The organism is Cyclobacterium sp., from assembly GCF_014762705.1.
GTDB lineage: Bacteria > Bacteroidota > Bacteroidia > Cytophagales > Cyclobacteriaceae > Cyclobacterium.
Map to the genome: position 1 here is coordinate 1 of NZ_JABURL010000124.1, position 53,470 is coordinate 53,470.

At 41.6% G+C, this 53,470-nt stretch carries 55 protein-coding genes, 1 tRNA gene and 1 pseudogene; 20 read left to right on the forward strand and 37 right to left on the reverse strand.

What is annotated here, in order from left to right:
- The first annotated feature begins 62 nt into the window (after nucleotides 1-62).
- Entirely contained in the window at nucleotides 63-383 is a 321-nt protein-coding gene (locus tag HUJ21_RS24610; RefSeq protein WP_291373695.1) for a hypothetical protein, read from the forward strand.
- Nucleotides 384-585: 202 nt separating this feature from the next.
- Here the strand turns inward: HUJ21_RS24610 and HUJ21_RS24615 are convergent, their stop codons facing one another.
- From HUJ21_RS24615 to HUJ21_RS24645, 7 genes are all read right to left on the reverse strand, one after another.
- The gene (locus tag HUJ21_RS24615) at nucleotides 586-1,266 is read right to left on the reverse strand and encodes an SDR family NAD(P)-dependent oxidoreductase (RefSeq protein WP_291373697.1); all 681 of its coding nucleotides are present in this window, start codon (nucleotides 1,264-1,266) and stop codon (nucleotides 586-588) included.
- Nucleotides 1,267-1,447: 181 nt separating this feature from the next.
- Nucleotides 1,448-2,386, reverse strand: coding sequence for a DUF6807 family protein (locus tag HUJ21_RS24620; RefSeq protein WP_291373698.1), 939 nt, complete (start codon nucleotides 2,384-2,386; stop codon nucleotides 1,448-1,450).
- 123 nt (nucleotides 2,387-2,509) lie between these two features.
- A complete protein-coding gene (locus tag HUJ21_RS24625; protein WP_291373699.1) occupies nucleotides 2,510-3,478 on the reverse strand; it encodes a transketolase C-terminal domain-containing protein in 969 nt (322 codons plus the stop codon).
- A 35-nt stretch (nucleotides 3,479-3,513) separates the two neighbouring features.
- Nucleotides 3,514-4,365, reverse strand: coding sequence for a transketolase (locus HUJ21_RS24630; RefSeq protein WP_291373701.1), 852 nt, complete (start codon nucleotides 4,363-4,365; stop codon nucleotides 3,514-3,516).
- A gap of 10 nt (nucleotides 4,366-4,375) precedes the next feature.
- On the reverse strand, nucleotides 4,376-4,825 hold the full coding sequence (bcp, locus tag HUJ21_RS24635) for a thioredoxin-dependent thiol peroxidase (protein WP_291373703.1): 450 nt from the start codon (nucleotides 4,823-4,825) through the stop codon (nucleotides 4,376-4,378).
- 56 nt (nucleotides 4,826-4,881) lie between these two features.
- Complete coding sequence (locus tag HUJ21_RS24640) at nucleotides 4,882-6,699, reverse strand: M23 family metallopeptidase (RefSeq protein ID WP_291373705.1); 1,818 nt, start codon at nucleotides 6,697-6,699, stop codon at nucleotides 4,882-4,884.
- 37 nt (nucleotides 6,700-6,736) lie between these two features.
- Entirely contained in the window at nucleotides 6,737-7,348 is a 612-nt protein-coding gene (locus HUJ21_RS24645) for a fumarylacetoacetate hydrolase family protein (protein WP_291373707.1), read from the reverse strand.
- Nucleotides 7,349-7,600: 252 nt separating this feature from the next.
- Here HUJ21_RS24645 and HUJ21_RS24650 point away from each other — a divergent pair.
- Together HUJ21_RS24650 and HUJ21_RS24655 are read left to right on the forward strand one after the other, a co-directional pair.
- Nucleotides 7,601-7,689, forward strand: a tRNA-Ser gene (locus HUJ21_RS24650).
- Nucleotides 7,690-8,105: 416 nt separating this feature from the next.
- Nucleotides 8,106-8,336 carry a hypothetical protein gene (locus tag HUJ21_RS24655; protein WP_291373709.1) on the forward strand — a complete coding sequence of 77 codons (231 nt, stop codon included), beginning with the start codon at nucleotides 8,106-8,108 and terminating at the stop codon, nucleotides 8,334-8,336.
- A 70-nt stretch (nucleotides 8,337-8,406) separates the two neighbouring features.
- Here the strand turns inward: HUJ21_RS24655 and HUJ21_RS24660 are convergent, their stop codons facing one another.
- Nucleotides 8,407-8,649, reverse strand: coding sequence for a hypothetical protein (locus HUJ21_RS24660; protein ID WP_291373711.1), 243 nt, complete (start codon nucleotides 8,647-8,649; stop codon nucleotides 8,407-8,409).
- A 290-nt stretch (nucleotides 8,650-8,939) separates the two neighbouring features.
- Here HUJ21_RS24660 and HUJ21_RS24665 point away from each other — a divergent pair, with 290 nt between their 5' ends.
- The 4 genes from HUJ21_RS24665 (at nucleotide 8,940) to HUJ21_RS24680 (ending at nucleotide 12,128) form a co-directional block, all read left to right on the forward strand.
- Complete coding sequence (locus tag HUJ21_RS24665; RefSeq protein ID WP_291373713.1) at nucleotides 8,940-9,305, forward strand: helix-turn-helix domain-containing protein; 366 nt, start codon at nucleotides 8,940-8,942, stop codon at nucleotides 9,303-9,305.
- An 85-nt stretch (nucleotides 9,306-9,390) separates the two neighbouring features.
- Nucleotides 9,391-10,626 (forward strand): VapE domain-containing protein, encoded by a 1,236-nt coding sequence (locus HUJ21_RS24670; RefSeq protein WP_291373715.1) that lies wholly within the window; start codon nucleotides 9,391-9,393, stop codon nucleotides 10,624-10,626.
- A 207-nt stretch (nucleotides 10,627-10,833) separates the two neighbouring features.
- The gene (locus HUJ21_RS24675) at nucleotides 10,834-11,709 is read left to right on the forward strand and encodes a toprim domain-containing protein (RefSeq protein WP_291373717.1); all 876 of its coding nucleotides are present in this window, start codon (nucleotides 10,834-10,836) and stop codon (nucleotides 11,707-11,709) included.
- A 191-nt stretch (nucleotides 11,710-11,900) separates the two neighbouring features.
- Nucleotides 11,901-12,128, forward strand: a complete 228-nt coding sequence (locus HUJ21_RS24680) for a hypothetical protein (RefSeq protein WP_291373719.1) — start codon at nucleotides 11,901-11,903, stop codon at nucleotides 12,126-12,128.
- Between the two features lie 185 nt (nucleotides 12,129-12,313).
- On the opposite strand, the gene HUJ21_RS24685 is transcribed toward HUJ21_RS24680, so the two are convergent.
- The 8 genes from HUJ21_RS24685 to HUJ21_RS24720 form a co-directional block, all read right to left on the reverse strand.
- A complete protein-coding gene (locus HUJ21_RS24685; RefSeq protein ID WP_291373721.1) occupies nucleotides 12,314-13,375 on the reverse strand; it encodes a transposase in 1,062 nt (353 codons plus the stop codon).
- Complete coding sequence (locus HUJ21_RS24690; RefSeq protein WP_291373722.1) at nucleotides 13,317-13,850, reverse strand: transposase; 534 nt, start codon at nucleotides 13,848-13,850, stop codon at nucleotides 13,317-13,319. Before HUJ21_RS24690 ends, HUJ21_RS24685 begins: the two co-directional genes overlap by 59 nt.
- A 317-nt stretch (nucleotides 13,851-14,167) precedes the next feature.
- Complete coding sequence (locus HUJ21_RS24695) at nucleotides 14,168-14,554, reverse strand: hypothetical protein (protein WP_291373724.1); 387 nt, start codon at nucleotides 14,552-14,554, stop codon at nucleotides 14,168-14,170.
- A 551-nt stretch (nucleotides 14,555-15,105) separates the two neighbouring features.
- On the reverse strand, nucleotides 15,106-15,351 hold the full coding sequence (locus HUJ21_RS24700; protein WP_291373726.1) for a hypothetical protein: 246 nt from the start codon (nucleotides 15,349-15,351) through the stop codon (nucleotides 15,106-15,108).
- A 5-nt stretch (nucleotides 15,352-15,356) separates the two neighbouring features.
- A complete protein-coding gene (locus tag HUJ21_RS24705) occupies nucleotides 15,357-18,515 on the reverse strand; it encodes an efflux RND transporter permease subunit (protein ID WP_291373728.1) in 3,159 nt (1,052 codons plus the stop codon).
- 19 nt (nucleotides 18,516-18,534) lie between these two features.
- Nucleotides 18,535-19,581: an efflux RND transporter periplasmic adaptor subunit gene (locus tag HUJ21_RS24710; RefSeq protein ID WP_291373730.1), complete on the reverse strand. Its 1,047-nt coding sequence runs from the start codon at nucleotides 19,579-19,581 to the stop codon at nucleotides 18,535-18,537.
- Nucleotides 19,582-19,636: 55 nt separating this feature from the next.
- Nucleotides 19,637-21,007, reverse strand: a complete 1,371-nt coding sequence (locus tag HUJ21_RS24715) for a TolC family protein (RefSeq protein ID WP_291373731.1) — start codon at nucleotides 21,005-21,007, stop codon at nucleotides 19,637-19,639.
- Nucleotides 21,008-21,078: 71 nt separating this feature from the next.
- The gene (locus HUJ21_RS24720; RefSeq protein ID WP_291373732.1) at nucleotides 21,079-21,540 is read right to left on the reverse strand and encodes a hypothetical protein; all 462 of its coding nucleotides are present in this window, start codon (nucleotides 21,538-21,540) and stop codon (nucleotides 21,079-21,081) included.
- 716 nt (nucleotides 21,541-22,256) lie between these two features.
- On the opposite strand from HUJ21_RS24720, the gene HUJ21_RS24725 reads away from it, so the two are divergent.
- From HUJ21_RS24725 to HUJ21_RS24740, 4 genes are all read left to right on the forward strand, one after another.
- Nucleotides 22,257-24,092 (forward strand): ATP-binding protein, encoded by a 1,836-nt coding sequence (locus HUJ21_RS24725; RefSeq protein WP_291373733.1) that lies wholly within the window; start codon nucleotides 22,257-22,259, stop codon nucleotides 24,090-24,092.
- Between the two features lie 14 nt (nucleotides 24,093-24,106).
- Entirely contained in the window at nucleotides 24,107-26,224 is a 2,118-nt protein-coding gene (locus tag HUJ21_RS24730; RefSeq protein ID WP_291373735.1) for an SNF2-related protein, read from the forward strand.
- Nucleotides 26,225-26,277: 53 nt separating this feature from the next.
- Nucleotides 26,278-27,507: an IS256 family transposase gene (locus HUJ21_RS24735; protein WP_291373736.1), complete on the forward strand. Its 1,230-nt coding sequence runs from the start codon at nucleotides 26,278-26,280 to the stop codon at nucleotides 27,505-27,507.
- 135 nt (nucleotides 27,508-27,642) lie between these two features.
- Nucleotides 27,643-28,953 (forward strand): IS4 family transposase, encoded by a 1,311-nt coding sequence (locus HUJ21_RS24740; RefSeq protein ID WP_291373738.1) that lies wholly within the window; start codon nucleotides 27,643-27,645, stop codon nucleotides 28,951-28,953.
- A gap of 225 nt (nucleotides 28,954-29,178) precedes the next feature.
- Here the strand turns inward: HUJ21_RS24740 and HUJ21_RS24745 are convergent, their stop codons facing one another.
- The 13 genes from HUJ21_RS24745 to HUJ21_RS24805 all read right to left on the reverse strand — a co-directional run bounded on the left by HUJ21_RS24745 (nucleotide 29,179) and on the right by HUJ21_RS24805 (nucleotide 42,332).
- Nucleotides 29,179-30,102 carry a PDDEXK nuclease domain-containing protein gene (locus tag HUJ21_RS24745; RefSeq protein WP_291373739.1) on the reverse strand — a complete coding sequence of 308 codons (924 nt, stop codon included), beginning with the start codon at nucleotides 30,100-30,102 and terminating at the stop codon, nucleotides 29,179-29,181.
- A gap of 86 nt (nucleotides 30,103-30,188) precedes the next feature.
- A complete protein-coding gene (locus HUJ21_RS24750; RefSeq protein ID WP_291373740.1) occupies nucleotides 30,189-30,569 on the reverse strand; it encodes a hypothetical protein in 381 nt (126 codons plus the stop codon).
- 154 nt (nucleotides 30,570-30,723) lie between these two features.
- On the reverse strand, nucleotides 30,724-31,311 hold the full coding sequence (locus tag HUJ21_RS24755) for a recombinase family protein (RefSeq protein ID WP_291373742.1): 588 nt from the start codon (nucleotides 31,309-31,311) through the stop codon (nucleotides 30,724-30,726).
- A 407-nt stretch (nucleotides 31,312-31,718) separates the two neighbouring features.
- A complete protein-coding gene (locus HUJ21_RS24760) occupies nucleotides 31,719-32,324 on the reverse strand; it encodes a recombinase family protein (RefSeq protein ID WP_291373744.1) in 606 nt (201 codons plus the stop codon).
- A 286-nt stretch (nucleotides 32,325-32,610) separates the two neighbouring features.
- Nucleotides 32,611-32,907 carry a PG0541 family transporter-associated protein gene (locus HUJ21_RS24765; protein ID WP_291373746.1) on the reverse strand — a complete coding sequence of 99 codons (297 nt, stop codon included), beginning with the start codon at nucleotides 32,905-32,907 and terminating at the stop codon, nucleotides 32,611-32,613.
- A gap of 77 nt (nucleotides 32,908-32,984) precedes the next feature.
- Nucleotides 32,985-36,098: an efflux RND transporter permease subunit gene (locus HUJ21_RS24770; protein ID WP_291373747.1), complete on the reverse strand. Its 3,114-nt coding sequence runs from the start codon at nucleotides 36,096-36,098 to the stop codon at nucleotides 32,985-32,987.
- A gap of 8 nt (nucleotides 36,099-36,106) precedes the next feature.
- Nucleotides 36,107-37,159, reverse strand: a complete 1,053-nt coding sequence (locus tag HUJ21_RS24775; protein WP_291373749.1) for an efflux RND transporter periplasmic adaptor subunit — start codon at nucleotides 37,157-37,159, stop codon at nucleotides 36,107-36,109.
- A 16-nt stretch (nucleotides 37,160-37,175) separates the two neighbouring features.
- On the reverse strand, nucleotides 37,176-38,645 hold the full coding sequence (locus tag HUJ21_RS24780; protein ID WP_291373751.1) for a TolC family protein: 1,470 nt from the start codon (nucleotides 38,643-38,645) through the stop codon (nucleotides 37,176-37,178).
- Between the two features lie 90 nt (nucleotides 38,646-38,735).
- Nucleotides 38,736-38,918 (reverse strand): hypothetical protein, encoded by a 183-nt coding sequence (locus HUJ21_RS24785; RefSeq protein WP_291373753.1) that lies wholly within the window; start codon nucleotides 38,916-38,918, stop codon nucleotides 38,736-38,738.
- A gap of 60 nt (nucleotides 38,919-38,978) precedes the next feature.
- The gene (locus HUJ21_RS24790) at nucleotides 38,979-39,197 is read right to left on the reverse strand and encodes an ArsR family transcriptional regulator (RefSeq protein WP_291373755.1); all 219 of its coding nucleotides are present in this window, start codon (nucleotides 39,195-39,197) and stop codon (nucleotides 38,979-38,981) included.
- A 380-nt stretch (nucleotides 39,198-39,577) separates the two neighbouring features.
- Nucleotides 39,578-40,000 carry an efflux RND transporter periplasmic adaptor subunit gene (locus HUJ21_RS24795; RefSeq protein WP_291373757.1) on the reverse strand — a complete coding sequence of 141 codons (423 nt, stop codon included), beginning with the start codon at nucleotides 39,998-40,000 and terminating at the stop codon, nucleotides 39,578-39,580.
- Between the two features lie 265 nt (nucleotides 40,001-40,265).
- Nucleotides 40,266-40,835 carry a TetR/AcrR family transcriptional regulator gene (locus tag HUJ21_RS24800; RefSeq protein ID WP_291373759.1) on the reverse strand — a complete coding sequence of 190 codons (570 nt, stop codon included), beginning with the start codon at nucleotides 40,833-40,835 and terminating at the stop codon, nucleotides 40,266-40,268.
- 861 nt (nucleotides 40,836-41,696) lie between these two features.
- On the reverse strand, nucleotides 41,697-42,332 hold the full coding sequence (locus HUJ21_RS24805; RefSeq protein WP_291373761.1) for a TetR/AcrR family transcriptional regulator: 636 nt from the start codon (nucleotides 42,330-42,332) through the stop codon (nucleotides 41,697-41,699).
- A gap of 231 nt (nucleotides 42,333-42,563) precedes the next feature.
- Between HUJ21_RS24805 and HUJ21_RS24810 the strand changes: the two genes are divergently transcribed.
- The 3 genes from HUJ21_RS24810 to HUJ21_RS24820 all read left to right on the forward strand — a co-directional run bounded on the left by HUJ21_RS24810 (nucleotide 42,564) and on the right by HUJ21_RS24820 (nucleotide 44,231).
- A complete protein-coding gene (locus HUJ21_RS24810; RefSeq protein ID WP_291373762.1) occupies nucleotides 42,564-43,184 on the forward strand; it encodes a sterol desaturase family protein in 621 nt (206 codons plus the stop codon).
- Nucleotides 43,185-43,242: 58 nt separating this feature from the next.
- A complete protein-coding gene (locus tag HUJ21_RS24815; RefSeq protein WP_291373764.1) occupies nucleotides 43,243-43,866 on the forward strand; it encodes a TetR/AcrR family transcriptional regulator in 624 nt (207 codons plus the stop codon).
- Between the two features lie 113 nt (nucleotides 43,867-43,979).
- Nucleotides 43,980-44,231, forward strand: a complete 252-nt coding sequence (locus tag HUJ21_RS24820; protein WP_291373766.1) for a hypothetical protein — start codon at nucleotides 43,980-43,982, stop codon at nucleotides 44,229-44,231.
- A gap of 736 nt (nucleotides 44,232-44,967) precedes the next feature.
- On the opposite strand, the pseudogene HUJ21_RS24825 reads toward HUJ21_RS24820, so the two are convergent.
- Nucleotides 44,968-45,996, reverse strand: a pseudogene (locus HUJ21_RS24825) (IS481 family transposase); the annotation flags it as partial.
- Nucleotides 45,997-46,067: 71 nt separating this feature from the next.
- Here HUJ21_RS24825 and HUJ21_RS24830 point away from each other — a divergent pair.
- From HUJ21_RS24830 to HUJ21_RS24845, 4 genes are all read left to right on the forward strand, one after another.
- Nucleotides 46,068-46,373: a hypothetical protein gene (locus tag HUJ21_RS24830; protein WP_291373768.1), complete on the forward strand. Its 306-nt coding sequence runs from the start codon at nucleotides 46,068-46,070 to the stop codon at nucleotides 46,371-46,373.
- A gap of 3 nt (nucleotides 46,374-46,376) precedes the next feature.
- Nucleotides 46,377-46,724, forward strand: coding sequence for an IS66 family insertion sequence element accessory protein TnpB (tnpB, locus tag HUJ21_RS24835; protein WP_291373769.1), 348 nt, complete (start codon nucleotides 46,377-46,379; stop codon nucleotides 46,722-46,724).
- 75 nt (nucleotides 46,725-46,799) lie between these two features.
- A complete protein-coding gene (locus HUJ21_RS24840; protein WP_291373771.1) occupies nucleotides 46,800-47,909 on the forward strand; it encodes an IS66 family transposase in 1,110 nt (369 codons plus the stop codon).
- Complete coding sequence (locus HUJ21_RS24845; protein ID WP_291373773.1) at nucleotides 47,816-48,382, forward strand: transposase; 567 nt, start codon at nucleotides 47,816-47,818, stop codon at nucleotides 48,380-48,382. Before HUJ21_RS24840 ends, HUJ21_RS24845 begins: the two co-directional genes overlap by 94 nt.
- 44 nt (nucleotides 48,383-48,426) lie before the next feature.
- On the opposite strand, the gene HUJ21_RS24850 is transcribed toward HUJ21_RS24845, so the two are convergent.
- The 6 genes from HUJ21_RS24850 to HUJ21_RS24875 form a co-directional block, all read right to left on the reverse strand.
- Entirely contained in the window at nucleotides 48,427-48,630 is a 204-nt protein-coding gene (locus tag HUJ21_RS24850; RefSeq protein WP_291373775.1) for a hypothetical protein, read from the reverse strand.
- A 66-nt stretch (nucleotides 48,631-48,696) separates the two neighbouring features.
- The gene (locus HUJ21_RS24855) at nucleotides 48,697-49,284 is read right to left on the reverse strand and encodes a glutathione peroxidase (protein ID WP_291373776.1); all 588 of its coding nucleotides are present in this window, start codon (nucleotides 49,282-49,284) and stop codon (nucleotides 48,697-48,699) included.
- Between the two features lie 18 nt (nucleotides 49,285-49,302).
- Nucleotides 49,303-49,611 (reverse strand): hypothetical protein, encoded by a 309-nt coding sequence (locus tag HUJ21_RS24860; RefSeq protein ID WP_366483849.1) that lies wholly within the window; start codon nucleotides 49,609-49,611, stop codon nucleotides 49,303-49,305.
- A 10-nt stretch (nucleotides 49,612-49,621) separates the two neighbouring features.
- Nucleotides 49,622-50,188, reverse strand: coding sequence for a class III extradiol ring-cleavage dioxygenase (locus tag HUJ21_RS24865; RefSeq protein ID WP_291373777.1), 567 nt, complete (start codon nucleotides 50,186-50,188; stop codon nucleotides 49,622-49,624).
- 38 nt (nucleotides 50,189-50,226) lie between these two features.
- Nucleotides 50,227-50,748, reverse strand: coding sequence for a peroxiredoxin-like family protein (locus tag HUJ21_RS24870; RefSeq protein ID WP_291373779.1), 522 nt, complete (start codon nucleotides 50,746-50,748; stop codon nucleotides 50,227-50,229).
- Nucleotides 50,749-50,750: 2 nt separating this feature from the next.
- A complete protein-coding gene (locus tag HUJ21_RS24875) occupies nucleotides 50,751-51,128 on the reverse strand; it encodes a DoxX family protein (RefSeq protein ID WP_291373780.1) in 378 nt (125 codons plus the stop codon).
- A 92-nt stretch (nucleotides 51,129-51,220) separates the two neighbouring features.
- Here HUJ21_RS24875 and HUJ21_RS24880 point away from each other — a divergent pair, with 92 nt between their 5' ends.
- Together HUJ21_RS24880 and HUJ21_RS24885 are read left to right on the forward strand one after the other, a co-directional pair.
- Nucleotides 51,221-51,565, forward strand: coding sequence for a helix-turn-helix domain-containing protein (locus HUJ21_RS24880; RefSeq protein WP_291373781.1), 345 nt, complete (start codon nucleotides 51,221-51,223; stop codon nucleotides 51,563-51,565).
- 410 nt (nucleotides 51,566-51,975) lie between these two features.
- Nucleotides 51,976-52,875, forward strand: coding sequence for an IS1595 family transposase (locus HUJ21_RS24885; protein ID WP_291373783.1), 900 nt, complete (start codon nucleotides 51,976-51,978; stop codon nucleotides 52,873-52,875).
- Between the two features lie 62 nt (nucleotides 52,876-52,937).
- On the opposite strand, the gene HUJ21_RS24890 is transcribed toward HUJ21_RS24885, so the two are convergent.
- Nucleotides 52,938-53,399, reverse strand: coding sequence for a hypothetical protein (locus HUJ21_RS24890; protein ID WP_291373785.1), 462 nt, complete (start codon nucleotides 53,397-53,399; stop codon nucleotides 52,938-52,940).
- Nucleotides 53,400-53,470 lie beyond the last annotated feature (71 nt).

Sequence of the window (53,470 nt, forward strand, 5' to 3'; positions counted from 1 at the left end):
ATAATATTTAAATAGTATTGTTTTCAACAAACTATTATTTAACACTATAAATTTAAAACGTTATGAAAAAGTTAATGTTGTCACTTGCCGCAATGAGCATATTGGCTTTTGCAGGCATCAATGCCGAGACAGTGAAATCTGAAGATCAGGTATTGGTTCAGGAAACCACCAAAATCGATCCTGAAAGTCTTCCGGAAAAGGTAAAAGAAGCCATCCAAAATGATGAGGCTGTAAAAGATCTCAAAATCAAAGAAGCCCATCAGGTCATGGAAGAAGCTTCAGTATTTTACCTGGTAAAATTCGAAGGCGATACTCCTGAAGGAGAAGTAGAGAAGAAGTATGATAACATGGGTAAAGAGGTGAAAGAAGAACCAGCTAAATAAGCTTAGAAACCCAATTTTTGAAACAATTAACCAACTTAAAGGCAATGGTCGCTGACCATTGCCTTTTTTGTTGGTACTTACTGAGGCATGGCTTAAAATTGACTTCATCGGATTTCTAATGAATAGAAAATAAATTAAACCATCTTTTCAAAATAAAGAAATTCAAAAAAAAAATTATTTCAGAATATGCTGTAACAAGTGATTAAATATCCTCATTTAAAAGTAAGGCATGAGAATCATCAAACAGCCTGTCACTCGAAATACTATCAAGGGAGTCCAGCTTTTGATCAGGTGCCAAAACAGGTTGCCCATTCATGGCTTGCAAATACAAAACTCCTTCAGTTTTGACTTTTCCTGGTATTAGCCGTTTGGAAAAAAACGAAGTAAATAGCCGGAGATGCCTGGCATGAACCCCATCATTTATTGATCTTGCAGACCATCTTTTTTCCAAAATCTGGTTATTTATAATTTTACCCCCAGGATTAATACATGGTATCAAAGTTTCCGTTAACTGCTGAAAGGAAAAAATCCCAACCTCTGAAAAAGAAGTAAGCTTCTGCCATAGGGCGGTGGGGATACCGTTTTCCGGAATATTTGGTAAGAGGGAATTATTGAACAAAATATCAAGTCCTCCAAATCTTTCCAGTATCAATTCTTTTATACTGCGGCAATAATCAGCACTTTGAATATCACCGATAAGGAGCTGGCAGGAACTGTTTACTTTTTCAATATTGTATTTGTTCCACTCACATCTCTCATCCAATTTCTGGGCACAAAGCAAAATACTGGCTCCCTGACCCGCCAATTCACTTGCCAATTTTCCAGAAAACAGTGATTCTCCACGCGTTATTAGAATTACGGGGGAATTGTCTGTGACATTCATATAGCAGTTCGATTGATTTACGCATCAATCAATGGCCAATATTGTACCAAAATAAAAATATTCTATAAAGTATTGATTATTAACTGCTTAAAAAAAGGTGATTTGGGATTTTTTGTGGCTAAATCCTTATGTTGATGCAAAAAGGTAACAAAAGCTACCTGAAAGGGCTTGCATCAAAAACTCAGGGTTGATTTTTGAAAATTCTATACTGATTTACAATTTCTTGATTTCCCAGACCCTGATGAACCAATAATTGATTTTTGAACCTTAAGTAGGGTGATTTATCACTCAATAATAGGGCTTCTCTGCCCGGGAAAGCCATGTTTTGCATGCTGTTTTCGGATCTCAAAATCCAACCCTGGTAGGAGGGAAGCTGCTCTGGTTCTCCCATAATTACCACTCCTGGATCATCCTGTTTTTCTGCTGTCACGTTGATCCAGGGGCCTGCTTGAATAGCCATTTCCTCAGGGATGACCGGTCCATTTTCATCGTAAAAACCCACATTTTCGGCCAATTTGATTCTGGGCGAAAAGCCTCCATAGCCCTTTGGGTCTTCAGAACCACCCAATCTTACCTCGCTGACAAGTGGCTTTAGGGTAATATCAAAAATAAGCTTATAGGCACTGGAAGAAATTCTTTGGTAGCTGATAACCACTGTTTCTTCAATAATATTTTTTTTAACTGAACCTGTCCCTTTCCATATTATTTTTGCCTCTAAGTTTGCGGCCCCATTGGGATGAGTGCTTGTTTTTACCCTTTTAACATCCCAGATGATGTTTTCACAAACCCAGGGGTCTGCAGTCCTTTGGTCTCTGACCCACAATTGGTGCCATGCCCAGAATATTCCACGGTGGTGCAAATGATCGGCAGGAAAATCCTCAGTCACCATTTCACCATTTGTATCGTAAAGTGGATGTACATAATTGGCTCTTGGATATTTTCCATCGAGAGATTTGGTCACTGTTTGGTAAAAATAACGGGGCTTCCCATCGTCAAGCAACAGCCAGCCTTCATCCTGCTCTTCAAAAGTCAGGGTTTGGGCTTCAAGGTCCATTATGGATATGACCAGTATAGAAAGTGAAAACAGCACTTTCGAAAATGAAAACCAGGAGATTTGCATGCTATGTGGCTCAGGGAGTTTAGCTAAAAATAGTAGTTTACTTTATATTAACCTAATATCTGTTTCCATAAAAAAAGCGGAAAAAGTTCTCTCTTTCCGCTTTTTGTGTTAGGTAATTCTCTTTTATTTCCTTGAAATAGCTTTCTTTACCGCTTTTACAATGTTCTCGGCATTCAATCCATATTTTTCCAGCAGGTCCACAGGTTTTCCGGATTCACCGAAGGAATCATCAACACCGACAAATTCCTGGGGAGCCGGATTGTTTCGGATCAGTGTTTGGGCAATACTATCACCCAATCCACCATTAAGCTGGTGCTCTTCAGCTGTCACTGCACAACCGGTTTTGGCAACGGAGGCGAGCACTGCTGCTGTGTCCAGAGGTTTGATGGTGTGGATGTTGATCAATTCCACGGAAATGCCTTCCTCTCTCAGCATGGCTTCAGCTACTACAGCTTCCCAGACCAGATGCCCGGTAGCAAAAAGGCTGACATCCTTTCCTTCAATCATTTTCCAGGCTTTGCCTATTTCAAATTTCTGGTCGGAAGGAGTAAAGATAGGCCAACTGGGCCTGCCAAAGCGCAGGTATACCGGACCCTCGTGGTCAGCTATGGCCATGGTAGCCGCTTTGGTCTGATTATAATCGCAAGGGTTGATTACTGTCATATTGGGCAGCATCTTCATCATGCCTACATCCTCCAGAATCTGGTGTGTGGCACCGTCTTCTCCAAGGGTAAGTCCCGCATGGGAGGCACAGATTTTCACATTTTTCTCTGAGTAGGCGATAGATTGCCGGATTTGGTCATAGACCCTACCTGTGGAAAAGTTGGCAAAGGTGCCGGTGAAAGGTATTTTTCCTCCTATGGTCATTCCTGCCGCCAGTCCCATCATGTTGGCTTCTGAAATTCCCACCTGAAAGAAACGCTCAGGGAATTCCTTTTGAAATGCGCCCATTTTTAGTGAGCCGATGAGGTCAGCGCAAAGGCCGACCACGTTTTTGTTTTTTCTACCCAATTCAAGAAATCCGTCTCCAAATCCCGAACGGGTATCTTTTTTTTCTGTGTAAGTATATTTGGTATCGAGTGTTTTTTCCATTATTCAAACCATTTAAAGATCAAAATTGATCGCATTTAATAATCCCCCAGTGTTTCTTCCAATTGGCCCAGGGCATTTTCCAATTGTTCGTCGTTTGGTGCCACTCCATGCCATTTGTGCGTGCCTACCATAAAATCCACTCCAAAACCCATGTCGGTGTGGAGCAGGTTCAGCACCGGTTTTCCTTTTCCCAGCAAGCTTTTGGCCTTTTCCAGGGACTGGACCACGTCAGTGATTTCATTGCCATTTTTTGTAACGATGACCTCCCAGCCAAAGGCTTCCCATTTTGCCTTTAAATCCCGCAGGTTCATGATTTCTTTGGTAGGGCCATCGATCTGCTGACCGTTGACGTCTATGGAGGCGATTAAATTATCCACATTGTGGTGTGGGGCGCACATGGCAGCCTCCCAAATCTGTCCTTCCTGCTGTTCTCCATCACCCATAAGGGCATAGACGGTTTGCTTGTCCCCATTCATTTTTTTAGTCAGTGCTGCTCCAATGGCAACAGAAAGCCCCTGCCCAAGTGAGCCGGAAGCCACCCGGATGCCGGGAAGCCCCTCTTCAGTAGCCGGATGGCCCTGGAGCCTGCTATTGATTTTCCTGAAAGTTGCCAATTCTTTGGTATCAAAGTAACCACTCCTTGAAAGCACGCTATACCATACCGGGGAAATGTGGCCATTGGAAAGGAAAAAAAGATCTTCTCCTATCCCATCAGGATTGAAATTTTTATTGTGCTTCATTTGGTCAAAATACAGGGCCACGAAAAATTCCGTACAGCCCAAAGAGGCTCCGGGATGGCCTGATTGACAGGCATGTACCATCCTTAAAATGTCTCTTCTTACCTGAGAGCAAATTGATTTTAATTGTTCTGTTGAATGTTTTTCCATTGATTTGGAATTATTTAATAATTTGATTGGTGTGTTCTTTGGTCTTTACCTTTGAGATTATTTCTTCGATTATTCCTTTTTCATCTATGACAAAGGTAGTCCTGGCGGTACCCATGTACTTTCTGCCATACATGTTTTTTTCTACCCAGGTACCATACTTTTCATGGACGCTTTTATCCTCATCGGCAATCAGCGTAAATGGCAATTCATGCTTTTCTATAAATTTTTTGTGGGATTTTCCGGAATCAGAACTGATGCCCAATACCACGTACCCTGCTTTTTGGAGGGCCTCATAATTATCTCTCAGGTTACAAGCCTGGGCGGTACAGCCGGGAGTATTGTCTTTGGGGTAAAAATACAATACCACCTTTTTGCCTTTAAAATCTGAAAGACTGATGGGGTTTCCATCCTGATCGATTGAATTAAAATCAGGTGCTGCCTGGCCTACTTCTAGTGACATGATTTTCTTATTTATGGATTGGTGAATAGATTTGAGGCCTTAAATATCGTAATAAATTAAATCTTTCCCCTATAAATGGACTCGTTATTTGCCTGATCCCATACTTTTAAAACTACTTCTCCCTCAAGGGTCTTACCGGAAGGTGGATCAGACCATATCACCGCCTGTTTGTGTTCGTACCTCATCTGTATCCATTCCCCGGCTACACGAAGTTCAAAATCCCGAATTCCGGACAAACCATCCCTGATGACGAACCGCAATTGATTGCGGTTGATCCGTATAGGACGAATGCCCGGAGGAACCGAATCTGTGACCAGCACAAATTTCCCGAAATTTCTGGTGGAAAAACGGATGCTATTGCCCTCCCAGTTGCCACCCTGAAAATTTTTGTATCCATTGTCATACAACAGGTACATGTGTGTTTTGGATTTATCTCCCGGAAAGTCCGGCGCATGATAGGAGACGTTCATGCTGTTCCACAAGTATTCGTAAGGATCGTTGATAGCGATGCCCTGCAATGACTTCTCCTGTATGTCACTTGATCTAAGGTACAGGTCATTCAAAAGCGTTTCCTTACCGAAAGTTATCGCCACCCGGCCATCAACATACCGGATTTCCTTGTTTGAGGGAATGACTGCATTTACCTCGGGAAAAAAAGTTTCGGTACAAACATCTACTGAGTCTGGAACACCCAAACGCATGTCCCAAAGATAGGTCCTCTTATTTGTTCCCTCATAGGCATAGGGTATTTCCATGCTGTAGCCATGGATATAAAATTTGGCCAGACTGCCATTTTCGGACTTTGGCGCATTGATGATCAGGTGGTTTTCATCATAGTCAAGGCTACTATTGCCGGAGGTATAATTGAAATTCCTCAGCAGGGTAGGGGCTTCTTCTCCGTAAAAATCAAGTACAAGGTCAGTTTCATTGCCATAGGCATCTTTCAGTTTTACCAGGATCTCTTTATTCTCTCCGGGTTTGGCACTTATGGCTCCGCTGAATGCTGAATCCGGCTCATAAAAATCAAATTGATTGTGTGGCTTTTTGTAAAGCCGGGTATAGCGGTTGCGGTAGGTATGGACCAGAATGAACCTGCCCAGGCGAAAATCCACTTCATTCACTTCCGATTTGAAGATCCGCTTTTCCTGATCATAAATTTCGTAAATGGGGAATCCATTTTGGTTGTACATCTCATCCAACTGGTCATAGGCCAGAATTTCTATGCCTACTTTTCCGCTGATGTTGATGGTAGGAGGTACCCTGAAAGCCCCGCTGCTATAAACCAGGTAAAACTCCTGGCGGCGAAACATACCATTTACCCTGCTATCCTGATCCAAGGGAGTGATGGCTACCCTTCTGACTATAGGAGAGGTAGTATCCTTTATTTCAGAAAACCCAGCATGCAAAGGGTCTATGGCTCTGTTTAAGGAATCCCTGATTTCAAAATGCAAATGTGGCCCTCCGGAGCTGCCGGTGTTGCCGGATAAAGCGATGACATCTCCCTTTTTGACAGTAACTTCACCTGGTTCCGGGAAATATTCCAGTTCATTTTGCTCAGCTTCATAAATTTTGGATTTCATGTAGCTGGCAATGGGTTCTTCGAATTCCCGGAGGTGTGCATAGACGGTGGAACTCCCATTGGGATGCTTGAGGTAAAGGACATTTCCATAGCCGAAGGAGGATATTTTAATGCGGGACAGGTATCCATCTGCAGCAGCATAGACGGGGAGGCCCTGTCTTCCTTCGGTTTTGATGTCCAGTCCGGTATGGAAGTGGTTGGGTCTTATTTCTGCCATATTACCTGCCAAAAAGTTTTGTTTTCCGGGTTTAATGGGAAAGAGGTAATAATCCTTCGCTGTCTGTGAAAGTAGCATTGGGATAAGCAGGAAAGCGAAAAGGAGATAAAGGGATTTATTTGACTTCAAAATCCAATAATTTTTCGTCTTCCAGATAGGCTTCCAGACGGTCTCCAATATTTATTTTCCCAACTCCCGCAGGAGTGCCTGTGAAAATCAGGTCACCGGTTTTGAGGGTAAAAAACTGTGACACATAAGCGATGATCACATCAAAAGGGAAAAGCAAGAGGGAGGTATTTCCGGTTTGCCTGCGTTCACCGTTGATATCCAGGTGAAAATTGATGTTGTTCATTGCCGGGTATTTGGATACAGGCCGGAATTCTCCCAGAGGTGCCGATCCATTGAAAGCCTTGGCGATTTCCCATGGCAAGCCTTTGGTTTTACATTTTTGCTGCAGGTCCCTGGCGGTGAAATCTATGCCAATACCTACCTCTTCAAAATATTTATGGGCAAACTCTTGCTGAATGTATTTGCCTTCTCTGCTGATTTTGAGGACCAGCTCTACTTCATGGTGGATATTATCGGAGAATTCCGGATGGTAGAATGGCTCGTTGTTTTTCAGCAGGGCGGTATCCGGTTTCATAAATACTACCGGTTCATCAGGTCTTTCATTTTTCAATTCCTGGATGTGTGCTGCATAATTTCGGCCAATGGCAATAATTTTCATCTCAATGCTGTTAAAAGAAAGTGCAAAGAAAGGGATAATCAAATGATTTCAAAACCTACTTTATCTGATCGGTCTATCTGGTTACACCGGGAAGAGGTAGGTAGGCTGCTGGCTTAAAATGAATTAGGGAATAGGATCCAAAAAAATGCAGATTTTTAGAGAATTCGTTTTGTTAAATTGGGGATTAATGGTTTATATTTGCATCAGTGTTAGGCGGAAGTGCCAATTTTGGTGTTTGATTCCACGTTAACCAGAGAGTTGGGTGAGTGGCTTAAACCAGCAGTTTGCTAAACTGTCGTACGTCTAATAGCGTACCGGGGGTTCGAATCCCCCACTCTCTACGGATTAAAACCTTAACTTATTGATTTTCAATTAGTTAAGGTTTTTATTTTTGAATGGGGGGCTAAATGGGGGGACATTTAGCATAGGTTTTAACCAGGAGATATCCATATTGATATTTAATTTATATTTGTTTCATAATAAACCGTCTTCCGAATATACATGTTTGTGTTTTTTAAAAGGTAAAAGTCTTTTTTCTCCCAATATCTTTTAATACCCAATCCTTTGGCTTTTTCTTCGTTATAATAACAATTCAGTTTCTTGATTGATGACCCAAATAAATATGCAAGAAAAGGGTAGGAGGGGGTCATTATAAAAGATTGATTACTAATTATTTGAAACAATATTTTCAACTAAAATACTTTTATTTCATTCGAAATTTGATTAAATTAAGGTGTCATTTTTAATCGTTGAAATCATGAGATTCGTCATAAAACTTGTCCTCGTTTCTTTTATTGGTACTGTTGCCATGTTCGGCGCCCTGGGAAGCGACAACGAATGGCCGGGTCTGATTGTTGCCATTACCGTTTGGGTTTGGTTTATCTATTCCCTTTCTAAACCGAAAACATATTCTTCGGATAGAAAGATCAGGGAGCTGGAGCGCCGAAATGAGGAACTCATGAGGAAACTGGAACAAAGAGGTCGCTGATTAAAGGGAACGTTTAGTTTATTAATTTTTCACTTTCACAAAACCCAATTAGGCGAAAGTTTCCACAAAATCATCCAAGGTCCAGTTTCAAACCCTCCATTTCCAATTCTTTGATATGCATACCGGCCAGAATCAAGTCATCTCCTTCAATGGCTTGCAGGATTTTTTTTATCAGCTCAATAAGCTTTTTACCTTTTTCCAATCTTTCGAAAGGAAAGGGATCCAGGTTTTGATCTATTAACTGGTTGATTTTCTTGTCTATCTGCATTTGCCTGTTTTTCAATTGCATTACAATCAAGGAGATATCCGTCATTGTTTATTATATTAACATTTAGTAGTTAATAATTTAAACAAAATCTCATAACCATATCAATTAAAAAAAGAAATTATTCATCCACAAAAAACAGTCCTTTATCCTTTTTTAAATTTCTATGTTTTCAATTTTTAATAATTTCACCATTTAAATAATAAATGTTTGGTCCCCTAGTTTTTGGAACAACTCTTTGTTTGACCTCATTTTTATGATTTACTCCCCCAATCCAAAACTCAACCCTAAATTTTTTTCCCTTCAAAACCGTCCAATCCCGACTGTTATGAGGGTTTATGAAAAGTTGGGGTACTACCCCAGCTACCTACCCCTGCTCACTTGTGACCATATTCGAACCACAAACCAAACAACAATCGGATATGAACGACATGATCTTTTCCCCCATTGACAAAAGGCAGCTTATCCATGAGATTGCCGAAGAAGTGGCATCCAGAATAATCCCCCAATTACAACCACCAGCCCAGGAAGACGAACTGATACAGATTCCCGAAGCCATGAGGCTACTGGGACGTTCCCGCACCACCATCAACAACTGGCGCAGGGAAGGTTTTCTGAAAGAACAGGTGATCAACACCCGGGTATATTTCAAAAAGTCGGATATACTCAATGCCGGCCACCAGAAAAACGGCCGGAAAAAATAAAAGCGGATCATGCCCGATCCGCCTTCTATAATTTCATGTAGGAAATGGTATCCTTCTTTGAATGAGTCAAATATACCATTTCTGTATGGATTTACCAACCCAAACCTACAGAAAAATGGACGAGGAAAACCCTATCAGGAAGATAGATGAGAAATCTTCCAGCCCCACCATCCGGATGATCAAATTCCTGATGTCAAAATATGACTTTAAGAACAACCTGGTTCTCAATGAAGTCTTTGCAAGAGAAAAAGAAGGAAACAGCTACAGCCCGGTCAATCCCAATACCCTTTACATAGAATGCCGACAGGCCGGATACCGCACCTCAGTAGGTGAAATCAACACCTTCCTGTGTTCGGACTTTATTCCCAAAATCAACCCTTTTGTCGAATATTTTAATTATGTCCAGGGCAATTGGAATGAGACCTTACATGGGGATTATATCCAGCAGTTTACTTCCTACCTCCAGGTTCAGGGCCAGGAACGCTTCGAGGTACAGTTCAAAAAATGGCTGGTACGCTGTGTGGCATGTTGCCTTAGGGATGACTTCTTCAATAAGCAGGCCCTGATCTTTGTGCAGGAGCAACAGAACAGCGGCAAGACTACCCTCACCCGCTTCCTGATCCCGGATCACTTGATGGCCTACCATGCGGAAAATATTTCCGTGGACAAGGACAGCCTGATTGCCTTAAGTCAAAATTTCGGGGTGATCCAGGATGAACTTTCCACGCTTTCCAGAACTGAAATCAACGCGCAGAAAACCCTGATGAGCAAATCACATGTCAAGGTCAGGCACCCCTATGACAAAAAGCCCAAAATGGAACCCAGAAGGGCATCCATATGGGGATCCACCAACAAGGCAGAGTTCCTGACCGATGTGACAGGCAGTGTACGCTGGCTCTGCTTTACGGTAAGAGAGATCAACTGGGACTATAAAAAGGACATCGATATCGACAAGGTATGGGCGCAGGCTTATCAGCTCTACCTGTCAGATTTCAAATACGAGATGACAGCAAAGGAAATCTTTGAGAATGAAATCATGAACAACGAATACAAAACCATTTCCCCTGAAGTGGAGCTGATTCAGAAGTTCTATTCCCCGGGTACCAAGGAGGACCATGACAAATTCATGACCGCCACGGAAATCTGCCATCAATTGACCTTGAACCTATCCGGAAATCTAAGGATCAGTCCGGTAGAAATCGGAAAGGCACTCAAACTGTTGGGTCATATTCAGACCCAGATCCGAAGAAGCGACAACCAAACCTTCCCGGAAAAGGGATATTACATTAAGCACAATCAACCTACTACTTACTACAAATAGCATTTAAACATTTGATAATCAATCAAATATAGTGTAGTAAGATAAAATAAATCAAGTTACTACACCCTACTACAAAAGGGATTTTGTAGTAAGATGCTTTTTGGTTTGTAATGGCCATAAATATCTGAATATCAATTAATAAATAGTGAAATGTAGTAAGGTAGTAGGTGTAGTAGGTGGTCTTTTAAAATATTTAAAAATTTTACCATGAATGCCAAAGAAGCCAACAAAATATCCATAGTGACCTATTTGGATCAAATTGGAATCAGACCAAGCAAAGTAAAAGCAGGTTACTGTTTTTACCTTTCTCCCTACCGGGAGGAAAAGACCCCTTCTTTTAAAGTTCACCCTGTCAAAAACCTCTGGGTGGATTTCGGAGATGGCAATGCAGGTGGTACCCTGATTGACCTGGTACTGAAAATGAACCCGGGCTATACCATTTCGGATGCCATCCAGGAAATTGCCACGATAAGCGGATCCTCTTTTTTTCTTCACCCGCCAATTCTTTCCAGGGTGAAGCCTTCTGAAAAGGAAGCACCTGGAATTACCATCATCAAAACCAAATCACTTGGAAACAACGGGGCGATTACGGACTACCTTAACTACAGGCGCATATCATTGGAGACTGCGAGTGAGTTCTGCCGAGAGGTATATTACAAAATCGGAGACAAAAGGTATTTCGGGCTGGGCAACCCAAATGAAAATGGCTGGTCCATCCGGAATAAGTACTGGAAGGGCTGCACTGCCCAGGGGGTTTCCCATTACCGGAACAATGCTGCCGAGCTCTGCTTGTTTGAAGGAATATTCGACCTGATGAGCTATGTGGAAATGAGAAAGGCTGACCGGTACCGATTGGATTTTTTGGTACTTAACTCCCTGGCCAATTTAAAAAAGGCCCTGCATGAAATCCAAAAATACAGGCAGGTAAACCTATTCCTGGATAGGGACAAGGCAGGAAGAGCAGCAACGGAGGAATTAAAGCATTCCCTTACCGAATCCATTGATGAGTCAAAAGTTTTTCATCCGTATAAAGATTTGAATGAGTATTGGATGAACAAAGAAAACCTGGGGGTAAAAAGGTAAAGGTCAACTTAGGCCATCCGGAAAAAAAATAGTTTCTGAGTAGACGCTATCTTTTTTCCGAGGACCATTCCTTTATTGGTATTGGAATGGGCAATGCCAAAACCCTGCCTCATAAAAAATATATTTGATTATTTATATATTTAGTTAAAAATACAAATAGCTAAACCAAGGTTTAATAAAATATAACCCGTATGAGTTTAATTGGGAAAGTATTATTGGTTTCAATTATAAGCACCATTGCCGTTTACGGGTCTTTGGGCGCTTCTAATCCCTGGCCAGGCTTTATTGTTGCGTGGTCAGCCTGGGGATTGTTTATGTGGTCAATTATGCGGAAAGGCGAGAGCCGGAAACAACGCCGGATTGAAAGAGAAAAAGAAAGATTGATAGCTGATATCCTTAAAAAGATTGACCAACAATAAGAGGCCCATCTAAGCAAATGCATCCCGAATATAAATGCGAAAGAAGCCGTTGAACTCCAAACGAAAAATCCTCGGAAATAGTAGGGGATTTTGAGGGGTGAACGAATTCTTTCCGGAGAATAAAAGACAGGTGAAGGCAGCTCATTATTTTAAAATGGAGCAATATTTAGGGTCTGCTGAAAAACTCAAAAGACACCAGTTCTTATAACCAGCCCAGAAAGCTCTCTGGGCTGGTTTTGTGTTTTTAGGTTTTCCAGAATCTTGATTATGGTGTTTTTGATGGAGTATTTCAACTCCCTCCATGCTGAAAAACTCAGGCATGGGAGTGCCATCCCGGCCAATTTGACCAGGTTGAGCACTAGGATGATGGAGGCGATCCACGATTGGCTGGTGTTTTTGAGCCTTGCCCTGATCCGGTTCATACCGTATCCGTTTTTAGCCTGACCAAACTTGCCCTCTATTGGATTCCTTTCCCCAGGTCTTACGTGGTTTTCCACTGCCTTAGCCGAAGGCCTTCCCAAGGGCTTGGCCGCCAGTTTGATATTCTTTTCCTTCAGCCATTTCCGGTTTTCTCTGCTGCAATACAGTTTGTCCGCCAGAACCTTTGCGGGATAAAACCCAAACCGGCTCCGGTACTCTTCTACATAATCCTTGAGATGGCTACCTTCATTGAAGGCATCCCAGGACAGTGTGTCCAGAAACGCAAAACCGTCTACCATACTCATATGTATCTTGGCACCGAACTCGGTCTTTGCTCTTGCTTTCCCACGTACTATTGGCCTGACATGGGGTTCGTGGATGCTTACGATGCGGTCGTCCACCTGATGGCTGCGGCTCACCCACATCTTGAGCTGCTGTTCATATACAGTCTGAATGATCCAGTATTTGCGCTGTAACTTATGGTTCAGGGGGAAAACCTCAAAACCGTCCAGCATTTTTTCAATCGTCCCGAAGTTTCTTCTCAGGTATTGAAGTTGGGATCTGATGCCTTTGCGGATTACTTTTTTTGAGGGGTTTTTGTTCTGTGCCACCTTCAGATAGTTTTTTCGCGCTATTTCCCGGTAGGTCCGGGGCTTCTTTCCTGAGCGGTCTGCCGCGTGAAGCTCATCGATGATTTCCTCTGTGATCTCCCGGGATTTGTTGAGCAGTCCCAGATCAGTGGGATAGGCGATGTCCTGTGGACAGACACTAGCGTCGTAGATTACCTCCCCTTTGTTTCCATCTGTTCCCGGGGGGGGGCTCATCATCGTCTTTACGGCTTTTGTCCTTTTTTACAGCCGTTCTTTCCAGTGAAAATCCATGGATTCTTTGGTTCATCTCCGCAATCAGCTTCTGACCCAGCCGCTTTCTGATATCCACGAAAAGCGAAGCATCGAAAGGAGGTTGTTTGTTATAGGAACTGTACCCGAGAAAGTACTGAAGGTACATGTTTTCAGTAATCTGGGCGACGGTTTCCCGATCATCCAGATTGAGCATATGTTTGATGATCACTGCCCCGATCAGGACTCTGGGGTTCAGAGAGGGTCTTCCGGTTGCTTTCGGGGGGTTACGTTTATTAAAGAGGTTGACCAGGTCGTCCCAGGGTATCTGGTTACTGAGCACCACCCAGCGGTTGGATGGGTCAAGTTGATTGTAAAAAGGGGTTTCAAATCCTAAAAAGGATAGCTGGTTTGGGCTGGTATATTCGCTGCGTGGTGCACGCCTTTTGGTGGTCTTTCGCATAGTTCCTTGCACTTGTTCAACCTTAAATTGTGAAAAAAACCGCTAAATACCTCTAAATAGTCACTTTTTTATTTTCTAAGCAGACCCTATTTAAAAATATCATTATATAAAAACATCTTTATATAATGATGTAAATAAATCCATAGTTCAAAAAAGCCCTGACAGAACCGGATGGAACCTGGATGTCCAACTAAAAGGAAGTATTTGGGGTAGGGGAGAAAGATTAGGAATAGACATGGAAATTTTTTTGGGTGAGGCCATAACCAGGGAAAGCATGAATCCCATACTTTTTTAATCACAATTTGTACAGTTAAATACTAGCTATACAATTTCCCTGAAGTCGATTGTCCTGGGAGTAACTCCTGGGAACCAAACGTACCCGTTGAGGCATACGAAATCTTAGGTGCCATAAGGATGCTTGGAAAACATCGCATGTTGTAATGCAGCTCATCGTAGGAAGTGTTCATGCACAGCCTTACCTGGCCCAATGCGAATATCTCCCAGAGGCTCATCCCCTTACGGCCGGTGGCCTTCCTGCCCTGGGTGATCTTTTCCGACAGCACGGCAAATACCTGTTCATTCCACTTCGGGGTGATATAAATGTACTGCAGGGCGGCCATGTGGCTGCGTGTTTTGGTGGGGATCTTCACTTCTTCTACCGGGGTACATCCAAGGGTAAGCTGGGCTTCGAATCGTGGGCGCATATTTGCTGACAGGGAATTTGTTTGGTCTGAATCTAAAAATATGGATCGCTTTAATTGCCCTAATTTAGCCATTTTTAGGTTTTATATATAATTTTCCCCCTGCGGATTCAACATAAAATACACTTCAAAATCAGCCATGGAATTACAATATCCGTTTTTCCCCCGTTTTCTTACAGGCAATAATTATATCCATTCTGGATTTTCCATCATTTCCAGCCTTTCTTTTATTTCTGGATCACTTCTGAAGTAGTTTTTGACCCGTAAACAAGCAAATACCCATACTTGGGATGGTTCTCATCTTCCATAAAAAATTTTATCTGTTGATTACCGGAAGGAAGGGTTTTGCTGACGATTCTTTTAATATCTTTTTTTCATGCTCAATTATTTCATACCTAAAATCTACAACAATAAATTGCTGTTAAAATAAACAATCGGAAAATAGTTTGAAGATGGAAAAAGGAATACACCCATAAAGGACATGATGGCAAAAAAGCCAAAGCCCTTCTATATTAAATATAGAGGGGCTTTGGCGATTTTGCTGGCATAAAACTTTAAGACATGCTTGATTTACTTAACATATATTTGAATACATCATTAGGGTTTTGAAGAAGATCCACTTCATCTTGATTTAGGGAGAGAGAGAGGGCTTCCTCCACATCAAAGATCAACCCTCCTACAAACTCCTTATCAAAATTCAAATCTTTTTCAAATAGAGCTTCCCTCACTTTTGAAGGTTCTTCAATGCCATATCTTTTGAAAACCTTCACAATCGATTTTATTTTAGAATAATCTTTCATAATATTTATACATATTCAGCAACTTCCGATTCTATTTCTTCTAAAGCCTGCTCTTCTATGATTATTTCTTGTTTCTTGTCTTTACCGGTTTTGGCAAGTATTCTGTCAAAGATGTAATAAACCAACGGCACAATTACCATGGTAAGGAACATGGAGGACACCAAGCCTCCAATGATCGCCCAAGCCAAACCATTTTTCCATTCGGCACCTGCTCCGGAAGCAAGGGCTATGGGCAACATCCCAAACACCATCGCCAAAGTGGTCATAAGGATCGGACGAAACCTGATTTCCACTGCTTTAATTAAAGCTGCTTTCATTTCCATACCGGCTTCTTTTAGCTGATTGGTAAAATCCACCAGCAGAATGGCATTTTTGGCTACCAGGCCCATCAGCATGATCATCCCCAATACACTGAAGATACTCAAGGATGAACCTGTCAAGGCCAAAGCCAATAAGGCTCCTATCATCGCCAACGGAAGGGAGAACATTACCACAAATGGATAAACATAACTGTCATACAGAGCGACCATGATCAAATAAATCAACAAGATGGAAGCCAAAAGGGCGATACCAAGGCTGCCAAATCCTTCTTCCTGCATCTTTAGGTCTCCTTCATAAGAAATGGCCACCTCATTGGGCAAATCCAACTGGGCAATTCTTTCTTGGATCTCTGCGCCCACGGTACCGGTTGATCTACCTGCGACCTGCGACTTCAAAGTAACGGATCCAATCCGGTCCTTTCTTTCCAGCTTATCCGGTCCTTCAGACTGGATGGCTTTTGCAAATTGACCAAGCTGAATGATCTCACCTCTGTTGTTTATAAAGGTGATGGCCTCTATGTCGCCCACGGATCTCCTATCAAATTCGTTCATCCGGATATTGATGTCATATTCGTAATCCCCATCCCTGTATTTGGTATCAGTATTTCCATTGAAGGCCACCTGAAGAGAACCCCCTACCATATCCATCCCCAAACCTAAAGAGGCCATTTTAGCCCTATCCACTTCTATCCTAATTTCAGGGTTACCTTCTTCTAGGGAAGTTTCTATTTTTCTTGTTCCAGGCACTTGGGCCATTTCGGACATGACTACTTTGGAAAAATCACTTAAAGTATCCAAATCAGGTCCCGAAAGTACAATCTGTATGGGTGCTTCATTGGCCGTACCCATCATGCTTATCGGAACGGCCGTAAATTCCGGCCCCACAATATTCTCCTGCAACTGAATCTCAATTTTTTGTGCGTATTCCGAAGCAGTCAGGTTTCTGTTTTCCTTCCCTACCATTTTTACAAGAATTTCAGCGGCATAGGGGGAAGATGAACTTCCGGTAAGCATACCGGTAGTTTGTCCTACCGTAGTGAATATCCCCTTCACTTCAGGAAGGCTATGAAGGTAATCCTCCACTTCCCGGGTCTTGAAATTGGTCTGCTCCAATGTAGCATCTTTGGGAAGCTCCAATCGGATAATAAATTCCCCCCTGTCTCCTTGGTTGACAAATTCACTTCCGATAAAGCCTTTGCTTACCAATAAAAAGGAAGAGATAAAGAGAGCCAGGGTAATCACCAAAGTAATGGTCTTATGGGTAAAGGCCCAATTTAAAATTCCAATAAGCCAGCCAACAAAATAGTCCAGCCCTTTCTCAAAGCCACCGATAAACCGGCCAAAAAAGCTTTTCTTGTCCAGATGTTCCAATTTTGAAAATCTGGAAGTCATTAACGGAATTAAGGTAAAGGCAACCAACAAACTGAATAGCGTAGCTACCGCCACTGTGATACTAAACTGGGTAAGGATACCGGAAATTAATCCTCCTGTCAATGCAAGAGGGACGAATACCACGGCGATTACCAGTGTAATAGAAATAACCGTACTTCCAATTTCCCGGATACCATCATAGGAAGCCTGGATGGCGGATTTGCCCTTCTCCATGTGACGGTAGATGTTTTCTATAACCACGATGGCATCATCCACCAAAATCCCGACCACCAGGGAAAGCGCCAACAAACTCATCAGGTTTAGGGTAAATCCAGCCAAATACATTACGGTAAAAGTGGCAATAATGGAAGCCGGAACGGCAATCATCACGATAACAGCATTCCTGACACTGTGCAAAAACAACAGCATGATCACAGCCACTAGGACTACCGCTATTGCCAAATCTTTAATTACATCATTGGCTGCTTCCAGGGTGAATTCCGAAGAATCCTGCGACACCTCAAATTTCAGATCATCATCCTTGAAAGTTTCTTCCAATTGGGCCAAAACTACCTCCACTTCCTCTGCCACATCAACGGCATTGGCATCTGATTGTTTTTGAATGGTCAAGGCAATGGCGCTGTTTCCATTTAACCTACTGAGGATTTCCTCATCCTTGTTGGAATCCAAAACCTCTGCTATTTCATTGATTTTTACCGGTGAGCCGTCCGTTTTATAAGTCACGACCAATTCACCAATTTCTTCAATGGAGCTAAATTTTCCTGCCAGCCTGATCAGTATTTGCTCTTCCTGGTTTTTGATTCTGCCTGTGGGAAAGTCCAAATTGGCAGAAGCAACAGCCATATTCACCTGCATAGGGGAAATACCATAGGCCTCCATCTTATTCCGGTTGAGGTTTACTTTAATCTCCCTTTCGGAACCACCCAAAAGGTTTACCTGGGCCACACCTTCCACTTGGGAAATGGTTGGCTGAACCCTTTGATCCATCAGGTCATAAAATTCAGAAGGCGACAGGGAAGAATAAGCACCCATTTGAATAATAGGCATATCATCCAAACTGAATTTGCCCAAAGCTGGCGGATCGGCATCCTCTGGAAGATCACCCAATATGGCGTTGATCTTTCTCTGGGCATCCTGAAGGGAAATATCCACATCGGTGTCATCGGTAAGTTCTATGGTAATGATAGAGACACTTTCCATGGATGTGGATTTCATGAGGTCAATGCCTTCCAGTGAGGCAACCGCATCTTCCACTTTGGTGGTCACTGAATTCTCCACTTCCGAAGGGGCTGCCCCTGGATACACCGTAGTGATGGTCAGCACGTTAGGACTGAACTTTGGCAGAAGCTCATAAGACATCTGGGTATAGGAAAAAACCCCCAGCAATGTCAAGATGGTAAAGAGAACCACTACTATAGTGGATCTTTGTATGGATATTTTTGCAATTTGCATGTTTTGATTCTTTTTAAGCTTAAAGTTCCGTAACGGCTACGCCATCTTTCAAATTAATCAGCCCTGTAGTGATCACCTTTTCCCCTTCTTGTAAGCCCTCAAGCAAAACCAGTTGATCCTGACCAATAGAGGCCACTTTAATAGCTTTAACCCTTGCTTTGCCTTCCTCTACCACATATACCTCAGGATTTTTCAAGCCACTGATAAGGGATTTTCTGTTGATCATAATTGCTTCTTGTTTGTCATAGTTGAAGGTGGCATAACCGAACATGCCCGGCTTCAAATCTGCAGCTTCATCCTTTAAACTGATTTCTACTTTATATCGAAGGGAAGCATCTCCTTTGGAGGAGGTATAGGTAACTTTGCCTTTGTATTCTTTATCCGGAAAAACCCCTGCCTTTACCAAAACAGTGTCCCCAACTGATATTTGGGCAATTTCTGATTCAGAAACCTGTATACTTAATTTAAGGGGCTGAGTGTTGACAATATCCAACAAAGGCATACCTGGGCTGACCAAAGTACCGATTTCAATATGGTCATCATTGATATAGCCAGGAATGGGTGCGGTAATGCGGGTATTGGAAATCCTCTTTTTGATCATATTAAGTTGGGCTTCAGCAGTTTTGCTGCTGTTTTGGATTTCTTCCAATTGTTTTTTGGTGATCGCATCTGTTCCGGAAAGATTTTTATACCGCTCCAAATCTTTTTGTGATTGTTCAAAAGTCAGGGTGGCTATGACCAGTTCAGATTGCAAAAGCTCATCATCCAATTGGGCAATTAACTGACCTTCTTTAACTTCATCGCCTTTGCGCTTTAATATTTTAACCACCTTTCCGCTGGCCTCAGATTGCAGGTTCAATTCTCTGTTGGCTTCAAATGTCCCATTAGAGGTAAAATTCACATTTACATAGGATTTCCCCACCACCTCTGTCCTCACCGGAATAAACTCAGTGGTTTTCATGGCCTCTTCAGCCTTCACTGCCATTTCCTGCTTGTTGTTGAATAACGTAAAGGCGATACTTCCTATAACAAGTACCAGAATTACTATCGGGATTATTTTTTTCATCTTAGTTGTTGTATTGACTTGGTTATGTATAAAGTTGGTGTTGCTATTGTCAGGCTTAATCTGCCATTTTGGAGATCTCCCCCCTGGACTTGTATAGATCCACCTGAGCGGTTTTCACGTTGATGATCTGGTTATTATAGGCTGTCCTTGCTTCCCGCAGGGCTGTTTCTGCTTCCAATAAATCTGTCAGTGGACTAAGCCCTTCCTTGTAAAGCAGCTCTGTCTGGCCATAGACTTCCTCTGCCAATCGGAGGTTCTCCTCCTGAGCCTTGGCTGAATTGACACTTGATGTCAATTTTTTGACCCCATTTTGATGTTCCATTTCCGCAGCCTGGTTGGCTTTCATGATGTCCTGCTCCAATTGCATGGACCTGACTTTTGCCTGCGCCACCCGGTTTTTCCTCTGGAATCCATCGAATATGGGAATTTCCAGTTTCAATCCTATCAAAGCACCGCGGTACCAGGGTTTGCTTTGGGAGAGAAAATTGAATTCATTGGCAAAAGTATTGTAATTGACATCGGCGAATCCTATCAATGAAGGATAATATCCCGCTTGGATATTTTTGATGTCCAGTCCGTAAAGATCCTGTTGCTTATTGAGCACCTGGAGGTCTACCCGATTTTGAAGGTTCCCATATAGATGGGCCGGCAGAATTCCGGCCAAATCAAAGTCAAAGTCCTGTTGCTGCAGTTCCAAAGGAGTATTCATGGGTACGCCCATCAACAGCTTCAGGTAATTTTTGCTTTGGGAAATCCCGATTTCAAGGTCATCTTTGCTGGCTTCCAAAGTAGTCAAATTTACTTTCACTCTGTTGTAATCTACTTTCTTCGCCAGATCATTTTCAAATTGGGCTTTTAATATTTTTTCCAGGTTCAGCAACCGGTCCATATTGGCATCCAAATTTTCCCTTTGCAATTCCAGGCCGATAATGTTGTAATAATTCATGGCCAAATCATAGAGAATGTCCTCTTTGTTCATCTGTGTCAGCAATAGATAAAATTCCTCGGAGGTTTTTGCGGCCTTAAGTCCTACTAAATAGGATTGGCTGAAGATAAGCTGGTTGAGCTGAAAACCGGCCTGAAGACTTTGTGGAACCCCGAACTGGATCACATCAATGTCGTTAGGATTGGTCTCAGGATTCAGGACCCCGCCGGGAATACCCATGGGAGATACGTTCAGAAAGTTGTTGTAATTCCCGTAAGCCTTAAGCTGGGGAAGTCCTGTTCCCACTATTTCTTTTCGCTGATAGGCGGCAGCATTTTCATCCAATCTGGACTTCTTGATATCGTAGCTGTTTTCCAATCCGATCTTTAGCACTTCTTTTAAAGAATATGCTTCTCCGTCCCCGGATCGAATATTTTGAGAAAATGCTGTGAAATTGATACTCAATAGGAATAACAACAATAAACTTCTTTTTTTCAACATGACACCTTTTATTCTTAAAATTTATTGATTACTTTGTTCCGAATTTAAAAAACCTAAACATTAAATTTTTTTTATTTTCTGGTAGCTTCAAATCTCTTAAGAAGCAGGGGAAGCTCATTTTTCATAAACATAAAAAATTCCTTCATTTCCAGAAGACTGCAACAAAAATCACTTTCTTTGTTCTCCTTCAATTCAATGATTTCATTGATGAGACTTTCCATATTTAATACTTCATCAAATTCTTTTTTGAGATCGTTTTTCCAATCCCTTATCCTCAACTTAAAATAACGTTTTCTTTCTCCCGGCTTGGTCCTATATTCCACCCTCTCCTTTGCCTGTAAAACAGTCAAAGCAGTACTTACCGCACCCTTGCTCACCTGAAGCTCTTCCTGGATTTCTTCAAATGTGGCCTCAGCAGGTTCCGCCACCATTAGCAATCCCATAATCCTTCCTACCACAGGCTGGAATCCTTTCATTTCATGGAAGACACCAATTTTTTCTATGATCTCTCTTTTCTTTTCTGACAAATTCATTGTTATTGGTTTGGGTTTTTTAACGCCACAAAGTTAGATAAAGTTTAGCTAGTTCATAATTTTATGAACAAATAATTTATTTTTAAACCTCAAAAAGCCGTTTCAGAGATTACTAGACGAGTTTGGCATTAACCCAACTTGGCTTTTCAAGCCGGATTTTCAATGAATTTCAGGGGGTGAAGTGCCTTCATGCACTTTAAATCTAGCCTCACTAGCATTTTTGATGAGGCCAATCCTCATTATAGTTGTAGTCTTTCAAGACGGAGTAGGGAAAATTAACTACAGAGCCTATTTAAGGGGTGCTGGTAGCTCAAAAAGTTTAGGATGGCTCTTATTACCACCATACGGTCTTCTGGAAGCCTGAAGGATCAAAAGAAGAGGAGAAACTTCCCCCATATGTTAAAGTAGCTTATCTAACCATTCAAATCTCTTTATGATCAAAAAAGGGCAAACGGAGTAATCAATAAATAACCTACAGCTGATTTTACAGGAAGGAAATAGAACCACTTTGATAGCATTTTCAGAGGAATGCACTACTGGCCTAAATCCGATTTTGCATAAATGGATGATCAATCCAAGTTTTGGGATCAGAATCTATGTGGCTGGTAAAAAAGGAATTTATTATGAATCAACCACCCCAGTTCCACCACTTTCAGACAAAGATTTATTCTGGTGGACTTTTTCAGGATTAACCAAATTTATTTTAACAGGCGACCATGAGTAACAACCTTTTCAGTACAAATCCTGTCCTCAGAATCGGGAAGATTATTGAGGTTAATGGCAGTTCAGTTCGAATAGAACTTGACATAAAAATTACCGAGTTAACTCGTTCTTATAATGGACAAATATATTCCATCGGCCAGATTGGAAGCATCATTAAAATTCATTTCGGTAGAAAGATACTCTTTGCTTATGTTAGAATGCTTCGCATGCAATCTGATATTCTTGCTGAAGAAGGTCTCCAACCGATTTTACCAGGCGATGATAAAAGAATACTAGAAGCAGATCTTTTCGGGGAGGGGACATGGAATATCTCCACACAATTACTTACTTTTTCAAGAGGTATTGAGACTTACCCTTTACCCCTTCAGGATGCATTTATTTGTGCTAGTGAAGAGTTGGAGAGCATTTACAAAGCTGCTGAGAAAAAGGGTAAAGATGAGAGTGATCCAATGGTTCCAATTGGGCGTTACATTGGGAGCAATAATGCAATTTGTAGGGCAAACATAGATAAGCTGTTTGGTCATCATTCTGCTATTCTTGGATCTACAGGTTCTGGTAAATCCGGAACTGTTTCGGCTATCCGTCATTCGGTGCTGGCTCACAAATCTGGTGAGAAAGATCTCACACCAAGAATAATAATGATTGACCCTCATGGAGAGTATGCTAAGGCATTTAAGGACAAGTCGATTGTCTTTAAGGCGTACAATGAGGCTTCTTCAAGTTCTACTGAAGCCGAGCCATTAAAACTACCGTATTGGCTAATGTCCAGCGATGAATTCAGATCTTTGGTTATTGGTAAGACTGAATTCGAAGCAACTTCTCAAACTAATATGGTTTATCGAGCAATCACGTATGCTAGATTATTATATCTGGGTTTGATTCAAAATGTTGGCCCAAATGCTGTTGGTGATGCAAAAGATGATATTCCTGCTAATCCTTCCTATTCTGAAAAAATTTTAAATTTTGACCGGGATAAACCAGTTCCCTTCAAACTTTCCGAATTTATCCATCACTTGGACAAGATCCAAGGCCAAAAGACGGGTGATTCAAAGAATCTAGCAGCCACAAGTGGAAGGGACAAAATAGATTCGATACTGAAAAAACTGAAAGTTCTCCGAGGAAATCCGCAGCTTTCATTTATAATGAAGGAATGTGACGAAAATGCCCCCAAAATCAAAGAGATCCTTTCCCAGTTTTTTGGCAAGATGACTCTCAAGGGTGAAGAGGTGGATAGAAGTCTTAGAATCATTGATATTTCAGGACTTCCTAACGAGGTGGCTGGGCCTTTGACGGCATTGATTGCCAGGCTTTTGTTTCAATATAAGCTTTGGCAGAAAAGAGACGAAAGGGAAAAAGATCCAGTATTGTTTGTTTGTGAAGAGGCTCATCGTTATGTTCCTAATCATGGTGAAGCCCAGTATAAGGAAGCTCAGGAAGCTGTTAGGAGGATAGCAAAAGAAGGGCGGAAATATGGCATTGGAATAATGTTGGTATCCCAAAGACCTTCAGATGTTGAGCCAACGGTTCTTTCACAATGTAATTCGTGGCTAATTCTAAGACTTACCAATTCCAGCGATCAGGAACATGTAGCTAAATTTTTACCCGATAGCTTGTTAGGGCTGACTAAGATGCTACCTTCTCTCACAAGACAGGAAGCAATTTTTGTTGGCGAAGCCGCAGCTTTGCCTAGTCGAATTCGAATTAACCAATTGTCTGAGGATCAACTCCCAGATTCGAATGACATTAGCTTTGTTAAGGGCTGGATAAATGAAGCAGCAAAAACTGAAGACCTTAAAGCAATTAGCGATAGATGGCTTGGCCAGAGATAGAAGTACACATTTAAATGAAATTAATTGATAACGTAAATAGTCGCTTGGGGGATGACCTAAAGGCAAGCATACAGAAAGGCAGCAAACTTAGCATTGCAGCTTCCTCCTTTTCCATCTATGCCTTTGAGGCACTTAAACGGGAGTTGAAAGGAATCGATGAACTCCGGTTTATTTTTACTTCTCCTACATTTATAGAAGAAAAATTCCAGAAACAATCCCGCCATTTTTACATCCCCCATATCCTAAATGAATCTCATTTATGCGGGGGAGAATTTGAATTAAGATTAAAAAACGAATTAAACCAAAGAGCCATAGCCAAGGAATGTGCTGTCTGGGTAAAGGATAAGGTAATTTTCAGATCCAACAAGCATTCCAATCAGCCGCTCCATGGCATGATCCATTCTAAAGGTTCAGAAAATAACGGATCAGCCTATAACAACATCAATCACTTCACCACCTCTGATTTGGGTTTTACTCCCAAAAAAGGATTCCCGACTTTAATCCAAAAGGTTGATTTTCCGGAAAGCCAGGCATATTTGGATTGGTTTAACGAGGTATGGACCAATGAAGAAAGCCTTCAGGATGTTACGGATCATGTGCAGGATTACTTTGAAAATGCCTATAAAGAAAACAGTCCTGGATTTATTTACTTTATTACCCTATTTAATATATTCAATGATTTCTTGGATGACCTATCACTGGACAATCTACCCAATGATCAGATCGGATTTAAGCAAACGCTTATTTGGGATAAAATGTACAACTTCCAAAGAGATGCGGTAATAGGTGGTATCAATAAGCTAGAACAATACAACGGCTGTATTCTTGCCGATAGTGTGGGTCTTGGTAAAACTTTTTCTGCCCTTGGGATCATCAAGTACTATGAAATGCGTAACAAAGATGTCCTGGTACTATGTCCGAAAAAGCTGGAAGCAAACTGGAATACCTTCCGTCACAATGACAAGGACAATATTCTGGCAAAAGACAGGTTCAGGTATGATGTGCTTTTTCATACAGATCTTTCCAGGGACCGGGGAATGAGTAAAGGCAGAAACCTAGAGACCGTCAACTGGGGGAATTATGGGCTGGTGGTTATAGATGAATCCCACAATTTCAGGAATAATAACCCCACTGCCGGGAAGGAAAATAGGTACCAAAAACTTCTCCGAAAAATTGTTCAGGAAGGTATTGAAACTAAAGTACTGATGCTTTCTGCTACTCCTGTGAATAATCGTTTTAATGATTTAAAGAATCAATTGGCCCTGGCCTATGAAGGGAAGACTGACAAGATTGATGAAAAATTGGATACCAATAGGGGCATTGAGCAGATCTTTAAAAGATCGCAGCAGGCATTCAATACCTGGTCCCAATTTGATGCATCTGAAAGAACCACGGAAAAATTGTTGGACATGTTGGACTTCGACTTTTTTGAGGTTCTGGATAGTCTGACCATTGCCCGTTCAAGAAAGCATATTACCACTTACTATGACACCACGGACATCGGAAAATTCCCATTAAGGAATACACCCATATCAATCCAAAGTCCATTAAGTATTGAAGGGGCGGTAAATTATAAAGATATAGCAGAACGTCTACTGTTACTTAACCTTTCCATTTACTCTCCATTGAATTACATTTTACCCAGTAAGGTACCATTTTATGAAGATCTTTATGATAAAAAAGTAAAGTCAGGTAAGCTTTCCCAAAGAGATAGGGAAAACAGTTTAAAAGTTCTGATGAGGATTAACCTGCTGAAAAGGTTGGAGAGTTCTGTGGATTCCTTCAGAATCACCCTGACCAATATTGCCAATCAGATCAAAGCTGCATTAACTGCCATTGTAAAAGGGGAAGAAGCAGAAACTTATATGGGTATTGAATCCCTATGGGAAAATGAGGATTTTGACTGGGAAACGAATTGGGGAGATGTTGAAAATGTGTTTGGCGGCAAAGTGAAGGTACATGTTTCTGATATGGACACTACCAAATGGGGTGAAGATTTGTCTGAAGACCTTTTAATATTGGATAATCTCTTTGAGGAAATTAAAGAGATTAAAGGAAAAAATGATTATAAGCTTCAACACCTCAAACGGGTAATTTTAAATAAGTTCGAAAACCCTTCAAAGAGACTGTAATCTCAACTCTGTCTAAGCTTGGAATTTAGTTTTAAATTTTATATGTATTAGACATGAGTAAAGATGAAAAAGAAAGCCTAAAAGAGAAAGCATTAAGACAATTTAAAAACGGAGAGCCACTATTTGGGAAAGACGGAGCGTTTGCCCCAATGCTGAAGGAGTTTTTGGAAGAGGCTCTTGAAGCAGAGATGGAAGGGCATCTGAGCAGCGATGAGTCGGGCCGTGAGGTTGGAAATAAGTGCAATGGCAAGGGCCGCAAGACTGTCAAGAGCAGCCATGGGGAAGTCGATATCGAGACCCCTCAAGATCGCCACAGTAGCTTCCAGCCCCAGATTATTGAAAAGCGTCAACGTATTCTGGCTGACAATCTTGAGAAGCAAATCATTGCCATGTACGGTTTAGGTAACAGCCTGCGGGATATTCAGGATCATATTTCTGAGATGTATGATACAGAGATATCCACGCATGTTCTCAGCGAGATCACTGACCGTATCGTGCCTAAGGTAAAGCAATGGCAGAGTCGTCCCCTGGAGCCGGTATACTGCATTGTATGGTTGGATGCGATGCATTTTAAGGTCCGGGAAGAGGGTAAGGTCAAACACAAGGCATTGTACAATGTGTTGGGTATCAATAAAGAGGGCAGGAAGGAGATACTGGGGATGTATATCTCTGAGAGCGAAGGAGCTAACTTTTGGCTACAGGTACTTACAGACCTGAATAATCGTGGTGTCAAAGACATCTTGATAGCCTGTACCGACAACCTGACCGGTTTTAGTGAGGCCATCCATTCAATCTTCCCAAAAGCCGATATCCAACTCTGTGTGATCCACCAGATCCGAAACAGCCTCAAGTATGTGGCCAGTAAAGAGCAGAAGGTCTTTATGAAGGACCTAAAGTTGGTCTACCAGGCTGATACTAAAGATCAGGCAGAAACAGCTCTGCTGGACCTGGAAGAAAAATGGGGAAAGAAGTATCCCGTGGTAATACGCTCCTGGAATGACAACTGGGACCGATTGAGCACCTACTTTGAGTATAGCCCACCGATTAGACGGCTGATCTATACCACAAACACGGTAGAAGGCTTTCACAGACAAGTCCGGAAGGTAACCAAGTCCAAAGGTGCCTTCACCTCTGATATGGCCTTAATGAAGCTCGTATATTTGGTCACCAGGCGTATTGAGAAAAAATGGACATCACCTTTACAGAACTGGGGCTTGACTGTTCAGCAGTTGGCTATTAGATTTGAGGGAAGATTGGAACTGGATCTGAATACAGAAACCTAAAAAAATAGTGAATTTTCCCTTCGGGGGGCTAGCCCCATAGCCGTCAGGCTATAAATCCGTAAGGTATTGACGTAGAGGAAGAAAGAGCAGTTAAAATTATCGGTAATAGCCAAAAAATTCAAAAAAATACAGTCTTTGTATAATTCAAAGTACTTGGAGCGTATTGCCCGCAAAACTGGCTTTGTCCAGCGTAAAGGAAAGATTTGCCCAAAATCATTTTTTATGTCCGTACTTTTTCAATGCTTTACAGGTAATCAAACAAGTCTAAACGATCATTTGGTGGACTTAATGAGGCACCATAACGTTAAGGTGCGTAAACAAAGCCTTTTCGAACGCTTCAATTCGAAGGCTGTTGCTTTCTTAAAACACCTTCTTGAAGAACAGCTCAAATTGAAATGGTCCTGTCAGATGCCTTGGGAAAACCTGGAGAGATTTACCGAGGTACTTATTGAAGATTCGGTACGCTTCCAACTTCCTGATCACCTGAAAGACAGCTATCCGGGAAATGGAGGCGGAGCCTCCCAGGCAGGTGCCCATTTGCAGTTTGAATTTGATCTGAAAAGCGGAAACGTAAAGACTTTATCGCTTCATCATGCCAAATACCAAGATCAAAAAGCAGCTAGGGATCAAGTGGACAGAATATCCGAAAACAGCTTAATTATAAGGGATTTAGGGTATTTTGTGATGGATATTCTGGAATCAATTCACCGGAAAGGAGCTTTCTTTATCAGCCGCCTCAAACCTAAAACCACTATTTATGAGCTTAAGGAAGGCCAGTATATCAGGCTGGTGGATATAAATTCGCTTTATGCTGAAACAATAAGAAGTAAAATACCCTACCTGGAAAAGCAGGTGCATATGGGCCCAAAGAAGATTCCCGTTAGGCTGCTGTTGGAACCACTGCCCGAAGCCGTAGTGGAAGAGCGTCTTCGTAAAGCAAATAAACAAGCGGTTAAAAAAGGCAGGAATGTCAGTAAGGAGTACAAGGCTTTTCTCCGGCTCAATTTATTTATCACCAACGTACCGTCAGAGGATTTGGCCATTGAGCAGGTTCATCAACTTTACCGGTTGCGATGGCAAGTGGAATTGGTATTCAAAACATGGAAGGGGTATTTCAAATTTCATCAATTTAAAGAGATGCAGCTCCATAGGTTTGAGTGTTATATATTTGCCAGTCTACTCTTCATCTTATCAGGCTGGGAACTGTACTGCAGACTAGCGGGTCTGATTTGGCAGGAAAGGCACGTGCTTGTCAGCAAAATGAAATTCGCAAAAGCCTGGATACAAAACAAGCCAAAATGGCGTCAACTACTTTCTGATGGGAGCAGTCAGATGGAGGATTTTATAAAAGACATCAGAAGCGAATGCCTGGATTTCCTGCTTCAGGAAAGACGTAAAAACAGGTATAATTTAGAGGAGTTTTTACAAGTAAATACTTGTAAATGAATCGTTTAAATGCTATATTAAAGATAAATAAAGAGAAGAAAAAAGGCCTGCTTCTCATCCATATCAAACAGGCCTATAAAAAAACTATAATTATGAGGAATAAAACTCCCCAAGCCCTCAAGGGGCTTGGTGTATGTATATACCAATTATGCCTTTAGGTTCAAATATTGCTTAGCCTGACGGCTATGGGGCTAGCCCCCCGAAGGGAAGCCAGACAGAGTTGAGCTAACACTCCCCTAACACTCCCGTAATTTCCACTAGCGTTTCATTTTTATCCTGACAAAGAATGATGCCAATGGTATTGTTTTCATCCTTAAGCTTCACATGTCTATCATAATAATTAACATACATCTGCATTTGCCCGAGATCCTGGTGTTTAATTTTCCCGATTTTTAGGTCTATTATAACAAAGCATTTCAGAAGGCGGTTGTAAAATACCAGGTCCAAATAAAAATGATCCTCATTAAATGATATACGTTTTTGGCGGGCTACAAAAGTGAATCCTTTCCCCATTTCTAAAAGGAAATGTTCAAGCTTATCTATGATGGCATTTTCAAGGTCTGATTCCGAATATCTTGTTTCTTCTTTTAAATCTAAAAATTCCAGTATATAAGGATCTTTGACCGAATCAATGGGTTGTGATATTACTTGACCTTTTTCTGATAGTTCTCTTACACCTTGTTTATCCCGACTAAGTGAGAGCCGTTCATAGAGGGCACTGTCGAATTGCCTATTAAGTTCTCTGACTGACCAATTATTTTGAACGGCTTCTATTTCATAGAACCTACGTTGATTTTCATCCTCTATGCGCATTAATTTAATATAATGGGACCAACTTAGTTTGAATTCAGCAGACACTGTCTGTTGTTTTTGATAGACTAAGTAAAAACTCCTCATTTGCTGTAGGTTTGTCATAGAAAAACCTTTTCCTAATTCCTTAGTTAGAAAAGTCGATAAATCCTTTACTAAATGTGCTCCATATTCAGCTCTATCTTTTCCTAGCTGTTCTTCTTCTACTATCATTTTACCAATTTCAAAGTAAGTATGCACCATAGTGTGGTTTACCTGGCGAACAACCTGACTTCGGGCAGCTTGAAGCAACTTCACTACGTTCTTATGAAATTCGTTATTTGAAGGATAATTAGGCATTAACTTTAAATTGGGTATTATTAAATTGATTCAACCTTGTTTAACTTTGGCCTGTGGAGAAGATAAAAGGACAATTATCTTTCTTTTTACTTCTGTGATTTCCACCATTTATAATCATCTTCAGACAAATGCTCCCGCATCCATTCTTCCATACCTACATCATGCCTTTCAAGTACATGACGGGTAAAAGGCAACGCGGTTTTACAGGCCTCAAATCCTTTTGCTTCCATATCCTTTCTGATGTTTTCAGGTAGCACTTCCAGCCAATCTTCGAAATCCTCTTTAGTCGGTGTAATAGTTATTGGTTCCGTGGCTGTACTATCTGGATTGCCTATGGCCTTTTGATGATAACAATAGGTAGCATTTCCAAAACGAAAAAACCGTTCATGCCAGGATCTTTCTTCCGGTGGAAGTCCTTCTAACATTTTAGCCTGCTGCTGGTTAATTTTTTCAATTGGATGTTTCATAACAAATTCTAAATCGTAAATTAATTATCACTGAGGGATTTATATACCGGTAACAGGTGGATTTTTGCAAGATCTATCTGTTTGGCTATCTCCATTTGAATGCTCTTCTTTAATATAAATGATCGGCTATTTCAGATTGCGTAGTAGAGAATATTCATGTCCTTTTGAACTTGTTCATTTCATTCATTACTTCAATGTACCGATAGCAAGTTGCTCTACTTATCCCCAGACCATCAGCAATTTCTTTTACAGTTCTTTCCCCGCTTTCAAAAAGAATTTTTGCGGAAGTTGCTTTGGCTAAAGCCTCTTTGGATAAACCAGGTGGACGGCCTCCTTTTCTCCCCCTGGCCCGGGCAGCTTCCAATCCAGCCATAGTACGTTCTCTTATTATCTCCCTTTCAAATTCTACCAAGGACGCAAAAATATTAAAAGTAAACCGACCGGTGGCCGTTCCGGTATCAATGCCATCTTTGAGACTGACAAATTCGACACCTTTTTCCCTGAAAGAAGAAACCAATTCAATCAGATCTTTCAGGGATCGGCCCAAGCGGTCAAGCTTCCATACCACAACTACGTCACCCTTCCGAAACTGGTCAATCATCTTGGTGAGTTGGGGCCTGGTTTTATTTTTGCCGGACATCTTTTCTTTAAAAATTGTCTCACATCCGTATTTCTTTAGATCATCGAGTTGAAGTTCCAACTTTTGATCTTGGGTACTTACCCTTGCATATCCAATTTTCATGATATTGTATTAAAAACCTTGTCTCAAATATAAAAACAATAATTAATTTATGAGACGGTTTTATGAGAAATGGTAAAAGGGCTTCAGGTAAGATTTTAGTGTGAGTTTTATTGATAATTTGCCTCTTTTCTTTAGAGCATTTTTGCCGAATCCAATGCTTGGGTTTAATTTTTCGTTGCCCATGGCTGATGGATCAAATACAGATCGGAGATAATCAAGCTGCAGTCTCTTTGTAATTTTACGCCCTATTCTTTAGTAATACTTATGTGTGTTTCTATTCAGGAATAGTCAGTGGATATCACTTATTCATTGCTAGAGCTACATTTTTGAGTATTGCTCCCCAGTTACTTTCTCCATCCCTTCTACTGCCTTTCCGTTCAACTCCTCCTGATTAGCTTTACCTGCCATTATCCTCCTTTTCTGTTTTTAAAAAATTTTTTGACATCCACTCCCGAGAACTGCAGGATCTTGTAGAGTGTAGGCTGGCTCTTGATACCGAATATTTTCCTTATTTCTTCTGTACTCCGGTTGTTCCTTTCATACATCTCCTTAATATCAGGAGCGATTAATTGAAAACGCGGGCTTAGGCCTTTTGGTCTGCCACCGGTGCGCCCCCTCGCCCTGGCTGAAGAAAGCCCCGCCTTCGTCCTTTCCCGGATAATATTCCGTTCGTGCTCTGCCAAAATACACATGAACTGAAAAAAGAGGTTTCCCGTAGCTGTGGTTGTATTGACCTGTTCGCTCAATGATTTCAGGTTTATTTTTCTTTTTGCCAGCTCTTCCACCAGTTCGATCAGCTTCACTGTATTCCTACCCAGACGGTCGAGTTTCCAGACGACAATGGTATCGCCTAGCCTAGCGTATTCCAGCAATCTTTCAAAGGAAGGTTTGGATGATTTGATTCCTGATACTTTATCGGTAAACACCTGTTGGCAACCTTCTTTGTTCAGGGCATCCAATTGCATGTCCAAATTCTGTTCAAACGTGGAAACCCGGGCATAGCCTATTTTCATGGAGTGAATGTTTTGGATTGTTTACGAAACTTAACAATATCGCCTATTTTAAACTTTGAAATAATACACAGCAATATAAACAGATAAAATTTATGAAACCATAATTTTTATGCCTGTGTATAAAAACCTTCGTTTTTTTACATAATGGCTATTTGTCAGATTACGGCGGGTGCCTATCAGGGACCTACTCCATTTTTTGAAAGGAAAAGCATGGTTGGATCCATCTGGAAATAAACCGTGATTTTCCACCTATTCCTTAATACCTGAAAAAAGTACGGTAGCCATTTCATATAACCGCAACTTGCACTTCCCAGCTAAAGGCCTTTAATCCCTGTTCCTCAGCTTGCTGATTTAGTTTATTCAATTCCTCAAGTAGTTTTTCTGCCTTTTCCGTTTCTACAAAAGTGTAAATGGCATTGTTGAGGGCAGGCCAGGTATGGGTTCCCATCCGGGGCTCGCCGCTATCAGAACCACGACCCTGCAGATTATTTAATTTTGTAAAGCCCCTTATTTCCATCAAGTCAAAAAGCGCTATAATTTCTTCTGACAAAGACTGGTTAAATATAATCATTATCCCTTTCATTACTTTATAACGTTTTGTTAATAGACCCATCAAACCATCAGCACATCAAATTATCCACCCATCAGCACCTCAATCCATTATCCCGATAAAAGGCTTACCTTATGCTTTCTTTTGCGGTGGAACACCGCATATAATACCGGGACAAGGATCAGTGTAATCAAAGTAGAAAAGGAAAGGCCACCTATAACGGCTATAGCCATTGGTTTCCATATTTCTGAGCCCTCACCTTGGCTAGTGGCCAGTGGTAACATAGCTAAAAGTGTAGTGAGGGTAGTCATGAGTACAGGGCGCAATCTGGATCTTCCTGATTCAACTATTGCATCGAAAAGAGTCAGGCCCCTCCCACGCAATAACTGAATAAAATCCACCAAAACAATTGCATTCTTCACCACAATTCCTACAAGGATTATACCTCCGATAAAAGCGATTACACTCAATTTTGTATTTGTGAGAATCAAGGCCAATAAAACGCCGGTAAAGGCAAAAGGAAGGGAAAACATGATGATAAATGGATCCTTCAGCGATTCGAACTGCGCCGCCATGACAATATACACCAATATTACACTTAAGCCCAAGAGCAGGAAAAGATCTCCAAAGGCTTCCTGCTGCTCTTCTATATCTCCTCCAAATTCAATCTCCACTCCTGAAGGAAGGTCCAGCTCATTGGTAATAAAATCGTTGATTTGTTCGGTAACCACATTCAAAGGGGTTTCAACAAGATCTGCCGTGACCTGAATAGAGCGCTCTCTGCCAATCCGTTCAATGTTCGGAGGCGTGTAAATTTCCCTGACCTCCCCTAGTGCTCCGATTTCTACCAGATCACCATTAGGAGTCACCACTGTCATTCTCCGGATATCATCAATATTTTGGCGGTAAGACTCTTCATACTGTACCACAATATCAAACTCTTCCCCCTCTTCCCGGTATTCAGTGGCGATAAGCCCCGCAATCATATTTCGGATGCTCTGCCCAACTGTTCCAGAATTAAGGCCCAGTGCCGCCAATCTATCCTTATCCAGATCTATCTGGAGTGCTGGTTGTGGATCTCCCCGGCTTTCATCCGCATTTCTTACTCCCTCGATCTTCTGGAGTCTTTCGATTATCCTGGCTGCAATTTCTGAAGTCTGGTCAAGATCATTCCCGATGATGTCGATCGCTACAGGAGATCCTGCGCTGACTCCCCCTTGGGTACTTACGGAATATTTGATTGCTTCTGGAATATCCTTTAACTCTTCCCTTATTATCTCTGCGATTTCAAAAACGGAACGATCCCGTTCACTTGCAGGAATAAGAGATGCCGTAATATCGATGGTATTAGGTCCTGTGCCTCCGCCTCCTAAAGCGGCACCTCCACTGGTACTGGCCCCTATCCCAGAAGAAATAACTTCCAGTTCGGGCACCTGCTCGAAAAAGATTTGTTCAACTTTATCAATGGTGGAAATGGCACTTTCTGGGCTTCTGCCGGTAGGCAGCTCAATAGTTACCATAAGGCGTCCGTTATCGGATTGGGGCATAAATTCGGTTCCCAACCCGGGTATCATCAATAAAGATCCTAAAAACAGAACAATGGCTAAAACCACCACTATTACCTTGTGGTTTAAAGACCACCCAAGTATTTTTTTGTACCCATTGTCCAATCCGCTAAGGGCGGCTTCCACCCTGGCACTGATCCTTTTTCCGATGGACTTCTTCTCAGAAGTTTTTAGTGTCTTTTTTTCTTCTCTCAATAGTTTTGAAGACATCATGGGAATAAGGGTCAGGGCGGCCAGCGTAGAGACCACGATGGTCACCACCACAATAGATCCTAGCTGCCCAAACCAGATCCCAGTCATACCGGTAAGGAAAGTCAGGGGCAAAAACACCGCCACAACAGTAAGTGTGGTGGCCACTACCGCAACCCCGACTTCATTGGTCCCATAAAGGGCTGCTTCTCTCGGTTTGGTCCCCTTGTCCACATAGGTGGATATATTTTCCAGGACCACAATAGCATCATCCACCACCATTCCCAAGGCAATGGATATCGAGGAGAGGGATATTAAATTTAAGGTGCCGCCTGTTACTGACAGATAAATAAAGGCGGCAATAAGCGAAAAAGGAATGGCTAGTGCCACAATAAAAGTCGCTCTCCACCTTCTTAAGAAGATAAACACCACCAACACCACAAAAACAACCGCATATATCAGTACATTAGAAAGGTTATTCACCGAATTGATGATGAATTCTGAGGTGTCAATTACTGTTTTGATTTGTACATCCGGCGGCAGATTTCTGCTAAGCTCCGGAATCCTTTCCAGTACAGCCTGGGCGACCCGGACGGTATTGGCATTATTTTGCTTCTGTACAGATATGGTTACGGCCCTTCTTCCGCTTACCATTTCTATGCGGTTGTCTTCGTCAACAGCATCCTGGACTTGGGCGACATCGTTTATGTGCACAATGCCACCTTGTGGGGTATTTTTTACCACAATTTTCCCTATTTCTTCTATAGAAGTAAATTCCGTGTCGATCCGGACATTGTATTGTTGTTGACCTACATCCAGGTTCCCTGCCGGTATTACAATATTTTCATTGCCCAAGGCCTGGCCAATCTGACCAATATTCACCTCATAGGCACTCATTCTTTGCGGGTCAACATTCACCTGGATTTCCCTGATTGGCCCACCTTCCACGTTTACGGCCCCAACTCCGGCTACCCGGTTGAGGGGGGTTACGAACTGGTCATCCAGAATTTGACGTAAGTTGGGATAACTTTCCTCAGCAGTGGCTGCCAGGATAATCACCGGGATGCTACTGGCATTAAATCTATAAATAACAGGATCGTCAATATCGTCGGGCAACAAAGGTCTAGCCCGGCTCAGGGCGTCCCGAATATTATTGGAGGCTTCATCAAGATTGGAGCCCCAGTCAAACTCCAAGGTAATAATGGAAACGTTTTCCACGGAAGAGGAGGTGATTTCATCCAGGTCATTAAGAGTACTGAACTGGTCTTCCAGCTCCGTCGTAACATTTTGCTCCACTTCCAAGGCCCCTGCACCCTGATAAGTGGTAATAACCGTAATTATAGGTGGATCAATCTCTGGGAAAAGATCTACCGGCAAATTTACTGTAGAATAAATCCCGAAAACCATGAGGGCTATAAAGACCATCATGGTCGCTACAGGGCGAAAAATGGCAGTTTTAAATAGGTTCATATTTCTAATTATTCAACTTGGGCATTTGCGTTCACCACTCTTACCAAGGTACCTTCATTGAGTTTTCCAATACCTTCCGTGATAATGGTTTTGCCAGCTTCTAAACCGGACACCACCCTGATCAGATCCTGATAACGGTTGCCTGTTTCCACAGCAATCCGCCTCACACGATCCCCTTCTTTCACAAAAACAAATTGATCGGTGGTGCCGGGTTGGTTCACCACCGCGGTTGCCGGAATATATATACCTTCTATTTCACCCAAGTTGAGCGAAACCCGGGCGAACATGCCCGGCCTGAGCTGTCTTTCCTCATTTTCAATGCGGATCTCAATCCGAAAAGTGCGGCTATTCCGATCAATGGTGGGTGATTTTCTGTCCACCTGTCCAGAAAATTCTTCTTCCGGATATACATCGGTCCTTACCGTTGCCTTCATGCCTTTCTTTACCTGATTATAAAATCCTTCTCCAACATTAATGGTAATTTTTATCGGCTCGATTTGCATCATGACCAGGATTGCAGGAGCTTCTGCAGAAGGTGTAAACATTTCCCCGTCAAAGAAATATTTTTTGGTAATCACCCCATCAAAATTAGCCGTTAGACGGGTGTTTTCTGCCAAATTTTCATAATTGGTCAAGGCATTTTGATATTCAGTCATGGCCTGATCAAATTGCTGGCCTGAGACAGAACCAATCTTCACCAAAGTATCCAAACGCTCAACTTCCCTGCTTGCCAATTCCATTTGACTCCTCGCTTGGTTAAGCTGGGCAGCATTCATGGTGACTAAAAGTTGTCCTCTCTTTACCCTTTCGCCCTCCTCCACTTTTATTTCATCGATCCTGACCCCGGTCTGTCCGGTAATATATGCCTGTTCCCAGGCTTCGACATTGGCGGTATATCTGATAATTTGGGGAAAGATTTGTTTTTCCACTGGTTGCGCCTCTACTGCAACTGCTTCTTTTACTTCCTGCTCACTGTCTGCTTCTTGATCTTTGCCTCCGCAGGAAACCATCATTGCAAAAACAGAGATCCAGAGAAAAAGGCTTTTGTTCAGCTTTTTCATGCTTGTTAATAGTTGGTTAATCGTTAGTTTCATTCCCGGTCAGTTGGTTAAAATCAGCTAAGGCAATTAAGTATTCATAAATTATTTCCAGCTGGTTCAGACGGGCTTGGGTAAGGGCAAGCTCTGCATCATTCACTTCAATTAAGGTTCCTACCCCACTGTTGTAACTTACCTGTGCGATCTGATAGCCCCTTTCAGCCTGGGCAATGTTTTTTTCCTGTGCTTCAAGGCTTCTTTGTGCCCGCTGAATTCTGTTCAAGGCATTTTGTGCTTGGATGCTGAGTGATTTACGTTGGTATTCCTCCTGGATGTTCGTTTGATAAAGATCGATCCTGGCCTGCTCTATCTGCCGAACCCGTGTCAGACCCTGAAAAACCGGAATACTCAACTGGATACCTATAAAGGAGGTGTTAACCCAGAAATAATTGTTAAAGTTAAAATTATTTGCCTGGGCCTGCCAGGCGTAATTTCCAATAGCCGATAGTGAAGGATAAAAAGCAGCTTTCTGCACCTCAATTTGTTTTTTCCGTAAATTTTGTTGAACAGCCAACTGTTGCAATTCTGGATTATCTTCTAAGGTATATCCGCTTAGTATCACCTCTGGATCACTGTTTTCATAAAACTCTACTAATGATTCCTCGAGGGAAACAGGAATTTCCTGGGGAATGTTGGCCAATAATTTCAGATTATTCACGGCAGCTTCATAACTATTCTGCCCCTGCAGAATATCCGGCCGAATGTTTTCCACCTGCACTTCCGCCCGGATCATATCGTATTCCGGTACCAGCTCCTGTGAAAACTGGTTTTGAATATTTTCAAAATTCCGTTGTGCATTTTCCAGGCTTTGATCCAATACCTGTAAGGATTCTCTGGCTAAAAGCGCCTCATAATATGCTTGTTTAACCTGTGTTCTAATTTGGTTTTTATTGATATCCAGTCCTTTTTCCTGTATCTCCACAGCTGTTTCTGCTGCCCTTTTAGAGGTTCTTAATTCCCGGTTATACAAAGGTAGGTTTGCCTGGGCTGATATATTGTAAGAATTATCAAATCCAGCTTCAATGATAGTTCCTTCTGAGCCGCCTCCGGCCCCTCCAAAGCCTTCTCCGGGAGGCAGAAAGAATACAGGCCTTTTTATATTGCGGAGGTACTGGCCGTCTATACTAATATAGGGCAATAGGGCCCCTTTAGCCGCTTTTAACTGGCTGGTTGTTCTTTGGATCTCCAATTTTGCTAGAAGAATTTCAGGATTTCCTGTAAGGGCACTCGAAAGGGTCTCTTTCAAGGTTAATGCCAAAGTGTCTTTTTCCTGTGCATGGGTTTGTTGAAAAATGGTCAGGCACAGGAAGACCGCAAGTATTATACCTGTCCTGAAGTCTGCTTTACGGGAGTAGGTAATTCGACTGCTATGTTCTCCGGCGAGGAGAAAATGCTGAACGCATCCATAAGGTAGAAAGGAAGCAATTCTCTTTTTATTTATACTTTCCATCTATTGTCGCTAATTTAGTTGGTCATTTTTTTCTGATCTTTATGTTTAGGCGGATCTTTGAGGGCTTTTGAAAGGAAAAAACATGCCAGTTTATTTTTTTGTCTTTACCCAACGATCCATCACCACCTTCATGGCTTCCTCCATTTCTCCATAAAATCCTTCCATCTCTTTCAGCATTTGATTGAACTCAGGATAGGATGCTGACCTTGTTCGGGTCAGATCTTCAAGAATACACCGAAAAGGGGTAATCTGCTCTATTTTCCTTTTTATCATTTCCATCCAGGTTTTGGAGTTGACATGAAAATAACGCTTTCTATCCCCGAGAAAAGTTTTTTAATCCACTAGTCCCGCTCTCAATAAAAAGTTAAGGGAGGTGCTGACAGAGCTTTTACTGGATTGAAGATTTTCCTTTATTTCCTCGAAAGTGCAGAACGGAGGCTCTGCCACCAGCAAAAGGGCCATTACCCTTGCCGTCAGCGGTGGGAAATCAGTGTTCTCCAGCGTAACGCCAATCTTTTCTATCTGTGAGGCTTGTTTCTCTCTAATGATCATACTTCTTATTGAATTTGGCTGAAATTTAATAAATTTGTTCCGTTTAATAAAGTAAGTTCTGTTTAATAAAGTAAGTTCTGTTTTTTATGAACCAACGTTCCTGCCAATATTATAGCGGGAAGTGTTTTTTGAAGTTAAAAAATCCAGTTCAGCATTATGCCTGAAAATTATTCTTTATCTTTGTCCTTAATAATTTTTTAATCCCACTCAATAAAACAGGACACCCGGAAGTAAAAAAAGTAGAGGAAAAACTTCGCCAGATTGGCATGGGCAGTGAAGTGGAAAATCCAACATATCCAACAATTTTTCGGTTGTTCTTTCCTCGGTATCGAACTTTGACCAGGCGTTGAAGGCCTTTTGTGATCTTCTGAAAATCTGTTCTATCTTACCAGGGACCCAATTCGATAATTAATTGCACCTACATAACCATTTACAGGGCTTTTGATAGTAGCATAACCAATATTGGCAGTGATACTATTATAGTTGGCCTTGGCCTGCGCAAGCCTGGCTTCAGCAGTTTGTAGTTGTACATTGCTAATGATGCCTTTTTCAACCAAAGGCTTTAGCTTATCTACCTCAACCTGGGCTGCGTTTACATTTGCTTTAGCTGCACCAGCTTCTCCGGCCAGGGAGGCGGTTTCAAGTCTGAAAAGTGTCTGTCCTTTTTTGACAGCTTCGCCTTCATCCACTAATACATCTGTAATATTTCCTGGCACCTTTGCTCTAACAGCACTGTTTACCGTACCTTCAATACCTACAGGATAGGATGAATATGCTGTTACTGTTTTAAGCGGAACCTCCACAACCGGACAGGGAACAGGTCCGGCAGCTTGTTGTTACCCCGGATTTCCATCATTGCAAGCGGATAAGAGAAATAGGCTTAAAGCAAAGCCGAAATAATTGAATTTTTTCATTTGTGGATAATTGATTTTCATGTATTGAATTTGTTGCCCTGAATTGTATAGAATTGTAATGTATAAATTGTGACTTATTGTAACTTCAAGAGTTATTTCTGTTTACTTTTTATCGAAAAAATAATTTTAGATTCAAAAGGATTGTTGAGATTCTCTATTCTTTATTCACTGCCATTCCATCCCAAAGTATTTGAATGATATTATGTTGGTCAGTAAAGTTCAACGGAATACTTCCAAATTTGTGCAGCTTAGCTGAGGTGGTTATGCTTCCTAAAGTAAGTACTACCAGGATCTCAGGTTTTACATCTTTTATCTCACCTTTTCCAATCCCTCCTTTAAAAAAATCAAAGAGCTCTCCCTGAAAATGGGTCGGAAATTTATTAATATTATATGGAGAATTGATAAATTGTTCAAAAAATATTAGAACATTGGTATTTTCTATATAAAACTGGTAGAGATTTGTCCAAATGTTTTGAAACGTTTTTTTATGGCTTATATTTTCACCTATTGTTTCTTTAATAATTTCAACCACTCTACCTCTATTGTATGCATGAAGCTCACCAATTAATTGATTTTTGCTTTCAAAATAATGATATATAGTTCCTACAGCCACCCCGGCATTTTTGGCCACCATGCTCATCGGCGTTCCATGAAATCCGTTTTCGGTGATCAAATTTATTGTACTTTCAAAAATTGCTTTCTTCTTATCTGAAATATTTTCCATTTTGAATTGAACGTTCATTCGGGAGCGTCAGTAGCTGCAGGCTTAGCGTTACTGTCTCAAAAAAGATCGTTTTGTGAGACTGCTTAATTAAATCCCATTGAATATTATGATTGCTATCGGTCAACAAAATATCTACTTCACCGAAACTTCGGTACCTATCAATTCTCCGCTTTCAATATCTCGATAGATTCCCGACCACGGTCCACTATTGGCCAATGCGCTTTCACGAAGATGAACCCCTAGTTTATTAGCTTCGGTTTTAAAATCCTCAGAAAACCTATTCGGTTCGATGTACAATATTAATGAGTCCTGAGTAGCATATAAAGGTCCAATAGAGAGCGTTTCCGTCACCTCTTTTAGTGTCATTCTAAAATCTAAAACATTAAGCAGTGAAGTTAACGACTGATTATGCAATCCTGAACCAATACATGAAAACCTTAAAACTGGCTCACCATCTTTAATGACTATTTCTAGGTTGTTATTTCAGGCAATCGATGTCCATAGCCAACCTTTTCAATCAGATCCTGCTGAAATGTTGCAGGATCTGGAATAGAGATACCATCGACAAATAAGCCATTCGATCCCCAATTAGCGTATTAATACTATGAATAAGCCCGACCATATTCCCTTGTCGATCTACAGCCACAATTGCCGCAGAATGCTCACTTTTATAATTTTCATGTCGATTTGTTTTAACATCCTCTCCTTTTAACCTTTGTTCCAAGATCAATTTGGAAGTGCTTTTTTTCTGCATCGATGCCAGCGAAAGGTCAAATTGATTTTCAAAATAGTCGGGGTCGTAAGATGAGAAATGGGACGCTTTCAATATTTGAATCAGAATCCTCGTTGCTTCGGTAGATTTTACATAATGTCCGACTTCCTTAAGCCGCGATACTTCAGCAATTGGATTAGTAAATCGCTGATTATTTCCGGGTACCCTGTCATTAGCTCATCATACTCTTTTGGAGAAATTTGCAGGCTATACGAAAAAACAATTGCATTCATCAATGGGAATGAGCAAAGTGAATGAATTATTACATAAATATACCTGGAATCCACATCCGAACGAATCAGTCGCTCCTGTTTCAACCTGTCGAAGTAGAGCACAAATTTGTTTAGTCCTTTTCTGTGCTTTTTAGTTCTTGATGCCAATAATTCAGGCTTACGAATGATTTCCCGCAACAGGAATAGCATCGAATTCGTTTTTAAAAAAGTAATGAGAGTACTGATAAATCTTTTCAGTTTCCCTTCCCAACTTTCTTCCATATCCTGATCCCATGTGGATAAAAGGGGCATAAAACGCTCTAGCACTTCATCAAAAATCCGCTCAAACATTTTCTCTTTAGTTCTGAAATAATAATGAAGCAAAGCCCGGTTAATTCCGGCACGATCCGATATCTCCTGCATCCTGGCTCCATCAAATCCTTTAGATTCGAACACCTTTCTTGCGGCCACCAAAATCGCCTCCTCCGTGGAAATGCTTGTTTCTGCGTTCATATCAATGTTTGTTAATTTTAACATTTTTTTTTAACAATTCTGTTAAATGTAAGAATATTTTATTTATTTTACACCATCAAAATATTAGAAGACAAGTTTTGTTTATGGGGGAATTCTTAGCTTCTAATGAAGCACGCAATTAAGCGAGCGCGACAACTGTATTTGTTAAGCCAGGCTATTGTGCCGTTTATCGTTACATCTCGTAATTAGAATATTCATACATTAAGAATAATGGAGGTAAAGCCAAAAAATGCCGGAACACGCAAACTGTTTGATAGTGCGGTGCTTGAAAGATTAACACGAACGCATATTGCTATCCCAACTTCAATACTTGCTTTGTATGCGGTAGTTCTATTCTATTGGAGTCTGACAAACACTGTACTGCCATGGGGCATTTCCACACTTCTTTTCTTTGTAGGATGGTTTGTATTTACATGGGTTGAATACAATGCACACAGGTATGTTTTTCACATGTCCACTTACTCGACGCTGAGATCAAAGATTCAATACATAGTACATGGTATCCATCATGAGTATCCAAGAGATAAAGACAGACTGGCCATGCCTCCAATCCTAAGTTTAAGCATTGCCACGATTCTGCTGTTGGTTTTAAGACTAATTATGGGGGACTATGTTTTTGCATTTTTACCCGGATTTTTAGTGGGGTATTCAGTTTATCTTGGCATCCATTACATTGTTCACGCCTTTCCACCGCCTCGAAACTTTTTTAAGGCGCTTTGGATAAACCACAGCGTTCATCATTATAAGGACAGTGAATCAGTTTTTGGCGTTTCATCTCCTTTGTGGGATTACATTTACGGAACAATGCCTAGAAGTACCAGAAATGGTTGACATCCGGTTTAATAATCCAAAATGGTTATGAAGGCATTACTTATGTACTCACAAGCCTATGTACAATTCTGAAAACAGGGAAAAAATACTTGCCTGTACTGAGAATCTCTTCAAAAAATACGGCACCAGAAGTATTTCCCTGGATGATATTGCTCATCACCTGAACATGTCAAAGAAAACCATTTATGAATCATTTGCAGACAAAAATGATATCGTATGTCAGACCATAACCATCCTTCGAAAAAGAATGGAAGAATTAGTAGAGGCCACTTTTGACAAACCTGCCAACCCTGTTGAACGATTGATAAAAATTTTCATCTGCATCATATCCATGATGAGGGAAACCAGCCCTTCATTGATTCATGATTTACAAAAGTATCACGAGAACGCCTGGCAAATCCTGAAGGAGTTTAGGGATGATTTTTTGACCAGCAAGATCAAAGACACTGTAATTGATGGAATCAGGAAACAATATATAAACTCAGCACTTGATGTAAATTTTTACGTTACCTTTTTTCTTCATGTGGCTCAACTGTCTGGCAATGAAAAACTTTTTCCACGGACAAAGTATTCAGACCAGACAGTAGCAATCAATTTGATTGATTGTCTGGTCAAAGGGATTGCTACCAAAAAGGGAAGACGTGTTAGCAAGAATCTGAAATTAACACCCTTCAAAGCCTAAATTAAACTATAAAATAATAATCGGTCAATGAGTATCAAGAATCTATTTATTCTTTTTAATCTCTTCCCCGCATTACTCTTTGCGCAAGAGGTTCAACGCTATTCTCTCAAGCAGTGCATTCAACGGGCGATGACGGAGAATGTTTCAATCTCAAAGCTCAACTGGATGAGGATGAAGGAAGACGAAAAACAAAGGAAGTGAAAACTACTGCCCTTCCTCAGATTGATGCAACTGGAAAACTGATGGATAATGTGCTGCGGCAAGCCTTTGTTTTTCCGGCAGCATTGGGCGATCCGAATGCGGGTCCGGATGACTACATTGTGCTGCGTGGCGGGCTTCAATATACAACATCAATTAATGTGTAGGCAAATCAACAGATCTTTAATCAAAGCCTGTTCCAAGGTATCAGGGCTGCAAAAGTAAGCGAAGATTTTTATAAGCTTAACCGTGAACGAATTGAAGAAGAACAATCTACCAAGTTGCTTCCTTATTTTATCATTTTATCGCGTAGCAACTTTGAAGACTCAACAAATTGTTTTGGAGTCCAATCAGGAAGAATTGCAAAAGAGCGTTGCCATCACCAATGATCGTTTTAACAATGGCTTGGCCCGGAAGCTAGATGTCGACAGGTTACAGGTTGCCCTCTGAAAACCCCCAATAATGCTGTAATGTGCCCAGATGCCAACAAACAAAGTTTTGTGTTATTTACTTTACATTAACGACGGCTTGACATTACGCATGTCCACCGGGGAGCGGTAGAGGTAATAACGGTGGGAGGAGCCCAGGCTGAATATCAGTACAAACGGATCAGACGGGACAAAAGGGACAGGTCGCGGGAATCCACCTTGAGCCTTACCCCTTTAGGATAAACCAGCTCCAGCTGTCGCTCCGCACCGGAAATCCGCTGCCATCGGTTTCCACCCTGACAAAACCGGTGGATTAAGGCATGTTATTCCCAAAATGATTGTAAGACAAGAGGCTTTTGACGGCTCCCTGTTCATTTCGTTCGGCCGGGATATTCCTGACAGGTTGGTCGCCACCAGAGCCTGTTTCCGCTTCTCCCGGCACAGGTAAAGATACAACTTTTTCATAATGCAAGTCCAGCATTTTTTCATCCGCCAGATGTTTGCTGTCCAGCAACGTCTGCATCGGAGTTTTCCCATAGCAGTGTTTTCCTGAATGGGTCCTTTCATTGTTATAACTGTGGAGCCAACCTTCCAGATCCTTTTGAAGTTCATCCAGTGAATTATAGATCTTCTTCCTAAAGGCTATTACGTAAAACTCCTCCTGGATGGTACGGTGGAAACGTTCACAAATACCGTTGGTCTGGGGGCTTTTTGCCTTGGTTTTGGAATGGTCGATATCCTCAATGGCAAGGTATAACTGGAACTCATGATGCTCTCTTGCACCGCAGTATTCGGTACCCCTGTCTGTAAGGATCCGCAGGAGCCTGATATCATGCTGCTCATAAAAGGGGATCACACGGTCATTCAGCAGGTCTGCCGCAACCAGTGCGTTCTTCCTGTCATAGAGTTTGGCTTGGGCCACCTTTGCGTAGGTGTCAATAAAAGTCTGCTGGTATATCCTGCCTACTCCTTTTATAGTTCCCACATAATAGGTGTCCTGTGCACCAAGATATCCGGGGGGGTGTGTTTCAATCTCCCCATGGGCTTTCTTCTCTTCCTTTGCCTTTTCCAACGCTACGCTACGACCTGGGCCTCTGTAAGCACAACCCCATCGTGGGCAACTCTGGCTTCCAATGCTTTTAGCCGTTTTTTGAAGGTTTCCAGGTCATGACGCAGCCATCCACACCTACTCCTGCGGGTGAAATAAAGACACCCTTCTTTTTAAGCTCGTTGTATGCACGCAGCTGGCCCAGGGCAGGATTCTCAAAAGCAAACTGAACTACTGCCTCTTCTATTTCCGGTTCGATCCGGTTCTTTCATTGGGTATCCTTTTACCCAGCTCACGAAGAGCGAGTTCTCCTCCCTGATCGTAAAGATCTTTGAACCTGTAAAAGCTGTCCCGGCTGTAGCCGAATAGTTTGCATGCCTGGGAAACATTGCCTAATTGTTCCGCTAACTGTAATAAACCTACTTTGGTTTTTATTGCCTTTGTCTCTGTATTCATCTGACAGTTCTTTGTATCCGTCCGATAAACCCCATATTTCAGAATCCGGGTTCAATTGGTAAACTTGTCGCATGAAAAGACAAGATGAACAGGAAATGAAAATGCTTTATCTGGAATGGAAAGATTCCGGCAGAAGCAAGGCTGATTTTGCCAGTGAAAAAGGTATCGTCCGCACCACATTTTATTACTGGACCACCCGGTTCACCAAACAGGAAAACCTTTCCTCCATTGACGGGGAATTCCGTCAGTTGGAGTTACCAAACAATGATCCCGCACCTTCCGGGCGTGTCGTCGCCCGTATCAGTTACCCTTCCGGGATCAGCCTGGATCTGTATGGGCCTGTCAGTGCAGACCTTGTCAGGGAGCTTGTCCGGTAGGCTGTGCTCGCCATTTCCAACTCCTGCAGGTATTTCCTGTATGGCAAGCCCACCGACATGCGCTTCGGCATTAACTCCCTTACTGGCCTGGTGAGAAACGAACTGGGTTTTGATCCGATGAACGGTGACGTGTTCATTTTTATAGGCAAAAGAGGCAACCAGGTCCGGATGGTCCAGTGGGACAGGGACGGTTTCGCCATGTACATCAAAAAGCTTGAGAGGGGTACTTTTGAGCGCCCCAGGATTAACGGAAACGCCATCCCCGGCAGTCAGCTGGCCCTGCTTTTACAGGGGGTAAAGCTCGAATCGGTGAGCTACAGAAAGCGCTATGACCCCTTAAAAAGGGGGTGAAAAAAAGAGGCTTTTTTGTTGAAAAAAGTGGCTTAAAAGCATGATAAACCCGCTTTTTATACCTACTTTCAACTTATGGAAAACACAGGGACGGACTACAAAAAACGCTACGAGGAAGCCCTGCAGATCCTATCGGAAAAAGAGGAAATCATTCTCCAAAACGAAGCCCGGATAAGCAAAGACGAGCACCTCATCGCCGATCTAAGTTTCGAACTGGGCAGGCTTCAGAAATACATTTTCGGCTTCAAAAGCGATAAACGATCAAACAACGTCGGCCTGAACCAGATGGGCCTTTTTGAACTGGGCACCACCCAGGCGGTACAGGAGGAGCTTTCCGAATCCATACAGGAAGTCCAGCAAAAACAGCCACCCAAGAAAAGGGCCAAAGGCACCGGACGCATGAGCCTTCCGGAAGCCCTGGAAAGAAAGATCATTCTGATCGAGCCCCTGGAATCCACAGAAAACTGTGTAAAGATCGGTGAGGAAGTGACCGAGGTACTCGAAGTCGTCCCTTCCTCATTCTATGTAAAGCGTTACGTAAGGCCAAAGTATGCAAGGGCCAACGGGGAGGGGATCATTATCGGTATCCTGCCCGACCGCGTAATCGAGAAGGGAATCCCTTCAGAATCGGTGGTCGCCCAGCTAACTGTTGACAAGTACGTGTATGGAATGCCCCTGCACAGACAGCTGGACAAGTACAACAAGATGGGGGTAAGAATCCCCGCTTCCAGTGCCTCTGACTGGATCATGAGAGGATGGGAACAGCTTAAACCTCTCAGCGAGCTGCTTCGTCTGATGGTTCTCCGTCAAAAATACCTTCAAGTGGACGAAACACCGCTAAAGGTACTTGACAGGGACCATAAAGATGGCATCCATAAGGGCTATATGTGGCTGTACCATGCTCCGGTGGACCGGCTGGTACTCTTTGATTACAGAAAAAGCAGGGACAGTTCCGGTCCCGCTGAAATGCTTGCCGATTTTAAGGGGATCATTCAGACGGATGGCTATGGCGTCTATGAATCCCTATATAAGGACCACAGTGAAATCCTGCTGACTTTCTGTATGGCCCATGCCAGAAGATATGTGAAGCTTTGCATATCAGACGCAAGTTCGACGAGGCAGCAGTTTATGACAGGGATAGGGCTTCTTGGGCGATGGGGACGATTGCCAAACTGTATGCAGTAGAAAAACAGATTAGGGAAGCCGAACCGCCCCTGCCCGAAAACCTCATCGTCAAAAAGCGGGTGGAGGAATCCCAACCCATACTGCGGGAACTACACGACTGGATGCTCGCCGAGTATCCCAAGGTACTCCCTTCCTCACCGATAGGAAGGGCAATCGCCTATGCACTTCCGCTCATGGACAGCATGAAGCTATACACCCTCCACGGACAACTTCAGATTGACAACAACCTTATTGAAAACGCCATCAGACCGATTGCCCTGGGACGGAAAAACTACCTGTTCGCTGGTACCCACGCCACTGCCCAGAATGCCGCAATGATCTACTCCCTGTTCGCAACATGCAAAAAGCACGGGGTAAATCCCCATGACTGGCTACTCGACGTGCTGCGAAAACTCAACAACCCCACCTATGACGGCAAGTTCTCCGACCTGCTGCCCCACAGGTGGAAAAATCATCAAGGGAATCCCAGCTAATTTTAATAGGGGGTTGGCCGTTTGCTTACGAAAATTTATCAAAATTAGATGCCGTAGGGCCAAGTTGGGTTAAAAAAACCCTTCCAAAAAATGCTTGGAAAGGCAATAATGCAAAGCAAAAATTGATTTTTTAATAAAATTTCAACCCCGTCCCGGACTTTATACCCGGTAAGAACCACTCGATACCCAAAAAATACAGACTCAATCTCCATAGGAACTTCACCGGTTCCGTGCAACAGCGTTTTCATGCTTGGCTTTACAAGCCGCACGAAAACTTAGTTGTTATAGGCAGTGGTTCTTTGTATGTTCGGAAATTACTTCACTACTTTAAGAAACACGTCATCTAAAGGCGATATTGATGGTCCGAAATAGTGAGTGAGTTTTCCATTTTCGTCAATCAAATATTTACTAAAATTCCAGTCAGGAGCGTGGTCGTTCCAACCATTTGAATTACTATCTGAAAGCCATTTGAAAACGGGATGTTGTTCTGGTTTTTTTACTACCACGCCTTTTTTTGCAATCGGAAATGTTACCCCATAATTTACTTGGCAGAACTGTGAAATGTCTTCGTCATTACCTTTTTCTTGTTCAGCAAAATCATTTGAGGGAAAAGCAATAATAGTCAATTTGTTGCCTAACTTTTCGTGAAGAGATTGTAACTCGGCATATTGTCCCGTATAACCACAGTTTGAAGCAGTATTTACTAAAAGTATTTTTTTTCCAGTAAATGTAGAGAAATCAATCTCTTTTCCGTTCGACAAGCTTGCGTGCAGGTCAAATATAGACGTTGGTGCTTCTATGCTTTGCTCATTAAACAAAACAGCTCCGTTTTTGCTGAATTTTCCTATTTTGCGGATAAACGGATAAAAAAATCGTAATAGTTTTTGTTTAAATGTTTCCATTTTTTTTAATTTAATAGTTTAACTTATTCGAAATCCTCGGTTACTAAAAGCTGGAAGAACCTCTTCAAAAGTATTTTCAATACTTTCATTTTCATCTTTTAGTGCAAGACTATATATTAAAGGCATATAATTGTCGGGAGTAGGAGCAGCCATTAAGCCCAATTTATTTTTTTCGTAATTTACTATGCTTTGTATATCGCCTTTATCCAATTGTTGTTTTATCCATTGATCAAACTCTATATCCCAACCATAAGGAGTCATATTTCCATTAAAAAATCGTTTGCCTGCCTCTTTTAAATTATGTACAACTGCACCGCTACCAATTATTACAACACCCTTATCTCGGTTTGAGCTGTTTTGCTAAATCAAAATGATATTGAGCAGATTGGTAATAATCAATACTCATTTCAAAAACAGGAACATCGGCCTTTGGGAACATGTGTTTAAGCATAGGCCATGCACCATGATCTAAGCCCCACTCTGTTGTTTCTTTTACCTTTGGAATAAGCCTGGCTACTTCTTTTGCTGTTTCGGGAGAACCAGGTGCAGGGTATTTTTCGGTATAGTATTCTGGTGGAAAACCATAATAATCATAAATTGTTTTAGGTGCCGAACTTATATTAACAAGCGTTCCTCTCGTACACCAATGTGCAGAAATTACCAAAATAGCTTTTACTTCATATTCTTTTCTAATGTTTTCTCCTATTTGTCCTAAGCTTGTTAAAAAAGGATTTGCATTTAGCCCTAAAGGAATATCCATTGGATTACCATGTGATGTAAAAAGCACAGGCATTTTCTTAGTTGAAGAAAAATAAGAAGTTATTTTAGAAAATGCCTGTAATTTCATATTATGCGTAACTAATGGAGTAAATGCTAATAGTTTTAAAAAATATTTGCGCTCCATACTTTAATTATTTCTACTGCCGTAACTGTTATAATACTTTAAAGTTGTTTTAGAATTTCATTCACGCTTGCTCTCTTCTTATAATCAGGATTAAAATGAACATATTTAATTATTCCGTCTATGCCAATAATGTAAGTAGCAGGGACAGGCAGGGTATTGCTATCATCCCAGTTTGCTTTTTTTAGGCTTGCTCCAAGCATCGTATTAATTATAAATGCCTCTGTGTTTTTCATTTTGTACGAAACTCCGTAAGCATTCATAATCTTATATCCTTCATCATAGATGACAGGGAAAGTAATATTCGTTTTAACAATTGTCTTTTGAATATATTCCTGCCGCTCCGGTGTAACGGCAATTACGGATGCACCTCTGTCCAATACGGTTTGTAATTCATCTTGTAATTTGCTCAGGTGTTTCTTACAAATAGGACACCATTGTCCTCTATAAAAAATCAGCACAACGGGTCCTTTATTCAATAGATCATTTAAATTAATGTTCTGTGCGTTTTGGTCAACACCCATAAAATTGGGGGCGACACTTCCAACTGATAGTGCTTTCATATTTATTTTTTTGAAAAAGAAGCTAACATTTCTGGATTACGCAAATAATTTGCTACCCAAACCACCAAAAGCATAACAGTTTGTGGAATAAACATTTCGTCATTGCTCATGTGTGTAACAATGGCCCCCCCCAAGTGAGCACTCAACAATAACACACCAAGTGATGATGTTTTGGGAATAATAAAAAAAATAGCTGCAATAAGCTCACCAATACCTATCAACATGAGTTTTCCATCTAACCCCCATTTAGAAAAATTTGCGGACATTTCTTCACTGCCCATCAGTTTCATGGAGGCACTCATCACAAATAATGCTCCCATCAGCCCTACCAATATCCATGCGGAAATTTTTCGTGTTTTGCTCATTTCATTTGTTTCCATATTTATTGTTTTAAGTTTTTTTGTTTTGACAAAGATACTTATTTTTGCTTTCTTAAGTATATCAGTTACCTAAAGGAAAGTAAAAGTAAGTTATGAGTAAGACAAATCATACGGAATGCCTTTCTGCAATGTTGCCTGTAAGAGATGCAATTGATGCTATTAGCGGAAAATGGAAATTGATGATTTTGATTTCAATTTCGTCAGGGAACAATCGATTTAGAGAGATTGAGCGGAGTGTCCCTAAAATTACTTCCAAAGTTCTTGCTAAAGAATTGAAAGACTTGGAAGAACATCATTTGATTAAAAGAACAGTTTACGATGAGTCGCCTGTTTTGGTTGAATATACTACGACAACATATTCGAAGACTTTGCAACCTGTGATTGAAGTGCTTAGAAATTGGGGTATCAATCACCGTAAAAAAGTCATTGGAAAATAACTCATTTATGCATCGCCTGTCCAAAAGTTTGAAAGTTGTGCAGTCGCCATACCATTGCCTATACTTACTTCTTGTATCACCTTTTTCCGATATAAGCCTTCCATAATGGAAGACTTATAAAATTTTATTGAATGGTATTTATTTGGGAAAGATATTTTTATTGGCAGCTGTTTTTTTTTGGGTATTCAACTGTCACGTTTAATTGTCGTAAAAAGTCACTTTCTTCTATTTTGGTTACTGGTCCAGTCGGCCAAAAATCTATTGAAACTGTAATTAAAGGAATAATTAAGAGATTACCACCTCAAAAATGTTTTTTTTATCATGATTAGATGTTAATATATAAAATATTTGAACAAGGCACTTTTTCAATAACTAAAAAGTAGGTATATTGACAGGGTAAGCAGAAAGTTATGGAAAAGCGGTTTAAGAGTTTGTCTTTGTTCGAGTTTCACGAGCGGTTTCCCGATGAGGAAAGCTGTGTGAAGTACCTGGCATCCCTGAAGTGGCAGGATGGCTATCAGTGCAAAAAGTGCGGCCACGGGCACTATTGTCAGGGTATTGAAAAGTATGACAGGCAGTGCACCAAATGTAGACGTCTGGAATCCCCGAAGTCCGGGACCCTGTTCCACCGGTGCAAGTTCCCCCTTTTGAAGGCGTTTTACATCGTCTACTACGTGTCTACCAGCAAAAGTGGGATCAGCAGCCCTGAACTTAGCAGGAAGCTGGAACTTAGGCAGAAGACCTGCTGGCTGTTCAAGCAGAAGGTGATGAGGGCGATGTCAAGCAGTGGAAACCACCCAATGGATGGTAAAGTGGACGTAGACGAGACCTATGTGGGTGGCCAGGACGAAAAGGCTGTGGGACGCAATGAAGGTAAGAAACAGATCATGGTGGTGGCCGTGGAGCGCAAAGGAAAGGGAGTTTCCCGCATCTATGGACGTGTAGTCGATACAGCTGCCCGTAAGCATTTAAAGCGTTTTATGATGGACCATATAGCTCCCGGTGCAGCGGTGAGGACTGACCGTTGGAGCGGATATAGAGGTCTTGAAAGTGAATTTCCCAAGCTAGTCAGGGAGAAATCAGAAAAGAAGGGAAAGAACTTCCCACAGCTACACAGAACTGTGATGCTATTCAAAGCCTGGCTGAGGGGTATCCACCATTCTGTAATCCATCTTCAGCCCTATATTGATGAATATACCTATCGCTTCAACAGGCATAAGATGAAGGAGGGAATCTTTGAAAACCTCATAAAAAGAATGGTAGAAAAACCACCATACCCTTACAAAGAATTTTATTTGTCATACGCCTAGTTCAATAAAATATTATTATAGTTTTTTCTATTTATGGCCTATGATTACTCAGCGTGAGATAATCAATCCTCTTTCTTCCTATCTAATTCATAAAAATTATCCAGCTTCTTGTTTTTAGGTTTAAAAGTAGATAAGGTTTGCCTTACTGACAATTGCCGTAAATGGTTTCGTAAGTTGAATTCCCGGGCTGAAAGTGAAAAGGCCCTGGTCTGATAGTGGGAAACAACCAATTCCCCCTCGACCCTGTAAAAACAATCTTTCCCATTTAGCCAGTGCTGGACCTTGCAATCCTTTATTTTTCCCAATAATGAGTTGCCATAAATCGTGTAGTGTTTTTTTACCGCCGGATACTTGAGGATATTCTCCAAAAACAGATTTTTGTCCAGCCCGGATCCGGTCGCTAAAAAAGCGGAATAATCGAGGTTGAGACTGTTATATTTGTTTTTTGTAAAGACGAGACATTTGCATATATCCGTGTATACAGCAATACCAATACAGGAATAAATACCTATTTCTGTATCCAAATATTCATTAAAAAAATTAAATATATTTGCTTTTATTTAGATATAAATTTATATTAGTTGGTAAAAATAGG

Coding starts and splice junctions, on each gene's coding strand:
- HUJ21_RS24730 (WP_291373735.1), top strand. CDS start 24,107: ATGAAATTAATTGATAACGTAAATAGTCGCTTGGGGGATGACCTAAAG.
- HUJ21_RS24750 (WP_291373740.1), bottom strand. CDS start 30,569: ATGAAACATCCAATTGAAAAAATTAACCAGCAGCAGGCTAAAATGTTA.
- HUJ21_RS24875 (WP_291373780.1), bottom strand. CDS start 51,128: ATGGAAACAAATGAAATGAGCAAAACACGAAAAATTTCCGCATGGATA.
- HUJ21_RS24855 (WP_291373776.1), bottom strand. CDS start 49,284: ATGGAAACATTTAAACAAAAACTATTACGATTTTTTTATCCGTTTATC.
- HUJ21_RS24655 (WP_291373709.1), top strand. CDS start 8,106: ATGAGATTCGTCATAAAACTTGTCCTCGTTTCTTTTATTGGTACTGTT.
- HUJ21_RS24675 (WP_291373717.1), top strand. CDS start 10,834: ATGAATGCCAAAGAAGCCAACAAAATATCCATAGTGACCTATTTGGAT.
- bcp (WP_291373703.1), bottom strand. CDS start 4,825: ATGTCACTAGAAGTAGGCCAGGCAGCACCTGATTTTAATTCAATCGAT.
- HUJ21_RS24780 (WP_291373751.1), bottom strand. CDS start 38,645: ATGGAAAGTATAAATAAAAAGAGAATTGCTTCCTTTCTACCTTATGGA.
- HUJ21_RS24690 (WP_291373722.1), bottom strand. CDS start 13,850: ATGCGAAAGACCACCAAAAGGCGTGCACCACGCAGCGAATATACCAGC.
- HUJ21_RS24670 (WP_291373715.1), top strand. CDS start 9,391: ATGGATTTACCAACCCAAACCTACAGAAAAATGGACGAGGAAAACCCT.
- HUJ21_RS24615 (WP_291373697.1), bottom strand. CDS start 1,266: ATGAATGTCACAGACAATTCCCCCGTAATTCTAATAACGCGTGGAGAA.
- HUJ21_RS24775 (WP_291373749.1), bottom strand. CDS start 37,159: ATGAAAAAGCTGAACAAAAGCCTTTTTCTCTGGATCTCTGTTTTTGCA.
- HUJ21_RS24885 (WP_291373783.1), top strand. CDS start 51,976: ATGGAAAAGCGGTTTAAGAGTTTGTCTTTGTTCGAGTTTCACGAGCGG.
- HUJ21_RS24640 (WP_291373705.1), bottom strand. CDS start 6,699: ATGCTACTTTCACAGACAGCGAAGGATTATTACCTCTTTCCCATTAAA.
- HUJ21_RS24720 (WP_291373732.1), bottom strand. CDS start 21,540: ATGAATTTGTCAGAAAAGAAAAGAGAGATCATAGAAAAAATTGGTGTC.
- HUJ21_RS24745 (WP_291373739.1), bottom strand. CDS start 30,102: ATGCCTAATTATCCTTCAAATAACGAATTTCATAAGAACGTAGTGAAG.
- HUJ21_RS24770 (WP_291373747.1), bottom strand. CDS start 36,098: ATGAACCTATTTAAAACTGCCATTTTTCGCCCTGTAGCGACCATGATG.
- HUJ21_RS24810 (WP_291373762.1), top strand. CDS start 42,564: ATGGAGGTAAAGCCAAAAAATGCCGGAACACGCAAACTGTTTGATAGT.
- HUJ21_RS24625 (WP_291373699.1), bottom strand. CDS start 3,478: ATGGAAAAAACACTCGATACCAAATATACTTACACAGAAAAAAAAGAT.
- HUJ21_RS24705 (WP_291373728.1), bottom strand. CDS start 18,515: ATGCAAATTGCAAAAATATCCATACAAAGATCCACTATAGTAGTGGTT.
- HUJ21_RS24620 (WP_291373698.1), bottom strand. CDS start 2,386: ATGCAAATCTCCTGGTTTTCATTTTCGAAAGTGCTGTTTTCACTTTCT.
- HUJ21_RS24695 (WP_291373724.1), bottom strand. CDS start 14,554: ATGCGCCCACGATTCGAAGCCCAGCTTACCCTTGGATGTACCCCGGTA.
- HUJ21_RS24880 (WP_291373781.1), top strand. CDS start 51,221: ATGAGTAAGACAAATCATACGGAATGCCTTTCTGCAATGTTGCCTGTA.
- HUJ21_RS24630 (WP_291373701.1), bottom strand. CDS start 4,365: ATGGAAAAACATTCAACAGAACAATTAAAATCAATTTGCTCTCAGGTA.
- HUJ21_RS24700 (WP_291373726.1), bottom strand. CDS start 15,351: ATGAAAGATTATTCTAAAATAAAATCGATTGTGAAGGTTTTCAAAAGA.
- HUJ21_RS24660 (WP_291373711.1), bottom strand. CDS start 8,649: ATGACGGATATCTCCTTGATTGTAATGCAATTGAAAAACAGGCAAATG.
- HUJ21_RS24755 (WP_291373742.1), bottom strand. CDS start 31,311: ATGAAAATTGGATATGCAAGGGTAAGTACCCAAGATCAAAAGTTGGAA.
- HUJ21_RS24710 (WP_291373730.1), bottom strand. CDS start 19,581: ATGAAAAAAATAATCCCGATAGTAATTCTGGTACTTGTTATAGGAAGT.
- HUJ21_RS24840 (WP_291373771.1), top strand. CDS start 46,800: ATGGAAAACACAGGGACGGACTACAAAAAACGCTACGAGGAAGCCCTG.
- HUJ21_RS24790 (WP_291373755.1), bottom strand. CDS start 39,197: ATGATCATTAGAGAGAAACAAGCCTCACAGATAGAAAAGATTGGCGTT.
- HUJ21_RS24725 (WP_291373733.1), top strand. CDS start 22,257: ATGAGTAACAACCTTTTCAGTACAAATCCTGTCCTCAGAATCGGGAAG.
- HUJ21_RS24815 (WP_291373764.1), top strand. CDS start 43,243: ATGTACAATTCTGAAAACAGGGAAAAAATACTTGCCTGTACTGAGAAT.
- HUJ21_RS24865 (WP_291373777.1), bottom strand. CDS start 50,188: ATGGAGCGCAAATATTTTTTAAAACTATTAGCATTTACTCCATTAGTT.
- HUJ21_RS24680 (WP_291373719.1), top strand. CDS start 11,901: ATGAGTTTAATTGGGAAAGTATTATTGGTTTCAATTATAAGCACCATT.
- HUJ21_RS24645 (WP_291373707.1), bottom strand. CDS start 7,348: ATGAAAATTATTGCCATTGGCCGAAATTATGCAGCACACATCCAGGAA.
- HUJ21_RS24735 (WP_291373736.1), top strand. CDS start 26,278: ATGAGTAAAGATGAAAAAGAAAGCCTAAAAGAGAAAGCATTAAGACAA.
- HUJ21_RS24765 (WP_291373746.1), bottom strand. CDS start 32,907: ATGAAAGGGATAATGATTATATTTAACCAGTCTTTGTCAGAAGAAATT.
- HUJ21_RS24870 (WP_291373779.1), bottom strand. CDS start 50,748: ATGAAAGCACTATCAGTTGGAAGTGTCGCCCCCAATTTTATGGGTGTT.
- HUJ21_RS24760 (WP_291373744.1), bottom strand. CDS start 32,324: ATGAAAATAGGCTATGCCCGGGTTTCCACGTTTGAACAGAATTTGGAC.
- HUJ21_RS24800 (WP_291373759.1), bottom strand. CDS start 40,835: ATGGAAAATATTTCAGATAAGAAGAAAGCAATTTTTGAAAGTACAATA.
- HUJ21_RS24785 (WP_291373753.1), bottom strand. CDS start 38,918: ATGATAAAAAGGAAAATAGAGCAGATTACCCCTTTTCGGTGTATTCTT.
- HUJ21_RS24665 (WP_291373713.1), top strand. CDS start 8,940: ATGAAAAGTTGGGGTACTACCCCAGCTACCTACCCCTGCTCACTTGTG.
- HUJ21_RS24830 (WP_291373768.1), top strand. CDS start 46,068: ATGAAAAGACAAGATGAACAGGAAATGAAAATGCTTTATCTGGAATGG.
- HUJ21_RS24715 (WP_291373731.1), bottom strand. CDS start 21,007: ATGTTGAAAAAAAGAAGTTTATTGTTGTTATTCCTATTGAGTATCAAT.
- HUJ21_RS24805 (WP_291373761.1), bottom strand. CDS start 42,332: ATGAACGCAGAAACAAGCATTTCCACGGAGGAGGCGATTTTGGTGGCC.
- HUJ21_RS24685 (WP_291373721.1), bottom strand. CDS start 13,375: ATGATGAGCCCCCCCCCGGGAACAGATGGAAACAAAGGGGAGGTAATC.
- HUJ21_RS24610 (WP_291373695.1), top strand. CDS start 63: ATGAAAAAGTTAATGTTGTCACTTGCCGCAATGAGCATATTGGCTTTT.
- HUJ21_RS24850 (WP_291373775.1), bottom strand. CDS start 48,630: ATGAAAACGCTGTTGCACGGAACCGGTGAAGTTCCTATGGAGATTGAG.